The organism is Streptomyces sp. NPDC017529 (assembly GCF_044329785.1).
In the GTDB taxonomy this organism is placed as follows: domain Bacteria; phylum Actinomycetota; class Actinomycetes; order Streptomycetales; family Streptomycetaceae; genus Streptomyces.
The window spans coordinates 275,792-333,198 of sequence record NZ_JBIRJY010000008.1; the positions used below are offsets into that span (position 1 = coordinate 275,792).

The 57,407-nt window shown below is 71.6% G+C and carries 50 protein-coding genes (2 of these 50 running past the window's edge); 36 read left to right on the plus strand and 14 right to left on the minus strand.

Going from position 1 to position 57,407, the window contains the following annotated elements; translation table 11 throughout:
- Positions 1-589, plus strand: partial view of a class I SAM-dependent methyltransferase gene (locus ACH4K4_RS22615; RefSeq protein WP_398169514.1) — the 3' end only. The gene continues 638 nt to the left of window position 1, outside the view; 589 of the gene's 1,227 nt are visible here — the last part of the coding sequence; the start codon falls outside the window, past its left edge; it ends in the stop codon at positions 587-589.
- 27 nt (positions 590-616) lie between these two features.
- Here ACH4K4_RS22615 and ACH4K4_RS22620 read toward each other — a convergent pair whose 3' ends face one another.
- Positions 617-1,747 carry a nucleotide disphospho-sugar-binding domain-containing protein gene (locus tag ACH4K4_RS22620; RefSeq protein ID WP_398169515.1) on the minus strand — a complete coding sequence of 377 codons (1,131 nt, stop codon included), beginning with the start codon at positions 1,745-1,747 and terminating at the stop codon, positions 617-619.
- A gap of 31 nt (positions 1,748-1,778) precedes the next feature.
- Positions 1,779-2,915, minus strand: a complete 1,137-nt coding sequence (locus ACH4K4_RS22625; protein WP_398169517.1) for a DegT/DnrJ/EryC1/StrS family aminotransferase — start codon at positions 2,913-2,915, stop codon at positions 1,779-1,781.
- Between the two features lie 269 nt (positions 2,916-3,184).
- On the opposite strand from ACH4K4_RS22625, the gene ACH4K4_RS22630 reads away from it, so the two are divergent.
- Positions 3,185-4,111: a TauD/TfdA dioxygenase family protein gene (locus tag ACH4K4_RS22630; RefSeq protein WP_398169519.1), complete on the plus strand. Its 927-nt coding sequence runs from the start codon at positions 3,185-3,187 to the stop codon at positions 4,109-4,111.
- A complete protein-coding gene (locus ACH4K4_RS22635; RefSeq protein WP_398169521.1) occupies positions 4,108-5,127 on the plus strand; it encodes an L-tyrosine/L-tryptophan isonitrile synthase family protein in 1,020 nt (339 codons plus the stop codon). Before ACH4K4_RS22630 ends, ACH4K4_RS22635 begins: the two co-directional genes overlap by 4 nt.
- On the opposite strand, the gene ACH4K4_RS22640 is transcribed toward ACH4K4_RS22635, so the two are convergent.
- Both ACH4K4_RS22640 and gabT read right to left on the minus strand, forming a co-directional pair.
- Positions 5,091-5,765, minus strand: coding sequence for a phosphatase PAP2 family protein (locus ACH4K4_RS22640; RefSeq protein ID WP_398169522.1), 675 nt, complete (start codon positions 5,763-5,765; stop codon positions 5,091-5,093). The two genes, ACH4K4_RS22635 and ACH4K4_RS22640, sit on opposite strands and share 37 nt — an antisense overlap.
- Positions 5,766-6,120: 355 nt before the next feature.
- Positions 6,121-7,470, minus strand: coding sequence for a 4-aminobutyrate--2-oxoglutarate transaminase (gabT, locus tag ACH4K4_RS22645; protein ID WP_398169524.1), 1,350 nt, complete (start codon positions 7,468-7,470; stop codon positions 6,121-6,123).
- Positions 7,471-7,716: 246 nt separating this feature from the next.
- On the opposite strand from gabT, the gene ACH4K4_RS22650 reads away from it, so the two are divergent.
- Complete coding sequence (locus tag ACH4K4_RS22650) at positions 7,717-9,885, plus strand: ATP-binding protein (RefSeq protein WP_398169526.1); 2,169 nt, start codon at positions 7,717-7,719, stop codon at positions 9,883-9,885.
- Between the two features lie 12 nt (positions 9,886-9,897).
- Here the strand turns inward: ACH4K4_RS22650 and ACH4K4_RS22655 are convergent, their stop codons facing one another.
- Positions 9,898-10,302, minus strand: coding sequence for a RidA family protein (locus ACH4K4_RS22655; protein ID WP_398169527.1), 405 nt, complete (start codon positions 10,300-10,302; stop codon positions 9,898-9,900).
- A gap of 250 nt (positions 10,303-10,552) precedes the next feature.
- On the opposite strand from ACH4K4_RS22655, the gene ACH4K4_RS22660 reads away from it, so the two are divergent.
- The 5 genes from ACH4K4_RS22660 (at position 10,553) to ACH4K4_RS22680 (ending at position 18,283) form a co-directional block, all read left to right on the plus strand.
- Positions 10,553-12,208, plus strand: coding sequence for a PucR family transcriptional regulator (locus ACH4K4_RS22660; protein WP_398169529.1), 1,656 nt, complete (start codon positions 10,553-10,555; stop codon positions 12,206-12,208).
- 164 nt (positions 12,209-12,372) lie between these two features.
- Entirely contained in the window at positions 12,373-13,818 is a 1,446-nt protein-coding gene (locus tag ACH4K4_RS22665) for an aldehyde dehydrogenase family protein (protein ID WP_398169531.1), read from the plus strand.
- A 284-nt stretch (positions 13,819-14,102) separates the two neighbouring features.
- Positions 14,103-15,440, plus strand: a complete 1,338-nt coding sequence (locus ACH4K4_RS22670) for a sensor histidine kinase (RefSeq protein ID WP_398169624.1) — start codon at positions 14,103-14,105, stop codon at positions 15,438-15,440.
- Positions 15,415-16,098 (plus strand): response regulator, encoded by a 684-nt coding sequence (locus tag ACH4K4_RS22675; RefSeq protein ID WP_398169533.1) that lies wholly within the window; start codon positions 15,415-15,417, stop codon positions 16,096-16,098. The genes ACH4K4_RS22670 and ACH4K4_RS22675 overlap by 26 nt, the downstream gene beginning before the upstream one ends.
- A 265-nt stretch (positions 16,099-16,363) precedes the next feature.
- Positions 16,364-18,283 carry an acyl-CoA dehydrogenase family protein gene (locus tag ACH4K4_RS22680; RefSeq protein ID WP_398169535.1) on the plus strand — a complete coding sequence of 640 codons (1,920 nt, stop codon included), beginning with the start codon at positions 16,364-16,366 and terminating at the stop codon, positions 18,281-18,283.
- Between the two features lie 30 nt (positions 18,284-18,313).
- On the opposite strand, the gene ACH4K4_RS22685 is transcribed toward ACH4K4_RS22680, so the two are convergent.
- Positions 18,314-19,006: a YwqG family protein gene (locus tag ACH4K4_RS22685; RefSeq protein WP_398169536.1), complete on the minus strand. Its 693-nt coding sequence runs from the start codon at positions 19,004-19,006 to the stop codon at positions 18,314-18,316.
- 59 nt (positions 19,007-19,065) lie between these two features.
- Between ACH4K4_RS22685 and dxr the strand changes: the two genes are divergently transcribed.
- The 6 genes from dxr to ACH4K4_RS22715 all read left to right on the plus strand — a co-directional run bounded on the left by dxr (position 19,066) and on the right by ACH4K4_RS22715 (position 26,402).
- Entirely contained in the window at positions 19,066-20,337 is a 1,272-nt protein-coding gene (dxr, locus tag ACH4K4_RS22690; RefSeq protein WP_398169538.1) for a 1-deoxy-D-xylulose-5-phosphate reductoisomerase, read from the plus strand.
- On the plus strand, positions 20,334-21,635 hold the full coding sequence (locus tag ACH4K4_RS22695) for a M50 family metallopeptidase (RefSeq protein WP_398169539.1): 1,302 nt from the start codon (positions 20,334-20,336) through the stop codon (positions 21,633-21,635). The genes dxr and ACH4K4_RS22695 overlap by 4 nt, the downstream gene beginning before the upstream one ends.
- A 181-nt stretch (positions 21,636-21,816) precedes the next feature.
- Complete coding sequence (gene ispG / locus ACH4K4_RS22700; RefSeq protein ID WP_398169541.1) at positions 21,817-22,974, plus strand: flavodoxin-dependent (E)-4-hydroxy-3-methylbut-2-enyl-diphosphate synthase; 1,158 nt, start codon at positions 21,817-21,819, stop codon at positions 22,972-22,974.
- 194 nt (positions 22,975-23,168) lie between these two features.
- Positions 23,169-24,014: a GNAT family N-acetyltransferase gene (locus tag ACH4K4_RS22705; protein ID WP_398169542.1), complete on the plus strand. Its 846-nt coding sequence runs from the start codon at positions 23,169-23,171 to the stop codon at positions 24,012-24,014.
- A 56-nt stretch (positions 24,015-24,070) separates the two neighbouring features.
- Positions 24,071-24,622, plus strand: coding sequence for a GNAT family N-acetyltransferase (locus tag ACH4K4_RS22710; RefSeq protein WP_398169543.1), 552 nt, complete (start codon positions 24,071-24,073; stop codon positions 24,620-24,622).
- A gap of 79 nt (positions 24,623-24,701) precedes the next feature.
- Positions 24,702-26,402 carry a proline--tRNA ligase gene (locus tag ACH4K4_RS22715; RefSeq protein WP_398169545.1) on the plus strand — a complete coding sequence of 567 codons (1,701 nt, stop codon included), beginning with the start codon at positions 24,702-24,704 and terminating at the stop codon, positions 26,400-26,402.
- Between the two features lie 134 nt (positions 26,403-26,536).
- Here the strand turns inward: ACH4K4_RS22715 and ACH4K4_RS22720 are convergent, their stop codons facing one another.
- The 3 genes from ACH4K4_RS22720 to ACH4K4_RS22730 all read right to left on the minus strand — a co-directional run bounded on the left by ACH4K4_RS22720 (position 26,537) and on the right by ACH4K4_RS22730 (position 28,665).
- On the minus strand, positions 26,537-27,454 hold the full coding sequence (locus ACH4K4_RS22720) for an aminoglycoside phosphotransferase family protein (RefSeq protein ID WP_398169546.1): 918 nt from the start codon (positions 27,452-27,454) through the stop codon (positions 26,537-26,539).
- A gap of 61 nt (positions 27,455-27,515) precedes the next feature.
- Positions 27,516-28,037, minus strand: a complete 522-nt coding sequence (locus ACH4K4_RS22725) for a ferritin-like domain-containing protein (RefSeq protein WP_398169547.1) — start codon at positions 28,035-28,037, stop codon at positions 27,516-27,518.
- 76 nt (positions 28,038-28,113) lie between these two features.
- A complete protein-coding gene (locus ACH4K4_RS22730; RefSeq protein ID WP_398169625.1) occupies positions 28,114-28,665 on the minus strand; it encodes a hypothetical protein in 552 nt (183 codons plus the stop codon).
- A gap of 163 nt (positions 28,666-28,828) precedes the next feature.
- On the opposite strand from ACH4K4_RS22730, the gene rimP reads away from it, so the two are divergent.
- The 8 genes from rimP (at position 28,829) to ACH4K4_RS22770 (ending at position 37,336) form a co-directional block, all read left to right on the plus strand.
- On the plus strand, positions 28,829-29,362 hold the full coding sequence (gene rimP, locus ACH4K4_RS22735; protein ID WP_398169548.1) for a ribosome maturation factor RimP: 534 nt from the start codon (positions 28,829-28,831) through the stop codon (positions 29,360-29,362).
- A 2-nt stretch (positions 29,363-29,364) separates the two neighbouring features.
- A complete protein-coding gene (gene nusA, locus ACH4K4_RS22740) occupies positions 29,365-30,354 on the plus strand; it encodes a transcription termination factor NusA (protein ID WP_398169550.1) in 990 nt (329 codons plus the stop codon).
- A 165-nt stretch (positions 30,355-30,519) separates the two neighbouring features.
- Positions 30,520-30,831: a YlxR family protein gene (locus tag ACH4K4_RS22745; protein WP_398169552.1), complete on the plus strand. Its 312-nt coding sequence runs from the start codon at positions 30,520-30,522 to the stop codon at positions 30,829-30,831.
- Between the two features lie 148 nt (positions 30,832-30,979).
- Entirely contained in the window at positions 30,980-34,117 is a 3,138-nt protein-coding gene (gene infB / locus ACH4K4_RS22750; RefSeq protein ID WP_398169554.1) for a translation initiation factor IF-2, read from the plus strand.
- Between the two features lie 130 nt (positions 34,118-34,247).
- Positions 34,248-34,544 (plus strand): DUF503 domain-containing protein, encoded by a 297-nt coding sequence (locus ACH4K4_RS22755; RefSeq protein WP_398169555.1) that lies wholly within the window; start codon positions 34,248-34,250, stop codon positions 34,542-34,544.
- A gap of 55 nt (positions 34,545-34,599) precedes the next feature.
- Positions 34,600-35,046 carry a 30S ribosome-binding factor RbfA gene (gene rbfA, locus ACH4K4_RS22760; RefSeq protein WP_398169557.1) on the plus strand — a complete coding sequence of 149 codons (447 nt, stop codon included), beginning with the start codon at positions 34,600-34,602 and terminating at the stop codon, positions 35,044-35,046.
- Positions 35,046-36,029, plus strand: coding sequence for a tRNA pseudouridine(55) synthase TruB (gene truB / locus ACH4K4_RS22765; RefSeq protein WP_398169559.1), 984 nt, complete (start codon positions 35,046-35,048; stop codon positions 36,027-36,029). The genes rbfA and truB overlap by 1 nt, the downstream gene beginning before the upstream one ends.
- Positions 36,030-36,385: 356 nt before the next feature.
- On the plus strand, positions 36,386-37,336 hold the full coding sequence (locus ACH4K4_RS22770) for a bifunctional riboflavin kinase/FAD synthetase (protein ID WP_398169561.1): 951 nt from the start codon (positions 36,386-36,388) through the stop codon (positions 37,334-37,336).
- A gap of 95 nt (positions 37,337-37,431) precedes the next feature.
- Here ACH4K4_RS22770 and ACH4K4_RS22775 read toward each other — a convergent pair whose 3' ends face one another.
- From ACH4K4_RS22775 to eccE, 3 genes are all read right to left on the minus strand, one after another.
- Positions 37,432-40,182, minus strand: coding sequence for an SCO5717 family growth-regulating ATPase (locus tag ACH4K4_RS22775; protein ID WP_398169563.1), 2,751 nt, complete (start codon positions 40,180-40,182; stop codon positions 37,432-37,434).
- Between the two features lie 388 nt (positions 40,183-40,570).
- A complete protein-coding gene (locus ACH4K4_RS22780) occupies positions 40,571-41,419 on the minus strand; it encodes a hypothetical protein (RefSeq protein ID WP_398169564.1) in 849 nt (282 codons plus the stop codon).
- On the minus strand, positions 41,419-42,621 hold the full coding sequence (gene eccE, locus ACH4K4_RS22785; protein ID WP_398169566.1) for a type VII secretion protein EccE: 1,203 nt from the start codon (positions 42,619-42,621) through the stop codon (positions 41,419-41,421). Before eccE ends, ACH4K4_RS22780 begins: the two co-directional genes overlap by 1 nt.
- 386 nt (positions 42,622-43,007) lie before the next feature.
- Between eccE and eccB the strand changes: the two genes are divergently transcribed.
- From eccB to ACH4K4_RS22830, 9 genes are all read left to right on the plus strand, one after another.
- The gene (eccB, locus tag ACH4K4_RS22790; RefSeq protein ID WP_398169567.1) at positions 43,008-44,639 is read left to right on the plus strand and encodes a type VII secretion protein EccB; all 1,632 of its coding nucleotides are present in this window, start codon (positions 43,008-43,010) and stop codon (positions 44,637-44,639) included.
- A gap of 341 nt (positions 44,640-44,980) precedes the next feature.
- Positions 44,981-45,304 (plus strand): WXG100 family type VII secretion target, encoded by a 324-nt coding sequence (locus ACH4K4_RS22795; RefSeq protein ID WP_030681314.1) that lies wholly within the window; start codon positions 44,981-44,983, stop codon positions 45,302-45,304.
- A gap of 131 nt (positions 45,305-45,435) precedes the next feature.
- On the plus strand, positions 45,436-45,726 hold the full coding sequence (locus ACH4K4_RS22800; RefSeq protein ID WP_398169569.1) for a WXG100 family type VII secretion target: 291 nt from the start codon (positions 45,436-45,438) through the stop codon (positions 45,724-45,726).
- Positions 45,727-45,946: 220 nt separating this feature from the next.
- Positions 45,947-47,212 carry a type VII secretion-associated serine protease mycosin gene (gene mycP / locus ACH4K4_RS22805; protein ID WP_398169571.1) on the plus strand — a complete coding sequence of 422 codons (1,266 nt, stop codon included), beginning with the start codon at positions 45,947-45,949 and terminating at the stop codon, positions 47,210-47,212.
- Between the two features lie 2 nt (positions 47,213-47,214).
- Positions 47,215-47,532, plus strand: coding sequence for a hypothetical protein (locus ACH4K4_RS22810; RefSeq protein WP_398169572.1), 318 nt, complete (start codon positions 47,215-47,217; stop codon positions 47,530-47,532).
- A gap of 57 nt (positions 47,533-47,589) precedes the next feature.
- Positions 47,590-49,230 (plus strand): hypothetical protein, encoded by a 1,641-nt coding sequence (locus ACH4K4_RS22815; protein WP_398169573.1) that lies wholly within the window; start codon positions 47,590-47,592, stop codon positions 49,228-49,230.
- 99 nt (positions 49,231-49,329) lie between these two features.
- Positions 49,330-50,640, plus strand: a complete 1,311-nt coding sequence (locus ACH4K4_RS22820; protein WP_398169574.1) for a S8 family serine peptidase — start codon at positions 49,330-49,332, stop codon at positions 50,638-50,640.
- Positions 50,641-51,462: 822 nt separating this feature from the next.
- Positions 51,463-51,804, plus strand: coding sequence for a WXG100 family type VII secretion target (locus tag ACH4K4_RS22825; protein WP_398169575.1), 342 nt, complete (start codon positions 51,463-51,465; stop codon positions 51,802-51,804).
- A 36-nt stretch (positions 51,805-51,840) separates the two neighbouring features.
- Complete coding sequence (locus ACH4K4_RS22830) at positions 51,841-52,890, plus strand: PE-PGRS family protein (RefSeq protein WP_398169576.1); 1,050 nt, start codon at positions 51,841-51,843, stop codon at positions 52,888-52,890.
- A gap of 70 nt (positions 52,891-52,960) precedes the next feature.
- Here the strand turns inward: ACH4K4_RS22830 and ACH4K4_RS22835 are convergent, their stop codons facing one another.
- Together ACH4K4_RS22835 and ACH4K4_RS22840 are read right to left on the minus strand one after the other, a co-directional pair.
- The gene (locus tag ACH4K4_RS22835; RefSeq protein ID WP_398169578.1) at positions 52,961-53,953 is read right to left on the minus strand and encodes a PE-PGRS family protein; all 993 of its coding nucleotides are present in this window, start codon (positions 53,951-53,953) and stop codon (positions 52,961-52,963) included.
- 220 nt (positions 53,954-54,173) lie between these two features.
- Complete coding sequence (locus ACH4K4_RS22840) at positions 54,174-54,503, minus strand: WXG100 family type VII secretion target (protein ID WP_398169579.1); 330 nt, start codon at positions 54,501-54,503, stop codon at positions 54,174-54,176.
- Between the two features lie 449 nt (positions 54,504-54,952).
- Between ACH4K4_RS22840 and ACH4K4_RS22845 the strand changes: the two genes are divergently transcribed.
- The 4 genes from ACH4K4_RS22845 to ACH4K4_RS22860 all read left to right on the plus strand — a co-directional run.
- Positions 54,953-55,570: a hypothetical protein gene (locus ACH4K4_RS22845; protein WP_398169580.1), complete on the plus strand. Its 618-nt coding sequence runs from the start codon at positions 54,953-54,955 to the stop codon at positions 55,568-55,570.
- Positions 55,570-56,289, plus strand: coding sequence for a hypothetical protein (locus ACH4K4_RS22850; protein ID WP_398169582.1), 720 nt, complete (start codon positions 55,570-55,572; stop codon positions 56,287-56,289). The genes ACH4K4_RS22845 and ACH4K4_RS22850 overlap by 1 nt, the downstream gene beginning before the upstream one ends.
- Before the next feature lie 226 nt (positions 56,290-56,515).
- Positions 56,516-57,085 (plus strand): hypothetical protein, encoded by a 570-nt coding sequence (locus tag ACH4K4_RS22855; RefSeq protein WP_398169583.1) that lies wholly within the window; start codon positions 56,516-56,518, stop codon positions 57,083-57,085.
- A gap of 124 nt (positions 57,086-57,209) precedes the next feature.
- On the plus strand, positions 57,210-57,407 hold the 5' portion of the coding sequence (locus ACH4K4_RS22860) for a hypothetical protein (RefSeq protein ID WP_398169585.1). 102 nt of this gene lie beyond the right edge of the window; the window shows 198 of its 300 coding nt (coding positions 1-198); it begins with the start codon at positions 57,210-57,212; the stop codon falls past the right edge of the window.

Below are 57,407 nucleotides of genomic sequence, written 5' to 3' on the forward strand. Positions count from 1 at the left end.
CCAGTTCTACGACGAGCACCGCTACTACTTCACCGCGACCTCCGTACGGGCGCTGGCCGAACGCTTCGGGTTCCGGCTCGTCGACGTCGAACGCCTGGCGGTGCACGGCGGCCAGCTCCGCTACACCCTGGCCCGTGCCGGCCGCCGCGCCCCCGCCCCCGCGGTCGCCGGGCTCCTGGCCGAAGAGGAGGCCGGCGGGCTCACGGACCCCGCCACGCCGGCCGCCTTCGCCGGCCGGGTGGACCGCGTCCGCAACGAACTGGTGGCCCTCCTCGAAGGGCTGCGCGCCGCGGGCCGCACCGTGGCCGGCTACGCGGCCACGGCCAAGAGCTGCACGGTGACCACCTACTGCGGCCTCGGCCCGCGCCTCGTCCCGTACATCTGCGACTCCACCCCGGCCAAGCACGGCAGGCTGACCCCCGGCGCCCGCATCCCGGTCCGCCCGCCCGCCGCCTTCGCCGCGCCCTACCCGGACTACGCGCTGCTGTTCGCCTGGAACCACGCCGACGAGATCATGGCCAAAGAACAGGCGTTCCGGGCCGGGGGCGGCCGCTGGATCCTGTACGTTCCGGAGGTGCGCGTGGTGTGAGGGCGGGGTCGTGCGGGCGCGATGCCGTCACCCCGCCAGTTTCTCCAGCCGCTGCACGATGGCCGCGGGGGACGGCAGCGCCGCGGTCTCGTCGCGCACTTCGGCCGCCACGGCCAGCATGTCCTCGTCGGCGAGCAGGCAGCGCAGCAAGCCGGCGTCCACCGCGTCCGGCGTGCTGACCATGCCGACGCCCCGCCGGCGCAGGACCCGCGCCACCTCGAAGTCGTCGGCGCCGCCCGGCAGCACCAGGTGGCGGACGCCCGCACCGAGTCCGGCCAGGGTGGTGCCGTTGCCGCCGTGGTGGATCATCGCGGCGCAGGACTCCAGCAGCGCGGTCAGCGGCAGCCAGCCCTCGGCCCGTACGTTGGCGGGCAGTCGGCCCAGCGGGGCGGGGTCGGCGTCGCCGAGCGCCACGACGAAGTCGGCGTCGACCGCACCGGCGGCCCTGACCACCGGACGCAGCTCGCCGACACCGCTCAGCTGCGGGCGCAGGGTGCCGAGGGTGACCGCGACCCGGGGCCGTGCCGGGCGCTCCAGCAGCCAGGGCGGCAGCACCGCGCCGGTGGTGTAGGGGAGCGCCCGCATGGGCCAGCCGCCCAGGTCGTACGCCGCGATGCTGGGCGGCCGGGTGTCGATCGTCGCCGCGACGGGCGGCCGCCCGGCCAGGCCGTACCGGCGGTACGCGGCGGCCAGCCACGGACCGAAGCGGCTGCTGATCTGCCGGAAGTGGTGGCAGCTGATGGTGTGCTCGACCGCCGGCACCCCGAGCAGGGCCGCCACCAGCGGGCCCGCGCCCTGGAGTTCGGTGTAGACGACGAGGTCGGGCCGCCACGCCAGGGCGACCTCGGCGGTCCGCTCCACGGTGGCCTCGGACGTCTTGGCGAACAGTTCGGCCGCCAGCGTGACGGCCGCGGGCGAGTCCGTACGGAACCGGTCGAAGGACATCCGCCGCTCGGCCAGCAGCCGCCCGAAGATCTCCTCGGTGTCGGCGGCGGGCGAGGAGTCGAAGGCGTGCAGCCCGGCGCGGGCCACCTGGGCGCAGGAGTCGCCGGGGGTGGCGAACAGGACGTCGTGCCCCGCGGCGCGCAGCGCGTGCGCCAGCGCGATCGGCGGGAAGACGTGCCCCGCTCCGTGAGACGTGGTCACCAGGACGCGCATCGTTCAGCTCTCCCTCTCTCGTACCGGGCGGTCATCGCGCCGACTTGACGGCCTTGCGCAGCGCGCCGGCCACTGTGCGCACGTCGGCGTCGGTGAGCCCCGGGTGCAGCGGCAGGCACAGCGTCTCCGCGGCGGCCTGTTCCGCGCCGGGCAGCTCCGGGCCGCCGGTCCCGTAGGCGGGGACCTTGTGCAGCGGCGCGTAGCGGAAGGTCGTGTAGATGCCGTCGCGGAAGAGCGCGGAGGCCACCTGGTCGCGCAGGCGGGCGGCCATCTGCACCCAGTAGAAGAAGTACGAGGAGCGGTGCCCGGCGGGCAGCGCGGGCGGCACCCGCACCGCGTCGAAACCGGCCAGCTCCCGGTCGTACAGTGCCACGATCTCCTTGCGGCGGGCGATGAACGCGGGCAGCCGGCGCAGCTGGACGGTGCCGATCGCCGCGGTGAGGTCGTTGCCGATCTCCCGGCGGCCCGGCTCCGGCACGTCCAGCTCCCACCAGCGGTGCGAGACCTTCGCGTGGCCCAGCCCGGTCGGCTGGACCAGGCCGTGGTACGCCAGCCGGCGCGCCCGTGCGGCCAGTTCCGCGTCCCGTACGTGCAGCATCCCGCCGTCGCCGGTGGTCAGCACCTTGGCCGCGTCGAAGCTCCACATCGCCAGGTCGCCGAAGGTGCCGACGGCCCGCCCGCCGGCGCGGGAGGCCACCGAGCAGGCGCAGTCCTCGACCAGGGCCAGGCCCGCGGTGCGGCACCGGTCGGCGATGCGCGCGATGTCGCCCGGGTAGCCGCCGTAGTGCAGCACCACGACCGCTTTGGTGCGGGGTGTGACGGCGGCCTCGACGTCCTCGGCGGACGGGTTGAGGGTGCGGGCGTCCACGTCGCAGAAGACCGGGCGGCCGCCGGCCCGTACGACGGCGTTGGCGGCGGCCACGAAGCTGGGCGAGGGCAGCACCACCTCGTCGCCGGGCCGGAGGTCCAGCAGTTCGGCGGCGAGGAACAGGCCCGCCGTGCCCGAGTTGACGAACAGCACGTTCTCGGGGCGCGCGCCGATGTGGGCGGCGAAGGCGGCCTCGAAGGCCGTGCTGCGCGGTCCGTGGCCGAGCCAGCGGTCGGCGAACACTGCGGCGACGGCGGCCAGTTCGCCGTCACCGGCCTGCGGCTGGAAGAGGTCGATCATGCCGGTCCTCACATCCTCGAAGGGGCGCGTGCCGTGGTGGCGAGTCTCGTGCGGGCCGGCGGGGCGGCAGAAGCGGCCGGTGCGGGCCCGATCGGGCCACGGCCGGTTCGGGCCACCGGCCGTGTCTGTCCCGCGCGGGGCGGGGCGGCGAGGGTCGTAAGGGCCGGCGATCCGTACCGGGAGACGGAAAGATCTTGAACTCTCAAGTGCTGTCGCTGTCACCGCGGCCGGGCCGACCGGCCCGGCACGCCGCTTCCCGGAGAGGAACCATGACGTCCCACGCCGTCCACGCGCCCGGCACGACCACCGGCGACGCCCTTGACGACAACCGCTGGACCCTGGCCCGACCCGGCCCGTTCGGTGTCCTGCTGACCGCGACCGCACCCGGCACCCCGGTCACCGCCGTCCCCGTGCCCTACCTGCGCGACCTGGCCCGCCGCCACCACCTCGTCGCCCTCAGGGGTTTCACCGCCCCGGCCGACGCCGCGGCACTCGACGCCTACGCGCGCACCTGGGGCGAGGTCATGGAGTGGCCGTTCGGCACGGTCTTCGACGTCCGCGCCCACCAGGACCCCGAGGACCACGTCTTCGACACCGGCTTCATGCCGCTGCACTGGGACGGCATGTACGTCGACCACGTGCCCGAGTTCCAGATATTCCACTGCGTCGCGGCCCCCGGGCCCGCCGAAGGCGGCGGCACGCTCTTCTGCGACACCACCCGCGTGCTGGCCGACGCCGACCCCGAGACCCTGGAACGCTGGCAAGGCCTGACCCTGCGCTACCGCAACGCCAAGGTCTCCCACTACGGCGGGCTCGTCGTCTCGCCCTTGATCGAGCCGCACCCCGACGCCGGATTCCCGGTCATGCGCTTCCTCGAACCGGTGCCGGACGGCGAGCACATCATCAACGAGCCCACCGTGAGCATCGACGGACTGGAAGGCGAGGCGGCCGCCGCCGAACTCGCCGCCATCCGCGAGGCCGCCTACGACCCCCGCCACCGCCACACCCACGCCTGGCAGCAGGACGACGTCGTCATCGCCGACAACTACACCCTGCTGCACACCAGGGAGCCGTACCGCCGCGGCCTGCCGCGCCACCTGCGCCGCGTCCACGTCCTGGGCGACCCCCCGCTGCCCAGCCACATCCACGACCACCACGGCACCACCGGAGCCGGCACCCAGCGGGGGACCACATGACCGTGACCTACGAGCAGGGCGAGCGGCACGGCGGGCAGGAGCAGGAGGAAGGCGAAGGGGAAGCCGCGTACGCGGCCCGCACGCGGGAGTACTGCGCCCGCATCCTGGAACTCCTGCTGCCGTACCGCCGGCCGGCCGGCGAGCACGGCCACGACAGCCACCCGCCCGAGGAGTGCTTCGCCGAACAGCTCGCGCAGATCCGGTACTTCGTCGCCCGCCGCGAGCCGGTGCTGCTGACCCTGCCCGCGTTCCCCTGCAAGTCGCCCAACCCGGCCAAGGTCGTCGGCCACTTGCCCGACCTCGGCGAACTGCTGTCGCTGCGCTTCCTGGACGACCTGTGCGCCGCCGTCGGCGCGGTCTACCCGCCCGGCGCCCGGCTGCTGATCTGTTCCGACGGCCATGTCTTCGGCGACCTGATACGGGTACCGGACGCGCACATCGACGCGTACGGCAAGGCGCTGCGCGACATGATCGAGGCCAACGGCCTGCGGCACATCGACACCTTCGGCCTGGACCGGGTCTACGAGGGGCACACCTACGACGAGAAGCGCGCGCTCCTGGAGAAGGACTTCGCCCAGAGCGTCGAGGAACTGCGCGCCGAGGTGCGGGCGGGCGGCCCCGCGCTCAGCCACTACCGGGGCACCATCCGCTTCCTCGTCGAGGACACCGCGGACTGGACCGGCTCCAAGGCCCAGTTGCAACGAAAGTGCCGCGGCCGCGCGTACGGCGTCCTGCGGCGCAGCCGGGCGTGGAGCGAGCTGATCGCCCACCACTACCGGCAGACCGTGCGGCTCTCCATCCACCCGCAGGCGTGCGGATCGGCGAAGTTCGGGATCGCGCTGCTGGAGGCGGCGGACAACTGGCTCACGCCGTGGCACGCCGTCGTCGTACAGACCGGCGCTGACCGCTTCCGGCTGATGAAGCGCCACGAGGCGGAGCGGGTCGGCATTCCGGCGGGCCCGAGCTGGCGCCCGAGCCACTACATCGCGTCGGAGCTGTTCGGCGTGGCGAGCTGACCGTCCGGCCCGTGCGGGCGGTCTGCACGGCGCCCGCACACCGCCGTGCAGACCGTGAGCAGCACCCCGGCCAGGCACCAACTGGCCAGCACGTCCAGCGGCCAGTGATAGCCGCGACGCACCAGGCCGATGCCGACCGCCAGGTTGAGCAGTCCGACGACGGCTGCGGCAGCGGTCGGCATCGGCCTGCGCGGGTGCTTCCGTGACGCGGCCAGCAGCAGCACCACCGCTCCGTACGCGACCGCTGCCGTCGCCCCGTGGCCGGAGGGGAAGAAGCCGTCGTGCGCGCCGCCGGCCATCTCGGGCGGACCCGGCCGCGCCAGCCAGGTCTTCAGCGGCACCACCAGCGCGGGCACCACCGCCATGGTCAGTACCGCGGCCAGCGGCGGCAGCCACCAGCGCGGCACACCGGCCCGGCGCCCGGCCCAGGCCGCGTACAGCGCGGCGAGCGCCAGCACCGGCAGCGCGACGACCGTGTTGCCGAGGTCGGCGAAGAACTCCGCGAGAGGGGTGGGGACCGCGCTGCCGGCGACCGCGCTGACGGCGACCGCGCGGCCCAGCCGCTCGTCCAGAGCGCGCAGCGGGCCGGCGGCGGACACCTGCCAGGCGAGGACCGCGAAGAGCGCGGCACACAGCACGCCCACCACCAGAAGAGGGCGCCGCGGGAAGAAGGTCGGCCGCCTCGGAACAGGGGGGGTGGTTCCGAGGCGGCCGCGCTGACCGGAGAGCCGCGCGCCCCGGGGGGTCTGGGGCGGGCGGCCGTCCGATCGGTGAGGATTTCCGGGGCGCGGGGCCCCGGATTCGTGCACGAGGGCACGGCCTGGCCGGAGCTGGGGAAGCGCCGTCCCGGCGTCGCTCACAGTCCCCTGTGAGCGGGGTGTTTCTCTCATCTGCAGAAACCGTACGGCAGTGAGGCGGGGCCGGACAGCCAGATCACCCGGCCGTCATGGGCCCCGCACACATTCTTCACTTCCCGCCTTCGGTTACTTCAGGTCACACCGTCGCGAGCGCACTCTCGATGATGTTCAGGCCCTCGTTCAGCAGGTCCTCGCCGATCACCAGCGGCGGCAGGAAGCGCAGCACGTTGCCGTACGTGCCGGTGGTCAGCACCAGCAGGCCCTCCTGGTGGCACGCCGCCGCCAGCGCCGCGGTCGCCTTCGGGTTCGGCTCCTTGGAACCGGACTCCACGATCTCGATGGCGATCATCGCGCCGCGGCCGCGGACCTCGCCGATGATGTCGTGCTTGTCCGCCATCGCCTGCAGGCGCGGCTTCATGATCTCGCCGATCCGCCGGGCCTTCGCGTTCAGGTCCAGCTCGCGCATGGTCTCGATGGCGCCGAGCGCCGCCGCGCAGGCCACCGGGTTGCCGCCGTAGGTGCCGCCGAGGCCGCCCGCGTGCGCCGCGTCCATCATCTCGGCGCGGCCGGTGACCGCGGCCAGCGGCAGGCCGCCGGCGATGCCCTTGGCGGTCGTGATCAGGTCGGGGACGATGCCCTCGTCCTCACAGGCGAACCACTGGCCGGTACGGCAGAAGCCGGACTGGATCTCGTCCGCGACGAAGACGATGCCGTTCTCCTTCGCGAAGTCCGCGATGGCGGGCAGGAAGCCCTTGGCCGGCTCGATGAAGCCGCCCTCGCCGAGCACCGGCTCGATGATGATCGCGGCCACGTTCTCCGCGCCGATCTGCTTGGTGATCTGCGAGATGGCCTGGTCGGCGGCCTCCTTGGCGCAGTTCTCCGGGCCGGTCAGCCAGCGGTAGGGGTAGGCCAGCGGCACCCGGTAGACCTCGGGCGCGAACGGGCCGAAGCCGTGCTTGTACGGCATGTTCTTCGCGGTCAGCGCCATCGTCAGGTTCGTCCGGCCGTGGTAGCCGTGGTCGAAGACGACGACCGCCTGGCGCTTGGTGTACGCGCGGGCGATCTTGACGGCGTTCTCGACGGCCTCCGCGCCCGAGTTGAACAGCGCCGACTTCTTGGCGTGGTCGCCCGGGGTCAGCTCGGCGAGCTGCTCACAGACCTCCACGTACGGCTCGTACGGCGTGACCATCACACAGGTGTGGGTGAAGTCCGCGAGCTGCGCGGTGGCGCGGCGCACCACGGCCTCCGCGCTGTTGCCGACCGAGGTCACCGCGATGCCGGAGCCGAAGTCGATGAAGGAGTTGCCGTCGACGTCCTCCAGGATGCCGCCGCCCGCGCGCTTGGCGAAGACGGGCAGCACCGCCCCGACGCCGCCGGCCACGGTGGCCTGCTTGCGGGCCCACAGCTCCTGGGACTTGGGGCCGGGGATCGCGGTGACGACGCGACGCTCCTGGGGGAGGGCCGGGCCTCCGGACAGTTCGGTCATGGCAGTCTCCTGGGGGTGGAACGGGACGTACTGAAGGGGTTGTGCTCGCAGGCTAGGGGGCGGAGCGGACCGTCGGCATGTTCCGTTCGGGAGAAGTGCGCGTGTTGCGTTGTCCGCACCGGACATAGCGGCGCGCCGCGGCCAGTAGATTGAGCGGCGGCGTACACAGGGAACAGCAGGGCGCACAGGCGGGGCCGGTACCCGTACCGCGCGCCCGCACGTCTCAAGGGGGACGAGGGGCACCGGATGGACACCGAGGGCACGCAGCACCACGCACCGCACACCCGCACCGACCACCACGTACCCCGCCCCGCGGCACCGCCGGCCCCGTCGGCCCCGCCGCTGCCGCCGGCCGCGCCGGCCCACCTGCCGCCGAGGCCGGCCGCACCGCCCGCCGCGCCCGGGGAAGGGCCGGGCGGCCCGTTCCTGCACTGGCTGCGTGCCCCCCGCCGGGCCGGCGCCCCCGGCGTCTGGACCTACGGGCACGTCCCCAGGCCCGCCGAGAACCCCGACCGGGTCCCCACCCGGCAGGTCGTCACCGGCGCGCTGATCTCGTTCCTGTGCGGCTGGCTGCTGTGGTCGCTGCTGTGGAACGGCTACCTCGGCCCCTACTGGCTCTACCCGCTGCTGCTGCTCACGCCCGACTCCTGGCGCGCGGCCGGCGGCGACAAGATGATCTACGTCTGGCTCACGTACATCTACTACGGCCTCTTCCTCGCCGCCCTCGTCGTCGTCTTCGGGCGCCTCGGCCGCTGGCCCGAACTGGCACGGCGCTGCCTCGCGCCGGTACTGCGCCGGGTACGGGACAAGCGGCCGGACACCGTCCCCGAGCCGCAGGCGGACCCCGCCCAGTGGCCCGCCCTGCGCGCGGCAGGCGCCCCCGACGCCGCCGACAAGCTCTCCGCCGAGGCCCACGCGGGCCGCATGAACGACGTCGACGTGGCCCGCATCGAACGCGCCTGGCAGTCGGTGCGCTCCGGCAACAACTCCGTCGCCTCGTTCACCGACACCGTCCTGCGGCACGGCGCCGCGGCCTGCTCCCACCCCTCCGGCCTGCGCGACCTGCCCCGGCGCTCCGCCCACCACGACCTGCTCGCCCACCAGGTGCGCATCGGCACCGCCACCGACCACCCGCGCAACCCGCACCGGCACCGCGGCACGGGCTCCGCCCTCGACCCGGCGCTGCTGGGCACCTCGCTGCTGGCCGTCGGCCCGCCCGGCAGCGGCAAGACCACCCGCCTGGCGCGGCCGGTGACGGAGGCCATGTGCCTCCAGGCGCTGGCCGGGCGCGGCGCGGTGGTCGCGGTCGGCGCCGCCGGGTCCGACCTCGGCCCGGACGACGCGTTCGACGTGGTCGTACGCATCGGCAGCCCGGACCCGGACTGCGACCTCGACCTGTACGGCGGCACCACCGACCCCGACGAGGCGGCCGGCATCCTCGCCGAGGCGCTCGTCGGCGACCTGGCCGCCACCCTGCCCGGCGGCGACAGCCGGCGCGCCGCGACCGCGCTCGGCCAGCTGCTCGGCCCGTTCCGCGCCGTCCACGACCGCTTCCCGTCCGTAGCGGAACTGCGGGAACTCCTCGACGGCTCGCCGACCGCGCTGTCCGCCCTGCGCTCCGCCCTGAAGTCCGCGGGGAAGGACGCGCTGCTGCGCGAACTCGACGCCAGAGAGCGGCAGTCCGGGCGCCCCGGCGACGCGGGCGAACTCCTCGCCGACCGCGTGGCCCTCCTCGACCGCCCCGCCTTCGCGGCCTGGTTCGACCCCACGGGCGGCACCCGCCAGGTCTCGCTGCGCTCCCTCGACCACCCGCTGCGGGTCCGCGTCGACCTGCCCGAACGCGGCCACGCCGAGGCGTCCCGCATCCTGGCCCGCCTGGTGCTGGCCCAGTTCACGGCGTGCGCGGCGGCCCGCGCCGACCGCTCGCTCTTCGCCTGCCTGGTCCTCGACGACGCGTCCCACACCGTCACCGCCGAGTCGCTGCGCGGCCTGCAACGGCTGCGCGCCGCCAACGCGGGCGTCCTGCTGACGCTGCGCTCCCTCGACGACGTCCCCGAGAACCTGCGCAGCGCGCTGCTGGGCGCGGTCGGCTGCCGGATGGCGTTCGCGGGCGTGACGACCTGGGACGGCGCGCGGTTCGCCGAGGTGTGGGGCAAGGAGTGGGTGGAGACACGGGACGTGACGGACCGTCAGGTCATTGCCGAGGGTGCCGCGATGAAGGCGTTCCACCTCTTCCGCCACCTGGTCACCGGCAAGGCGGCCACCGCCAAGGCCGTCACCGTCCGCACCGTCGAACGCGAACGCTGGTCCGCCTCCGACCTGGCGAACTCCGTCCCACCGGGCCACGCGGTGCTCTCGGTGACCTCGGTACGGGGCGAGCACGCGCCGCCGGTGCTGGTGGACCTGCGGGGATGAGGGGCCGCCCTTTCACCCCTCCCGCGCCACCGCCGTGGCCGTGATCTCCACCAGCTGGCCCGGGTAGCCGAGGACGGTGACACCCACGAGTGTGGACGTGTGCGGCCCCGTGGACAGGGCCGAGGCGCGGACCTCGTCCCAGGCGGGGGCCAGGTCCTGCGAGGAGGCGCCGACCACGTACACCGTGCTGGCGATCACCCGGTCCAGGCCGCTGCCCGCCGCCTCCAGCTGGGCGGCGAGATTGGCGAGGACCTGGCGGGTCTGGGCGGCCGCGTCGCCCGGGCCGACGAGACCGCCCTCCGCGTCCAGCGGGACCGCGCCGGCGCTGAAGACCAGGCGCTCACCCGCCTCGACGACGGCGGCGTGGGAGTACTGCGGGGGCGGGAACAGGCCGGGCACGGTGGTGAAGCGGGCCATCGGTACTCCTCCGGGGTGGGCGTCGGTGCCGTGGTGGTCGGCGCCGATCAGACCCCGCGCCGGACGGGCGTGTCCACCGGTTTTCCGCGGCCGCCGTCAGCGTGCCGTGCCGCACCGGCCCGTACGGACGTATCCCGCGACGAACCCGCCCCCGCACCCCGCCGCTGAGGCAGAATCGGCAGCGGCCGTTCATACAGGGCGGCGAAGAGGAAGCCCGCCGTCCGTCCGCCGACGCCCCACCGAAGGTCCCATGCCGCACACGCTCGCCACCCTGGTCAACCACTCCGCGCTCAAGCTGACGGTGCTCGCGGGCGAGGACCGGCTGGACACGCCCGTGCGCTGGGCGCACGCGAGCGAGCTGATCGACCCGGTGCCGTACATGGAGGGCGGCGAGCTGCTGCTCGTCACCGCCCTGAAGCTGGACGCCGAGGACCCGGAGGCGACCCGCCGGTACGTGCGGCGGGTCGCGGGCGCCGGCGTCGTCGGGATCGGCTTCGCGATCGGCGTCAACTACGAGGACGTGCCGCGGGCCCTGGTCACGGCCGCGGCGGAGGAGGGCCTGCCGCTGCTGGGCGTGCCCAGGCGCACCCCGTTCATCGCCATCAGCAAGGCCGTCTCCGCCGCCGTCGCCGCCGACCAGTACCGCGCCGTGACCGCCGGCTTCGAGGCGCAGCGCGAGCTGACCAGGGCGGCGCTCGGCGCCGAGGGCCCGGCCGAGCTGCTGGCCCGGCTCGCGGCACACCTGCGGGGCTGGGCCGCGCTGTACGACGCGGCCGGCAACGTGGTCGCCGCGGCCCCCGACTGGGCCGCCCGCCGGGCCGCCCGGCTCGGCGAGGACGTGGGGCGGCTGCGCGAGCGGCCGGCCCCCGCCAGCTCGGTCGTCAGCGACGCCGAGGGCGACGACCGGGTCGAACTGCAGTCCCTGGGGACCGGCCGCCGCGCCCGCGGCGTGCTCGCGGTCGGCACCGGCGCGCCGCTGGGCACCGCCGAACGCTTCGCGGTGCACTCCGCCGTCGCCCTGCTCACCCTCACCACCGAGCGCTCCCGCGCCCTCCAGGACGCCGAACAGCGGCTGGGCGCCGCGGTGCTGCGCATGCTGCTGGCCGGCGAGCCCGACCACGCGCGGGCGGTCGCGGGGCGGCTGTACGGCGGGCTCCTGGACGCCCCCTTCCGGGTGGTCGTCGCCGAGCCGGTGGCCGCGGACGGCGCGGAGGCCGAGGACGCGCCGCCCGTCCTGGACGCGCTCGCCGACGCGATGGAGTCGGCGGCGGCCCGTACCGGCGAAGCGGTGCTGACCGTGCCGGAGGGCGGCCGGCTGGTCGTGCTGGCGGCCGACGGCGGGGCCGCCGCCGAGGCGTGCGCCGAGTACGCCGCGGCTGCCGAGGCCCGGTTCGGCGCGCAGCCGCTGCCGCGCGGGCGCGCGGCACGCGCCGAGGCCGGCCGGTCCGGCGAGGGGCTGGCGGTCGGCCTGTCCGCGCCGTCCGGGCCGATGGCCGCCGCGAACGCCTACCGCCAGGCCGAGCAGGCCCTGTCCGTGGCCCGCCGGCGCGGCCGGATGCTGGTCGAGCACGAGGACGTGGCGGCGGGTTCGGTGCTGCCGCTGCTCGCCGACGACGCCGTACGGGCCTTCGCCGACGGCCTGCTGCGGGCCCTGCGCGACCACGACGCCACCGGCCGCGGCGACCTCGTGGCCTCCCTGCGCGCCTGGCTCTCCCGGCACGGCCAGTGGGACGCGGCGGCGGCCGACCTGGGCGTGCACCGGCACACACTGCGCTACCGGATGCGGCGCGTGGAGGAGATCCTCGGCCGCTCGCTGGACGACCCGGACGTGCGCATGGAGCTGTGGCTCGCCCTGAAGACGACGGCGGTGGCGGAGCCGCCCGGGGGCGCTCCCGAAGAGCGGTAGCCGGAACCGCCGGTCCCGGTGGCCCGTACGCCATTGCGGAAGGGCTACGCCGGGTGACTACTACGCGCCGGACAAACGCCTCGGCCGCACCCCGCCCCTACGGTGGACCCAGGCCCGTCGGGGCCGTCCGTACCACCCCCACTTCGGAAGGGCCGGGACCCACTGTGACTTCTCCCACCGCCTTTTGGCTCGCCGGTCGCCAGGCCACCGGCGAGGACGCCTTCGACGTCACCTCCCCCTGGGACGGCCGTGTCGTCGGCTCGGTGAGCGTGCCCACCGAGGCGCAGGTCGAGGAGGCCGTCGCGGCCTCCGTCGCCGTGCAGGCCGAGTTCGCCGCCACTCCCGCGCACGTACGCGCCGCCGCCCTGGACCACGTCCAGCGGCGCCTGGTGGAGCGCACGGAGGAGATCGCGCGGCTCATCTCCGCCGAGAACGGCAAGCCCATGAAGTGGGCCCGCGGCGAACTGGGCCGCGCCGTGTCCGTCTTCCGGTTCGCGGCCGAGGAGGCCCGCCGCTTCAACGGCGGCGAGGCGCAGCGCCTGGACACCGACGCGGGCGGCGCCGGCCGGCTCGCGCTGACCCGCCGCTTCCCGCGCGGCACGGTCCTGGGCATCGCGCCCTTCAACTTCCCGCTCAACCTCTGCGCCCACAAGATCGCCCCGGCGATCGCGGCGGGCGTGCCGATCATCCTCAAGCCGGCCCCGGCCACCCCGCTGTCCGGCCTGGTCCTCGGCGAACTGCTCGCCGAGACCGAGCTGCCGGCCGGTTCCTGGTCGATCCTGCCGGTGACCAACGACCGGATGCCGGCCCTGGTGCAGGACGAGCGGCTGCCCGTGATCTCCTTCACCGGCTCCGAGAAGGTCGGCTACGCGATCATGGAGTCGGTGCCGCGCAAGCACTGCACCCTCGAACTGGGCGGCAACGGCGCGGCCGTGGTCCTGGCGGACTTCGCCTCCGAGGCCGACCTGGACTGGGCGGCGCAGCGCATCGCCACCTTCTCCAACTACCAGGGCGGCCAGTCCTGCATCTCCGTGCAGCGGGTGATCGCCGACGCCGCCGTCTACGACCGGCTCGTGCCGAAGATCGTCGCCGCCGTCAACGCGCAGGTCACCGGCGACCCCTCGGACGACGCGACCGAGGTCGGCCCGCTGGTGAGCGAGGACGCCGCCAAGCGCGTCGAGGCGTGGGTCGACGAGGCCGTCGAAGCGGGCGCGAAGCTGCTCGCGGGCGGCAAGCGGGACGGCGCCTCCTACGCGCCGACCGTGCTGGAGGACGTGCCGGCCGGCGCGACCCTGGCCTGCGAGGAGGTCTTCGGGCCGGTCCTGACCCTGAAGAAGGTGGACGGCGAGGAGGCGGCGTTCGCGGCCGTCAACGACTCCAAGTACGGCCTCCAGGCGGGCGTCTTCACGCACGACGTGCAGACCGCCTTCCGGGCGCACCGCGCGCTGGAGGTCGGCGGCGTGATCGTCGGCGACGTACCGTCCTACCGCGCGGACCAGATGCCGTACGGCGGCGCCAAGCAGTCCGGCGTGGGCCGCGAGGGCGTGCGCTTCGCGATGGAGGACTACACGTACGAGCGGGTGCTCGTCCTGACCGGCCTGGACCTCTAGGACCGGCCCGCGCACCACGTGTAGAACCGGCCGCTCACCACGTGCGACGCGCTCCGGGACAGTGTCCTGGAGCGCGTCGCCTCCCCCGTGATTCCCCCGTGCCGTGGTGCTTCACTACGACCGTATGCGCCGCCGCCCGCCGGGGCGTCCCTTCACGGGTGGAAAAAGGGGCGTGACTTCCGTGGTAGCCCCCGGCCCGGACGTACGACTTCCGTGGTATCCGAACGGCCTCCTCCGGTGCGATGACCTGCCCCGCGGCCTGCCGTTACGCTGCGGCCGTGTGGATGGGCGGGGTGGCCGTGGCGGTACGGCGGCGGGTGAGGAGCGCCCCGCCGCTCACCCTTGACGCGGCCATAGCGGTCGGCTTCACGACCGTCTCCCTGCTGCTCGGCCACGAGAACGCGCCCGCCGGGTGGCACCGCCTGGACGCCCTGGGCTCCGTCCTGACCTGCCTGATCAACCTGCTGGTCGTGGTCCGCAGGCGGGCTCCCGTCGCGGTGTGCCTGGCCGTCCACCTGCTCTGGTTCGGCTACATCGCGCTGGACTACTGGCCCGTCGTCAACAGCCTCGCCGGACTGATGGCCCTGTATACGGTGGCCGCGCACCGCCCGCCCCGCTTCGCCCTCGGCTGCTCGGTCCTGCTGGCCGCGCTGTGGAACGTCGCCGGGACGACGGGCCACGAGAGCTCCTGGGCGACCACGCTCGGGCAGAGCGTCCTGTACCCCGTGATCCTGTGCTGGTTCGGCAACCTCGCGCGCACCTCGGCCGAACGCAACGTCCGGCTCGCCGAAATGACCGGCCGACTCCGCCGCGAACAGGAGGAGAACGCCCGGCGCGCGGTCGCGGAGGAACGGGTGCGCATCGCCCGCGAACTGCACGACGTGGTCGCCCACCACATGTCCGTGATCTCCGTGCAGGCCGGGCTGGCCGGGTACGTCTTCGCCTCCGACCCGGACACCGCCCGCCGCGCCCTGACCACCATCGCCGGGACGAGCGGCGAGGCGCTGGAGGAGATGCGGCGGCTGCTGGCCGTGCTGCGCGTGGATCCCCGCGAGATGGCGGGCGGGCCGGCCGCCGTGGACCGGGAGACGGGCGAGGGGGCGGAGGCCGGTGCCTACGAGCCGGCGCCGGGACTGGACCGGCTCGGCGACGTCGTCGCACGGGTACGGGCCGCGGGACTGCCGGTCGAGCTGCGTACGACGGGGGAGCGGCGGCCGTTCCCGCCGGGGCTGGAACAGTGCGCCTACCGCGTCGTCCAGGAAGCGCTGACCAACGCCCTCAAGCACGCGCGGGCCGCCCGCGTCGAGGTGCGCCTCGACTACGGAACCGACCGCCTCACGGTCGACATCCGGGACGACGGCGGAACTCCCGCCGCCCGCGCCGCCCGCTCCGCACCGGCCGGGGACGCCGGACCGCCGGCGGCTCCCGGTCATCTCTCCACCGGACACGGGTTGATAGGGATGCGCGAGCGGGCCAGGATTTACGGCGGCAGTCTGCGGGCCGGGCCTCTCCCGGACGGCGGCTTCCAGGTGCGGCTCACCCTGCCCGTCCGACCCGTGGCGGGGCCGGCACCGCCACGGAAAGGGACGACAGAGCATGATCAGGGTGCTGGTGGCCGATGACCAGGTCCTCATCCGGGCCGGTGTCGCCGCGCTGTTGCGCGCCGCGCCCGGCGTCGAGGTGGTGGGCGAGGCCTCGGACGGCGAGGAGGCGGTCAGGCTGGCCGCCGAGCACCTCCCCGACGTGATCCTCATGGACATCCGGATGCCGGGGGTCAGCGGCATCACGGCCACCGAGCGCATTCTCGGCGCCGCGGCCGAAACCGGCGGGCCGGTCCCGCGCGTCGTGGTGCTGACCACCTTCGACCTGGACGAATACGTGTACGCGGCGCTGCGCGCCGGGGCCAGCGGCTTCCTCCTGAAGGACACACCGCCGCAGCGGCTCCTGTCGGCGATCGCCACCGTCGCGGGCGGCGACATGCTCTTCGCGCCGAGCGTCACCCGCAGGCTGGTCGAGGCGTACGCCCAGCGCCCGGCGGTACGGGCCCCGGAACCGGACGGCCCGGAGTCCCTCCAGGCGCTCACCGCCCGCGAGCTGGAGGTGCTGCGGCACACCGCAAAGGGCCTCTCCAACCCCGAGATCGCGGAGCGGCTGGTCATCAGCGAGGCCACGGTCAAGACGCATCTGAACCGGACGATGACGAAGCTGGGGCTGTGCAGCAGGGCGCAGGCCGTCGTACTGGCGTACGAAACCGGGCTGGTCACGCCGGGCGCTCGCTGAGTGGGCGGCGGGGCCGGAGGGAAGTCATCCGCCCCGTTCCGTGCCGCGAAGTCTGGTGCAAGTCGAACGGAACGGGTAGAGACTCACAAGTAGCACTGGCCGGTAGCCGGACGGCGGCGGGAACGCCGTACGCCCACCGGCCCGGCGCCGACCGGTACGGAACCCCGGATTCCGTGACCGCGGGGCGCCCGGCCCCACCGACCGGCCGGCCCCACCGGCCGACGACCCACTCCGTGACCCGACTCCGCGGCGAGGTGAGCCCCTCATGACCGCTCCATCCACCCGCAATGTGTCCGAGCGCGAGGCCCGGCAGGTCGCCGAGGCCGCCCGGGAGCAGGACTGGCGCAAGCCCAGCTTCGCCAAGGAACTGTTCCTGGGCCGCTTCCGGCTCGACCTCATCCATCCGCACCCCACCCCCGCCACCGAGGACGCCCAGCGCGGTGAGGAGTTCCTCGCCAAGCTCCGCGACTTCTGCGAGACGAAGATCGACGGTGCCCGTATCGAGCGCAAGGCGCAGATCCCGGACGAGACCATCGACGGTCTCAAGGAGATCGGCGCGCTCGGCATGAAGATCGACACGAAGTACGGCGGCCTCGGCCTCACCCAGGTCTACTACAACAAGGCGCTCGCCCTCGTCGGCTCCGCCAACCCGGCCATCGGCGCGCTGCTCTCCGCCCACCAGTCCATCGGCGTACCGCAGCCGCTGAAACAGTTCGGCACCCAGGAACAGAAGGACGTCTTCCTGCCGCGCTGCGCCCGCACGGACATCACCGCGTTCCTGCTCACCGAGCCGGACGTGGGCTCCGACCCGGCCCGGCTGGCGACCACGGCCGTACCCGATGGCGACGCTTACGTCCTCGACGGCGTGAAGCTGTGGACCACCAACGGCGTCGTCGCCGACCTCCTGGTCGTCATGGCGCGCGTCCCCAAGAGCGAGGGCCACAAGGGCGGCATCACCGCATTCGTCGTCGAGGCCGCCGCCGAGGGCGTCACCGTCGAGAACCGCAACGCCTTCATGGGCCTGCGCGGCATCGAGAACGGCGTCACCCGCTTCCACCGCGTACGGGTGCCCGCCGCCAACCGCATAGGGCCCGAGGGCGCCGGCCTGAAGATCGCGCTGACCACGCTGAACACCGGACGCCTCTCGCTGCCCGCCATGTGCGTCGGCGCCGGCAAGTGGTGCCTGAAGATCGCCCGCGAGTGGTCGGCGGCCCGCGAGCAGTGGGGCAAGCCGATCGCCAGGCACGAGGCGGTGGGCGCCAAGATCTCCTTCATCGCGGCCACCACCTTCGCCCTGGAGGCCGTCGTCGACCTCGCCTCCCAGATGGCCGACGAGGACCGCAACGACATCCGCATCGAGGCCGCGCTGGCCAAGCTGTACGGCTCCGAGATGGGCTGTCTGATGGCCGACGAACTCGTGCAGATCCGCGGCGGCCGCGGCTTCGAGACCGCCGCCTCGCTCGCCGCCCGCGGCGAGCGCGCCGTACCCGCCGAACAGATCCTGCGCGACCTGCGGATCAACCGCATCTTCGAGGGCTCCACCGAGATCATGCACCTGCTCATCGCCCGCGAGGCGGTGGACGCGCACCTGTCCGTGGCCGGCGACCTCATCGACCCCGACAAGTCGCTGTCCGACAAGGGCAAGGCCGCCGCCAAGGCGGGCACGTTCTACGCCCGGTGGCTGCCCAAGCTGGTCGCGGGCCCCGGCCAGCTGCCGCGTACGTACGCGGAGTTCGGCGACCTCGCCGGGCACCTGCGGTACGTGGAGCGCGCCGCCCGCAAACTCGCCAGGTCCACGTTCTACGCCATGTCCCGCTGGCAGGGCCGGATGGAGACCAAGCAGGGCTTCCTCGGCCGGATCGTCGACATCGGAGCCGAACTCTTCGCCATGAGCGCGGCCGTCGTACGCGCCGAGCACCTGCGCGCCACCGACGACCACGGCCGCGAGGCACACCAGCTCGCCGACGCCTTCTGCCGGCAGGCCCGCATCCGCGTCGACGAGCTGTTCGGCCGCCTGTGGACCAACACCGACGACCTGGACCGCAAGGTCGTCTCCGGCGTGCTGACCGGCACCTACGCCTGGCTGGAGGAGGGCGTCGTGGACCCGAGCGGCGACGGCCCGTGGATCGCCGACGCGACCCCGGGCCCGACGGCGAAGGAGAACGTCCACCGGCCGATCCGCTGACCCGGGCGGGGCGCGCTTCACCGGGCCGTTCTAGAGGAACTGCCAGGTGAAGCGCGCTCCCGCGAAGTTGCGCGCGGCCAGGTCCGCCCGGGTGATCAGCCAGTACAGGGTGCCCTGGTGGACCCAGTCCATCCGGGCCCGGCGGTCGCTGTCGATCTGGGCGAGCAGCACCCAGTCGTCCGGGTCCTCGCCGTCGTCGAGGAAGTCGTGGTCCAACCCGTCCTCTATGGGGACGGGGTAGCCGCCCACGCGGTGCCACACCTCGGGTACGAGGCCGGTCAAGGCGTCGTCGAAGGCGTCCAGCCACTCCGGAAGTCCGTCGCGGGGCGAGGCACCCACCAGGTCCCCCAGCCAGAAGTCCGCGCGGCCGGGCCACGTCATCTCCGGCTCGGCCGACAGCGGGACACGGTGGTACGGCTCTTCGAGGCCCCCGGGAACCCGGCGCTCGGCGACGGGCGTGCCCTCGGGCACGTACACGACGCGGGCGCCCTGCTGCCCCTCCGGGCCGAGGCCGGGCACGCCGTCGCCCTGCCCGGGGCCGTAGGACACGAAGAACAGCAGCGTGCCGTCCCCGGGCAGCGGTATGTCGAGGTCCGCGCCGGCCAGTGCGGACAGCGACAGCGAAGCGACGAACGTGAGCGGTCCGTTCCCCTCCCACACCGGCCACGGCACGTCGTCCGCGCGGGCGGGGACATCGTTCGTTCCATGTCCGTACGGTCCCACGACCCACTGACAATCCCCTGCGGCTCACGGCCACGCCCGGACCGGCAACAATGGTGTCCATGACGGACTCCCTCGCTGACCCGCATCTGCGCTTCACCCCCGCACCGCTCGCCGGCGGCGGGGACGGGCCGCGCGACATCGTGCTCCTCGGCTCGACCGGCTCCATCGGCACCCAGGCCGTCGACCTGGTGCTGCGCCACCCCGACCGCTTCCGCGTGACCGCGCTGTCCGCGGCCGGCGGCCGGGTGGCGCTGCTGGCCGAGCAGGCCCACCAGCTGCGGGTCCGTACGGTCGCGGTCGCCCGCGAGGACGTGGTGCCGGCCCTGCGCGAGGCGCTGTCCGCCCGCTACGGGGCGGGTGAGCCGCTGCCCGAGATCCTGGCCGGGCCCGACGCGGCCACCGAGGTCGCCGCCTCGCCCTGCCACACCGTCCTGAACGGCATCACCGGCTCCATCGGCCTCGCGCCCACCCTCGCCGCCCTGAACGCGGGCCGCGCGCTGGCGCTCGCCAACAAGGAATCGCTGATCGTCGGCGGCCCGCTGGTGAAGGCCGCGGCACGCCCCGGCCAGATCGTGCCCGTCGACTCCGAGCACTCCGCCCTCTTCCAGGGCCTGCTCGGCGGCGCCCGCCGGGAGGTGCGCAAGCTGGTCGTCACCGCCTCCGGCGGGCCGTTCCGCGGCCGTACGAAGGAGCAGCTGGCGGCCGTCACACCGGAGCAGGCGCTCGCGCACCCCACCTGGGCGATGGGTCCGGTCATCACCATCAACTCCGCGACCCTGGTCAACAAGGGCCTGGAGGTCATCGAGGCGCACCTGCTGTACGACGTGCCGTTCGAGCGCATCGAGGTCGTCGTCCATCCGCAGTCCTATATCCACTCGATGGTGGAGTTCACCGACGGTTCCACCCTGGCCCAGGCCAGCCCGCCCGACATGCGGATGCCGATCGCGCTGGGCATCGGCTGGCCCGACCGGGTGCCGGACGCGGCCCCGGGCGTCGACTGGACCAAGGCCCACCAGTGGGAGTTCCTGCCCCTGGACACCGAGGCGTTCCCGTCCGTGCCGCTGGCCTGCCACGTCGGCGGCCTGGGCGGCACCGCGCCCGCCGTCTTCAACGCGGCCAACGAGGAATGCGTCGACGCGTTCTTGAAGGGCGGGCTGCCGTTCACAGGGATTGTCGATACGGTCGCCGAGGTGGTCGCGGAGCACGGCGAGCCCGCCGGGGGAACCTCCCTGACGGTCGCGGACGTCTTGCAGGCGGAAACCTGGGCGCGCGCCCGCGCCCGTGAGCTGGCCGCCCGAGCGGCCCGTACGACATCGGAGGCTCGCGCATGACGACCTGGATGACCATTCTGGGCATAGTCGTCTTCGTCGTCGGCCTGCTCTTCTCGATCGCCTGGCACGAGCTGGGACACCTGTCCACGGCCAAGATGTTCGGCATCCGGGTGCCGCAGTACATGGTGGGCTTCGGGCCGACGATCTTCTCCCGCCGCAAGGGCGACACCGAGTACGGCATCAAGGCCATACCGCTCGGCGGCTACATCCGCATGATCGGGATGTTCCCGCCGGGGGAGGACGGCGCCCTGCAGGCCCGCTCCACCTCGCCCTGGCGCGGCATGATCGAGGACGCCCGTTCGGCGGCCTTCGAGGAGCTGCAGCCGGGCGACGAGAAGCGCCTGTTCTACACGCGCAAGCCCTGGAAGCGCGTCATCGTGATGTTCGCCGGGCCGTTCATGAACCTGGTCCTCGCGGTCGTGATCTTCATGAGCGTGCTGATGGGCTTCGGCATCAACACCCAGACCACCCAGGTCGGCTCGGTCTCGGACTGCGTCATCGCGGCCTCCGCCAAGACCGACAAGTGCACGGCGGGCGCCAAGGACTCCCCGGCCAAGGCCGCGGGACTGCGCCCCGGCGACAAGATCGTCGCGTTCAACGGCAAGCCCGTACCCGACTGGGCCAGTCTCCAGCAGAGCATCCGGGACACCACGGGACCCGCGACGATCACCGTCGAGCGGGACGGCAAGCGGCTCCAGCTGAGCGCCGACCTCATCGAGAACAAGGTCGCCAAGACCGACGGCCACGGCTCCTACGTGCCGGGCGAGTACGTCACCGCGGGCTTCCTCGGCTTCACCCCGGCCACCGGCATCGTCCCGCAGTCCTTCGGCCAGTCCGTCGACCGCATGGGCAGCATGGTCGAACAGGGCGTCCAGTCGCTGGTCAACCTGCCCGCCAAGGTCCCGGACCTGTGGGACGCGGCCTTCAACGGCGGCGAGCGCAAACAGGACTCCCCGATGGGCGTGGTCGGCGCGGCCCGGGTCGGCGGCGAGGTCTTCTCGCTGAACATCCCGCCGGAGCAGCGGGTGGCGACCATGCTCTTCCTGGTCGCGGGCTTCAACCTGTCCCTCTTCCTGTTCAACATGCTCCCGCTGCTGCCGCTGGACGGCGGCCACATCGCCGGCGCCCTGTGGGAGTCCGTGCGCCGCGCCTTCGCCCGCGTCTTCCGGCGCCCCGACCCCGGCCCCTTCGACGTGGCCAAGCTCATGCCGGTCGCGTACGTGGTCGCCGGGATCTTCATCTGCTTCACGCTGCTGGTGCTGGTGGCGGACGTGGTGAATCCGGTGAAGCTGACGTAGGCCGCGCCGGCCAGGGGCCGGGCAGCCGGCCCCGGGCCGGCGCGCACACGGGTGCTCCTCCGCCTCCCTACGGGGGGCGGGAGGGGTTCGATGTGCCCGCGGCAACCCTTGTGCCGTAATCTCGATGGCTGGAGCCCGCCGATCTCGGGACCTAGATCCACACCTTGGGGTTGCTCGCCAGATGACTGCCATTTCGCTGGGAATGCCGGACGTACCGACCAAGCTGGCCGACCGCCGGGTCAGCCGCCAGATCCAGGTCGGACCGGTCGCCGTGGGCGGAGACGCACCGGTCTCGGTGCAGTCGATGACGACGACGCGCACCTCCGACATCGGTGCGACCCTCCAGCAGATCGCCGAGCTGACGGCCTCCGGCTGCCAGATCGTGCGCGTCGCCTGCCCGACCCAGGACGACGCCGACGCGCTGCCGGTGATCGCGAAGAAGTCGCAGATCCCGGTCATCGCGGACATCCACTTCCAGCCGAAGTACGTGTTCGCCGCGATCGACGCCGGATGCGCGGCGGTCCGCGTGAACCCGGGCAACATCAAGCAGTTCGACGACAAGGTCAAGGAGATCGCGAAGGCGGCCAACGACGCCGGCACGCCGATCCGGATCGGCGTCAACGCCGGCTCGCTCGACCGCCGTCTGCTGCAGAAGTACGGCAAGGCCACCCCTGAGGCGCTCGTCGAGTCCGCCCTGTGGGAAGCGTCCCTCTTCGAGGAGCACGGCTTCCGCGACATCAAGATCTCGGTCAAGCACAACGACCCGGTCGTGATGGTCAACGCCTACCGGCAGCTCGCCGCCCAGAGCGACTACCCGCTGCACCTGGGCGTGACCGAGGCCGGTCCGGCCTTCCAGGGCACGATCAAGTCCGCGGTCGCCTTCGGCGCCCTGCTCTCCGAGGGCATCGGCGACACCATCCGCGTCTCGCTGTCGGCCCCGCCGGCCGAGGAGGTCAAGGTCGGCCTGCAGATCCTGGAGTCGCTGAACCTGCGGCCCCGCCGCCTGGAGATCGTCTCCTGCCCGTCCTGCGGCCGCGCCCAGGTGGACGTGTACAAGCTGGCCGACGAGGTCACCGCGGGCCTGGAGGGCATGGAGGTGCCGCTGCGCGTCGCGGTCATGGGCTGCGTCGTGAACGGCCCCGGCGAGGCCCGCGAGGCCGACCTCGGTGTCGCTTCCGGCAACGGCAAGGGCCAGATCTTCGTCAAGGGCGAGGTGATCAAGACCGTGCCCGAGTCGAAGATCGTCGAGACCCTCATCGAAGAGGCCATGAAGATCGCCGAGCAGATGGAGAAGGACGGCGTGGCGTCCGGCGAGCCCACCATCGCCGTCGCCGGCTGACCCCCGTCACCCCGGCGCCCCGCGCGCCCCACGAGCCCCGCCACCGGAGCACACCGGTGGCGGGGCTCGTGCGCAACCTGCGCCGGAAGCGGGGTACTCGCGGGGAATCCGCTGCTCCGCTGCCGGGGAGGTAAAGTTCCAGGACCTGCTATCGCCTGGCCTCCCAGGCCCGTAAAGGTGAGGCTTTCCGACACGTGCTGACGACGACCACCACCAAGGTTCTCGAACCCGGGGAGCTCGACGACGCGCTGGCGGTGCTGGACCGGGACCCGGTCGCCAACGCCTTCGTCGCCGCCCGCGTCCAGATCGCCGGGCTCGACCCGTGGCGGCTCGGCGGCGAGATGTGGGGCTGGTACGCGGACGGCCGGCTGGAGTCGCTGTGCTACGCGGGCGCCAACCTCGTCCCCGTCTGCGCCACCCCCGAAGCGGTACGCGGCTTCGCCGAGCGGGCCCGCCGCCAGGGGCGGCGCTGCTCCTCCATCGTGGGCCCGGCCGGGCCCACCGCCGAGCTGTGGTCCCTCCTGGAGCCCGCCTGGGGCCCGGCCCGCGAGGTCCGCGCCCGCCAGCCGCTGATGGTCACGTCCTCCTTCGCCGCCGAGGTCGAGCCCGACCCGTACGTACGGCGTATAGGCAAGCACGAGATGGACCTGATCATGCCCGCGTGCGTGGCGATGTTCACCGAGGAGGTCGGCATCTCGCCGCTGGCCGGCGACGGCGGGCTGCTCTACCAGGCGCGCGTCGCCGAGCTGGTCGGCTCCGGGCGGTCCTTCGCCCGGATCGACGACGGCAAGGTCGTCTTCAAGGCCGAGATCGGCGCCGCCACGCAGCGGGCCTGCCAGATCCAGGGCGTCTGGGTCGCCCCCGAATACCGCGGCAAGGGCCTGTCGGAAACCGGCATGGCGGCCGTGCTGCGCTACGCCCTCACCGAGGTCGCGCCGGTCGCCTCCCTGTACGTGAACGACTTCAACACGGCCGCGCGTGCCGCGTACCGGCGGGTGGGCTTCCAGGAGACCGGCGCGTTCATGAGCGTGCTGTTCTGAGACCGGCGACGCGGCCGCCTACTCGGGCAGCGCCGCCGCCTTGTACGCTCCCGACCATGGATGACGTCGCGGTCGGCCCCTTGGATCTCGCTGCCCGCGTGGACGACGCGCTCGCCGTACAGGCGCTCGCCTTCGGCCTCACCGACGACGAGATCGGCGTCCGCCGCCACATCGTCCTGCGGCACCTGACCAGCCCGGGAGCCCGCGCCCTCGGTGCCACGACCCCGGCGGGGCGCCTGGTCGGCTTCGTCTACGGCATGCCCAACAGCCGCGCGCACTGGTGGTCCACCGTCGTCGAGCCGTATCTGCGCTCGCGGGAGCTGGACCACTGGCTCGACGACTCGTTCGTGATCACCGAGCTGCATGTGCTGCCGGCCTTCCAGAAGCGGAGCATCGGCCGCCGGCTGATCACCCGCATCACGGACACCGCGGCCGAACCGCGCAGCATCCTCTCCGCCATCGACACCGAAAGCCCGGCCCGCGGCCTGTACCGCTCCCTGGGCTACGAGGACCTGGCCCGCCGCGTCGTCTTCCCGAGCGCCCCCCTGCCGTACGCGGTCATGGGCGCGCCTCTGCCGCTCAAACGCCGAGGGAACGCGACCGGGTGAGGGGCGGATCCCATTTCCTTGGGGCGTGTCCCTCCGGATAACCTCGCGGCAGTCACCTTTCTTACGCAGGAGAATCACCATGGCCCAGGTCCAGCGCATGTCCCGATTGATGATCAAGACGCTGCGCGACGACCCGGCCGACGCCGAGACCGCCAGCCACAAGCTGCTCGTGCGCGCCGGCTACGTCCGCCGCACCTCCGCCGGCATCTGGACCTGGCTGCCGCTGGGCAAGAAGGTGCTGGAGAACGTGTCGCGCATCATCCGCGAGGAGATGGACGCGATCGGCGCGCAGGAGGTGCTGCTGCCGGCCCTGCTGCCCAAGGAGCCCTACGAGGCCACCGGCCGCTGGGAGGAGTACGGGGACCAGCTGTTCCGGCTCAAGGACCGCAAGGGCGCGGACTACCTCCTCGGACCCACGCACGAAGAGATCTTCACCCTCATGGTCAAGGACCAGTGCACGTCCTACAAGGACCTGCCGGTGATGCTCTACCAGATCCAGACCAAGTACCGCGACGAGGCCCGCCCGCGCTCCGGCGTGCTGCGCGGCCGCGAGTTCCAGATGAAGGACTCGTACAGCTTCGACACCACCGACGAGGGCCTGGCCGAGTCGTACCGCCTGCACCGCGAGGCGTACCAGCGGATCTTCCAGCGCCTGGGCCTGGACTACCGCATCGTCTCCGCCGTCTCCGGCGCCATGGGCGGCTCGGCCTCGGAAGAGTTCCTGGCTCCTGCCGCGGCCGGCGAGGACACCTTCGTGGACTGCCCGGCCTGCGACTACGCGGCCAACACCGAGGCCGTCACGGTCACCGTCCCGGCGGTGGACGGCTCCGCGCACGGCCCCGTCGAGGAGCTGGACACCCCGGACACCCCGACCATCGAGACGCTGGCCGGGCACCTGGGCGTACCGGCCTCCGCCACGCTGAAGAACCTGCTGGTCAAGGTCGACGGCGAGATCGTCGCGGTGGGCGTGCCCGGCGACCGCGAGGTGGACCTCGGCAAGCTGGGCGAGCACCTGGCCCCGGCCACGGTCGAGCTGGTCACCGCCGAGGACTTCACCGGCCGCGACGACCTCGTGCGCGGCTACGTCGGCCCGCAGGGCCTGGCCGGCAAGTCCTTCAAGTACCTCGCCGACCCGCGGGTCGCCCCCGGCACCGCCTGGATCACCGGCGCCAACAAGGACGGCAAGCACGCGCGCAACGTCGTCGCGGGCCGTGACTTCGAGGTCGACGAGTACCTGGACGTCGTCGTGGTCGAGCCGGGCGACCCCTGCCCCAAGTGCGGCGCGGGCCTGCGCATCGACCGGGCGATCGAAATCGGCCACATCTTCCAGCTGGGCCGCAAGTACGCGGACGCCTTCGAGCTGGACGTGCTCGGCCAGAACGGCAAGCCCGTGCGCGTCACGATGGGCTCGTACGGCATCGGCGTCTCCCGCGCCGTCGCGGCCCTCGCCGAGCAGACCTTCGACGAGTCCGGCCTGTGCTGGCCCACCGAGGTCGCCCCGGCCGACGTGCACGTGGTCGCCGCGGGCAAGGCCAAGCAGACCGAACTGGCCTTGGAGGTCGGCGACCAGCTGGGCGCCGCGGGCCTGCGCGTCCTGGTGGACGACCGGGCGGGCGTCTCGCCGGGCGTGAAGTTCACCGACGCCGAGCTGCTGGGCGTCCCGAAGATCCTGGTCGCGGGCCGCCGCGCCGCCGAGGGCGTCGTCGAGCTGAAGGACCGCCGTACGGGCGAGCGCGAGGAGCTGACGGTCGAGGAGGCCGTGGCCCGGCTGAGCGCGTAACGCGGACAGCACCGCCGGTGGCCGGGCGGGTACCGGGATTCCGGGACCGCCCGGCCACCGGCCGTGTACGGGCCACGGGCGCGCCGGTCTCACCGCCGCGCCGGTCTTACCGCTGGGGGCTCACGGCCAGGCGCTCACAGCCACGTGGCGAACTCCAGCAGCACTTCCCCGCGCTGCGCGTCGCCGCCCGGCGTCGTCAGTTCGCGCACGCCTGCGTCCACCGCGCGGTACAGCGTCCAACTGCGCAGCCGGTCGCGGTCCGCGTCCAGGGAGTCGGCCAGCTTGGCGACCCGGCGGCGGGCCGCCGAGGCCGCCCCCGAGCCGGCCGCCAGGTCCTCGGAGCGGTCCAGCACCAGCCCGGCCAGGTCGTACGCCCGTTCGCCGACCACCGGGGAGGGGCCGACCGCGAGCCAGGGCGCCCGCTCGCCGGCCAGCACCTTGCCCTGCCGGAACGCGCCGTGCAGCAGCACTTCCTCCGGCGCGTCGGCCGGCAGCGCGCGGCGCAGTTCGAGGGCCTCGTCCAGCAGCGGCCCTTCGGCGCGCGTCGTCGCCCCCAGGGCGCGCAGCGACGCGACAGCCTCCTCCGTGCGGCCCGCCAGCGTCTCGAAGGGGTGCCCTTCGGCCGGCCGCACCCACAGCCGCCGTACGGTGCCCGCCGCCTCCAGCACGGCCTTCGCCTCCGGCAGCGAGCGCAGCGACACCGTGCCCCGCAACCGCTCCAGGAGGAGCGCACCGCTGTCCGCGTCGGCGCGCAGCAGCCGCGTCGCGCCCCAGCCGTCCCACTGCGCCAGCGCCGCACCCTCACGCGCCGGCGCCCGGCCGGGAGCCGGGAACTTCAGCGCCGCCGGTGTGCCGTCGGCCTGCCGTACGTACGCGAGCAGGCTGCCGCGCCCGCCCGGGACGAGCACCCGCTCCAGCGTCAGCTCCCACGCGTCCAGCCGCTCACCGACCAGCCGGGGCAGCGCGTCCAGCCAGGCACCGGCCGGGCCGCCCGGGTCGCCGCCGAGCGCGCTCACCAGCCGTTGCGGCGGTTCGATGGGTGCCGTAGCCATGCCTGTGCTGTCCCTTTCGGTGGACGGTTCGGTGGACCCTGGAGCGGGCTGCCGCGGGCTCTCAGCGCCCGTCGTCGGCGGCGCCGGACGCCGTACCGGACGGGGCACCGGCGGCCCCGGCCCGTTCCGCGAGCCCAGGGAAGGCTACGCCGCTGCCGCGCCAGCGCACCGCCCGCACCGCTGCCTCCCGCAGGGCCGCCGCCGCGTCCTTGCGCCGCGCGCCGCCGCCGGCCCGTACGAGATCGGCGTAGACGCCCGCCACCCGGTTCTCCAGCTCCGCGGCCAGCCGGCCCGCGGCGGCGGCGTCCGGCACCGGGAACGGCAGCTCGTACGCGGCCGCGGCGGCCCGCGGCGTGCCGCCCAGGTCGCGTATGCCGCGCCCCAGCTCGTCCCGGCGCGCGCGGTGCGCGTCGTACGCCTCCCGTGCCTCCTTGCGCCGGTCGGTGCCGATCCGGCCACCGACCACGCCGTAGCCGTAGACGGCGGCGTGCTCGGCCGCCAGCGCGGACTGGAGCGCCCGCAGCTCGGCGGCGTGCGCGTCGCCGTCCGCGGCGCTCGCCCGCGCCGCCCTGGATGTCAGCATCGCTGTGCCCCTTCCGTCTCCGGGCCCGCGCCCGGCCTGTCGCACGTGCCGGTCGCGGCCGCCGCCGCGGCCCGTCTCACGCGCCGTCCTCCGCGAGCAGGTACGCGTGGGCCGCGCCCGCCGCCGCGACCGACGCCAGCAGCCTGGCCAGCTCCGGCGGGGCCGCCACGAGAGCGGCCGCGCGGGCGTCGGCGGTGCGCCGCTCCGCCGCCGCGAGATCCGTACGCGCCTGCTTCTCGTCCGGCGGGACGGCGGGGGAGGTGCGCGCGGACGGCGCGGCCGGAGCGCCCGCACGGGGCTGCGCGGACGGGGACACGGAAGCGGACGGGGCGGGCGCGGACGGCGCGGGGCCGAACGCCGCCGCGTGCCGGGCCACTTCGGCGCGCAGCGGCCGCAGCCGCTCGCCGAGCCCGGGGTGCGCGGCGAGCGTCGCGTCGTACCGGGCGAGCAGCGCGGCACTGTCCCGCGCGGCCTGCGCGCGCAGCCGCGCTTCCGCCGCCGCGTCCGCGTCCTTCCTGCCCCCGCCGGGCCCGGAATCCTCCGAGCAGCCGGTGAGCAGCAGCGCGGCCCCGCCGAGCACGGAGCCGGCCAGCAAGGTCCTCCTGCGCGTGAGCGCGACGTTGTGCACGTGTGACTTCCCGTGGTCTTCGGTGGGGGCGGCCGTAGTGATCACCGCAGGCGAGCGTATCCGTGACCCGCCACCGAATCGTCAGTACCCCGCCGGAACAGCTAGGCTTTGACCCGACACGCGACCTTCCCACAACAGCACACGCGGCCGAGGAGTCACCCGGATGAGCACCACCCAGAGCGAGAGGCTGCGCGGACTGCTTGAACCGCTCGTCGCCGCGCGAGACCTGGATCTGGAAGAGATCGAGGTGACACCGGCCGGAAAGCGGCGTGTGCTGAGGATCGTGGTCGACTCCGACGACGGCGTACAGCTGGACGAGTGTGCCGAGCTGAGCCGCGAGGCGTCGCAGGCGCTCGACGACTCCGACGTTATGGGCGGCGCGCCGTACACGCTGGAGGTCACCTCCCCCGGAGCCGACCGCCCGCTGACCGAGCCGCGGCACTACCGCCGCGCCGTCGGCCGCCTCGTCAAGGCCCAACTCCACGAGGGCGGCGAGCTGGTGGCACGTATCACCGCCGTGGACGACGAGGGACTGGACCTGGAAGTGCCGGGCGTCAAGGGCCGCAAGTCCACCGCCCGCCGGGTCGCCTTCGCCGAGATCGCCAAGGCGCGCGTGGAGATCGAGTTCAACCGCAAGCAGGACAAGGGGCGCGACGACCGCGCCGAGCAGAACGACGAGAGCCAGGAGGAGGCGTAGCCGTGGACATCGACATGAGTGCCCTGCGGGGTTTGGTACGAGAGAAGGAGATCTCGTTCGACCTGCTGGTCGCGGCCATCGAGTCGGCCCTCCTCATCGCGTACCACCGCACCGAGGGAAGCCGCCGCCACGCGCGAGTGGAGCTGGACCGCAACACCGGGCACGTGACGGTGTGGGCGAAGGAGGACCCGGCCGACCTCGAAGAGGGCGCCGAGCCCCGCGAGTTCGACGACACCCCGTCGGGTTTCGGCCGGATCGCGGCGACCACCGCCAAGCAGGTCATCCTGCAGCGGCTGCGGGACGCCGAGGAGGAGATCACCTTCGGCGAGTACGCCGGGCGTGAGGGCGACGTCGTCATGGGCGTCGTCCAGCAGGGCCGGGACCCGAAGAACGTGCTGGTCGACATCGGCAAGCTGGAGGCCATCCTGCCGTCGCAGGAGCAGGTCCCCGGCGAGGAGTACGCGCACGGCACCCGCCTGCGCTCGTACGTGGTCCGGGTGGTCAAGGGCGTGCGCGGCCCGTCCGTGACGCTCTCGCGCACCCACCCCAACCTGGTGAAGAAGCTCTTCGCCATGGAGGTCCCGGAGATCGCGGACGGCTCGGTGGAGATCTCCGCCATCGCCCGTGAGGCCGGTCACCGCACCAAGATCGCCGTACGGTCCACCCGCTCGGGGCTGAACGCCAAGGGCGCCTGCATCGGCCCGATGGGCGGCCGGGTGCGCGCGGTCATGGCCGAGCTGCACGGCGAGAAGATCGACATCGTGGACTGGTCGGACGACCCGGCCGAGCTGGTGGCGCACGCGCTCTCGCCGGCCCGGGTCAGCAAGGTCGAGGTGGTCGACCTGGCGGCGCGCTCCGCGCGGGTCACCGTGCCCGACTACCAGCTCTCGCTGGCCATCGGCAAGGAAGGGCAGAACGCCCGGCTCGCCGCCCGGCTCACCGGCTGGCGCATCGACATCCGCCCCGACACCGAGGGCGCGGAACAGGAGTGATCCGCGCCGCCGGGCACGGGCAGGAGCCCGCGTCCGGCGGCGGCCGGGAGCACGCAGGGGTGCGGCCGCAGCCGAAAAATCGGTGGCGGCCCACCGGAATTTTGAGCGACCGTTCGGGCATTACCCCGTAGGGGTGAGGTCGGCGCGGGGAGGTAGACTTAAGCAGTGTCTGGCCGGACGCATGCCCGCGCATGCCCTGAGCGCACCTGTGTGGGGTGCCGGGAGCGAGCGGCCAAGGGCGATTTGCTGCGCATCGTGGCGATCGAGGGCGAGTGTGTCCCCGATCCGCGCGGTACGCTGCCCGGCCGGGGTGCTTACGTGCACCCGACACGGGTCTGTCTCGACCTGGCGGTCCGCCGCCGGGCCTTCCCCCGGGCCTTCCGGGGCCGGGGACCGTTCGACGTGACGGCCTTGCGCCGGTTCGTCGAAGGGGCGCATGTTGATCAAGCTACACCGGTTGATCAGGCAACACCGTAAGAAAGCACAGCGCACGGAAAACCGTGCGGTCAGGTACCTCGCGAGTCGGAAGTAGGTCGAGATTGCGATGAGCACTCGATGAGTACGCGATGAGTACGCCCATGAAGTAGCGACGGTCCGGTGGACACCCGGACCTAGAAGGAGCGAAGTGGCTAAGGTCCGGGTATACGAACTCGCCAAGGAGTTCGGCGTTGAGAGCAAGGTCGTCATGGCCAAGCTCCAAGAACTTGGTGAATTCGTCCGTTCGGCGTCCTCGACCATCGAGGCGCCGGTTGTTCGAAAGCTGACCGACGCTTTCCAGGCTGGCAACGGCAACGGCCGTGCCGCCGGCAAGCCCGCGGCGCCGCGCAAGAGCGCGCCCGCAAAGCCGTCCGCGCCGTCCCCGGCGCAGACCGCACGTCCGGGTGCCCCCAAGCCGGGCGCCCCCAAGCCGGGCCCCGCGGCTCCGGCGCCGGCCGCCCCCGAGGCGCCGGCCGCCCCCGAGGCGCCGGCCGCCCCCGAGGCACCGGCCGCCCCCGAGGCGGCCCAGGCCCCGGCGGCTCCCGCCGAGGCCCCGAAGTCGGCCCCGGCCCCGGGTCCGCGTCCCACGCCGGGCCCCAAGGCCCCCAAGCCCGCTCCGGCCGCGCCCGCGCAGCCCGAGTTCCAGGCACCCCCGTCGGCTCCCGCCGCGCCGCGCCCCGGCGCCACCCCCGGCCCGCGTCCGGCCCGCCCGCAGCAGGGCGGCCAGGGCGGTGGTCAGGGTGGTCAGGGCCGTGGCAACGCGCCCCGTCCCGGCGGCGACCGCCAGGGCGGCGCCCCGCGTCCCGGCGGCAACCGTCCGTCCGGACCGCGTCCGGGCAACAACCCCTTCACGTCCGGTGGCTCCACCGGCATGGCCCGTCCGCAGGCCCCCCGTCCCGGCGGCGCGCCGCGCCCCGGCGGCCAGGGTGCCCCCGGCGGCCCGCGCCCGCAGGGCGGTCAGGGCGGCCAGGGCGGTCCCCGTCCGCAGGCTCCCGGCGGCGCCCGTCCGACCCCGGGCGGCATGCCCCGCCCGCAGGGCGCAGGCCAGGGCGGCCCGCGTCCCGGCGGCGGTAACCGCCCCAACCCCGGCATGATGCCGAAGAGCCCGGCCGCCGGCCCGCGTCCGGGTCCCGGTGGCGGCGGCGGTCGCGGTCCCGGTGGCGCAGGTCGTCCCGGTGGCGGCGGTCGTCCCGGTGGCGGCGGCTTCGCCGGTCGTCCGGGTGGCGGCGGTGGCGGTCGTCCGGGTGGCGGCGGCGGTTTCGCCGGTCGTCCCGGTGGCGGCGGTCCCGGTGGTGGCGGCGGCTTCGGCGGTCGTCCCGGCTTCGGCGGCCGTCCGGGTGGTCCCGGTGGCCGTGGTGGCACGCAGGGCGCCTTCGGCCGTCCCGGCGGTCCCGCGCGCCGCGGCCGCAAGTCCAAGCGTCAGAGGCGCCAGGAGTACGAGGCCATGCAGGCCCCGTCGGTGGGCGGCGTCATGCTGCCCCGCGGCAACGGTGCGACGGTCCGCCTGTCGCGCGGTGCCTCGCTGACGGACTTCGCCGAGAAGATCAACGCCAACCCGGCGTCGCTCGTCCAGGTCATGCTGAACCTGGGTGAGATGGTCACCGCGACGCAGTCCGTCTCCGACGAGACGCTCACGCTCCTCGGCGAGGAGATGAACTACGTCGTCGAGATCGTCTCCCCGGAGGAGGAGGACCGCGAGCTCCTGGAGTCGTTCGACATCGACTTCGGCGAGAACGAGGGCGGCGAGGAGATGCTCGTCGCGCGTCCGCCGGTGGTGACCGTCATGGGTCACGTCGACCACGGTAAGACGCGACTGCTCGACGCGATCCGCAAGACGAACGTCATCGCGGGCGAGGCCGGCGGCATCACCCAGCACATCGGTGCCTACCAGGTCGCGACCGAGGTCAACGACGAAGAGCGGCGCATCACCTTCATCGACACCCCGGGTCACGAGGCGTTCACCGCCATGCGTGCCCGCGGTGCCAAGTCGACCGACATCGCGATCCTCGTGGTGGCGGCCAACGACGGTGTCATGCCGCAGACGATCGAGGCCCTGAACCACGCCAAGGCGGCCGACGTGCCGATCGTGGTCGCGGTCAACAAGATCGACGTCGAGGGCGCGGACCCGACCAAGGTGCGCGGCCAGCTCACCGAGTACGGCCTGGTGGCCGAGGAGTACGGCGGCGACACGATGTTCGTCGACATCTCCGCGCGCCAGGGCCTGAACATCGAGGAGCTGCTGGAGGCCGTGGTCCTGACCGCGGACGCCTCGCTCGACCTGCGGGCCAACGCCGAGCAGGACGCGCAGGGCATCGCGATCGAGGCCCACCTCGACCGCGGCCGCGGCGCCGTGGCGACCGTCCTGGTCCAGCGCGGCACGCTGCGCGTCGGTGACACGATGGTGGCCGGCGACGCGTACGGCCGCGTCCGGGCGATGCTCGACGACAAGGGCCAGAACGTGCAGGAAGCGGGTCCCTCGACCCCCGTCCTGGTGCTGGGTCTGACCAACGTCCCGGGTGCCGGCGACAACTTCCTGGTCGTCGACGAGGACCGCACGGCCCGCCAGATCGCCGAGAAGCGCGCCGCCCGTGAGCGCAACGCCGCGTTCGCCAAGCGCACCCGCCGGGTGTCGCTGGAGGACCTGGACAAGGTGCTCAAGGCCGGCGAGGTCCAGCAGCTCAACCTCATCATCAAGGGCGACGCGTCCGGTTCGGTCGAGGCCCTGGAGTCCTCGCTGCTCCAGCTCGACGTCGGCGAAGAGGTCGACATCCGGGTCCTGCACCGCGGCGTCGGTGCGGTCACGGAGTCCGACATCAACCTGGCGTCCGGCTCCGACGCGATCGTGATCGGCTTCAACGTCCGCGCCGAAGGCCGCGCGACGCAGATGGCCGAGCGCGAGGGCGTGGACGTGCGCTACTACTCGGTCATCTACCAGGCGATCGAGGAGATCGAGGCGGCCCTCAAGGGCATGCTCAAGCCGGAGTACGAAGAGGTCGAGCTCGGTACGGCGGAGATCCGCGAGGTCTTCAAGTCGTCCAAGCTGGGCAACATCGCGGGTGTTCTCATCCGCTCCGGCGAGGTCAAGCGCAACACCAAGGCCCGCCTGGTGCGCGACGGCAAGGTCGTCGCGGAGAACCTCAACATCGAGGGTCTGCGCCGCTTCAAGGACGACGTCACCGAGATCCGCGAAGGCTTCGAGGGCGGTATCAACCTCGGCAACTTCAACGACATCAAGGTCGACGACGTCATCGCGACGTACGAGATGCGGGAGAAGCCGCGCGGCTGATCACGCTCTCACCCCCGGGGCCGGTCGGCGGAAGAAAATTCCGTCGATCGGCCCCGGCCGTTGCCTGTACGGTTCGAATGGTTCGTACATCTGGCATCTAGTGCCCCACGGGTGGCCTTACCCGCACCGCATGTACGTAGGGACACTGTCCTTCGACATCCTCCTCGGCGACGTACGGTCGCTGAAGGAGAAGCGCTCCGTCGTCCGCCCGATCGTCGCCGAACTGCACCGCAAGTACGCGGTCAGCGTGGCGGAGGTCGGCGAGCAGGATCTCCACCGCAGAGCCACCATCGGACTCGCGGTGGTGTCCGGGGACACGGGGCACCTCACAGACGTACTGGACCGCTGCGAGCGCCTGGTCGCCGCACGGCCCGAAGTGGAGCTGCTGTCGGTACGACGGCGGATCCACGGTGACCATGACGACTGAGCGGGTCGTCGGCGCCACAAGCACCACGCTGAAAGACACAGAAGGAGACGGACCAGTGGCCGACAATGCGCGGGCGAAGAAGCTGGCGGACCTCATCCGGGAGGTGGTCGCCCAGAAGCTGCAGCGCGGCATCAAGGACCCGCGGCTCGGCAGCCACGTGACCATCACGGACACCCGGGTCACCGGCGACCTGCGGGAGGCTACGGTCTTCTACACGGTCTACGGTGACGACGAGGACCGGGCCAGCGCGGCGGCCGGGCTGGAGAGCGCCAAGGGCATCCTGCGCTCCGAGGTCGGCCGGGCGGCGGGCGTGAAGTTCACGCCGACCCTCACGTTCGTCGCGGACGCGCTGCCGGAGAACGCCAAGACGATCGAGGACCTGCTGGACAAGGCACGGGCCTCGGACGCCAAGGTGCGCGAGGCGTCCTCGGGCGCGAAGTACGCGGGCGAGGCCGACCCGTACCGCAAGCCGGACGACGAGGACGAGGACACCACGGCGTAATGAAGCGCGAGAACACCGGCGCGAGGCGTGTGGAGCGCACCCGCGCCAAGCAGGGGGCGCCGGACGGCCTGGTCATCGTCGACAAGCCGGCCGGCTTCACCTCGCACGACGTGGTGGCCAAGATGCGGGGCATGGCCCGCACCCGCCGCGTCGGGCACGCCGGCACGCTCGACCCGATGGCGACGGGCGTGCTCGTCCTGGGCATCGAGCGCGCCACCAAGCTGCTCGGGCACCTCGCGCTGACCGAGAAGGAGTACGTCGGCACCATCCGTCTGGGCCAGACGTCGGTCACCGACGACGCCGAGGGCGAGATCACCGCGTCCAAGGCCGCGCACGGCCTGGACCGGGCCGCGATCGACGCGGGCGTGGCGGCGCTGACCGGCGCGATCATGCAGGTGCCGTCCAAGGTCAGTGCCATCAAGATCGACGGCAAGCGGTCGTACTCCCGGGTGCGCAACGGCGAGGACGTGGAGATTCCGGCCCGTCCGGTCACCGTCTCCTCGTTCGTCGTGTACTCGGCCGAGGAGACCGCGGCGGCGGACGGCACGCCCGTCACCGACCTGCTGGTCTCGGTGGAGTGCTCCTCCGGTACGTACATCCGGGCGCTCGCCCGCGACCTGGGGGAGACGCTCGGCGTCGGCGGGCACCTGACCGCGCTGCGCCGTACCCGGGTCGGCCCGTACAAGCTGGACCGGGCCCGCACGCTGGAGCAGCTGCAGACGGCCGTGGACGACGAGGCGGGCGGCGGCCTGCCGGTCATGCCGATCGGCGAGGCGGCGGCCGCGGCCTTCCCGCGCTGGGACGTCACCCTGGACCAGGCACGGCTGCTCACCAACGGTGTGCGGATCCCGATGCCGCGGTTCGACGAGGGGGGCGGAGGCCCGGTGCGGCCCGCCGCGGCGTTCGCGCCCGACGGGACGTTCCTGGCGCTGCTGGAGAACCAGGGCGGCCGGGCGAAGAGCCTGGCGGTCTTCGCCCAGTAGCGGAAGACGACCGGTTCGACGGGCGGTGCCACGTACGGGGCGCCGCCCGTCGCCGTACGCCGTGGCACCGGCGTCGACCGCGTTCACTCCAACGGTGGGCGCCCGGAGTGCGGCGAGGGCGTGGAGGGGGCGCTCGCCAGGTGCGTACGGACCCCGCCACGCCGCGGCATGCGGACCGCGGCGGCCGAACGGCCCCTTCCGGGTGCCGCACCTAACAGAAGCGAGGCGACCCTTCCCGCGAAGCGGTACGCACGGCATGGCAGTCTTAGACCTGCGTAAGGCCGAGGGAGACCGGATCCGACCGGATCGCCACCGGCACAGTGGACAGACGAGAGTTCGGGCGAGGAGCGGGCACAGTGCAGCGCTGGCGTGGCTTGGAGGACATCCCCGAGGGCTGGGGACGCAGCGTCGTCACCATCGGCTCCTACGACGGCGTGCACCGCGGGCACCAGCTGATCATCGGGAAGACGGTGGCGCGCGCCCGGGAGCTGGGCGTGCCGGCCGTAGTGGTCACCTTCGACCCGCACCCCAGCGAGGTCGTACGGCCCGGCACCCACCCGCCGCTGCTGGCGCCGCACGAGCGGCGCGCCGAGCTGATGGCGCGCCTGGGCGTCGACGCCGTCCTGATCCTGCCGTTCACCAAGGAGTTCTCGAAGCTGGCCCCGGCCGACTTCGTGGTCAAGGTGCTGGTCGACAAGCTGCACGCGCGGCTGGTCGTCGAGGGGCCGAACTTCCGCTTCGGGCACAAGGCGGCGGGCACCGTCGACACGCTCGCCGAGCTGGGCGGCACCTACGACTACGAGGTCGAGGTCGTCGACCTGTTCGAGCGCGGCGCGGCGGGCGGCGGCGAGCCGTTCTCCTCCACCCTGACCCGGCGGCTGGTCGCCGAGGGCGACGTCGCGGGCGCCATGGAGGTACTGGGACGGCCGCACCGGGTGGAGGGAGTCGTCGTACGCGGCGCCCAGCGCGGCCGCGAACTGGGCTTCCCGACGGCGAACGTGGAGACCCTGCCGCACACCGCCATCCCGGCCGACGGCGTGTACGCGGGCTGGCTGCACGCGGACGGCGAGAAGATGCCGGCGGCGATCTCGGTCGGCACCAACCCGCAGTTCGACGGCACGGCCAGGACCGTCGAGGCGCACGCCATCGACCGCGTCGGCCTGGAACTGTACGGCCTGCACGTCGCGGTGGACTTCTACGCCTACCTCCGCGGCATGGAGAAGTTCGACACGCTGGACGGGCTGCTGGAGCGGATGGCGGTCGACGTGAAGGAAACCCGCGAACTGATCGCCTCCGCCGAGGGCTGACGCGGCGTCATACAGGGCCCGCGCCGAGCGGGCCCGCACCAACGGGGCAGGGCCCGGCACTGGGGAAAGTGCCGGGCCCTGTCGTGTGCCGGGAGTTACTGCGGCGGAGGCTGCTGTGTCCAGCCCGGCTGGAGACCGGGCTGCCCGGGAGCCTGCGGCGCGTCCGGGGGCTGCTGCCAGCCCTGCTGCTGCGGCTGCTGTGTCCAGCCGCCCTGCTGCGGCGGGTACCCGGCGGGCTGCTGGCCCGGCATCTCCTGGCCCTGCTGCGGGTACGCCTGCTGGCCGTACTGCTGCTGGGCGTACTGCTGGGCGTTCGGGTCGCCCGGCTGCTGCATCTGCTGCTGGGCAGCGGGATCGTGCCAAGCGCCCTGCGCCTGCTGCGCCCGGGAGAAGTCCTCGGCGACCAGCACGGACAGGTTGAAGTACGCCTCGCGGGTCTTGGGACGCATCATGTCCAGGTCGACCTCGGCACCGGCGGCCAGGTGCTCGTCGAAGGGGACCACGACCACACCGCGGCACCGGGTCTCGAAGTGCGACACGATGTCGTCGATCTTGATCATCTTGCCGGTCTCGCGGACCCCGGAGATCACCGTGATACCGCGCTGTACGAGGTCGGCGTAGCCGTGTGCGGACAGCCAGTCCAGCGTGGTGCTGGCGCTGGAGGCACCGTCCACCGACGGCGTGGAGATGATGATCAGCTGGTCGGCGAGGTCCAGCACCCCGCGCATCGCGCTGTACAGCAGGCCGGTTCCCGAGTCGGTGAGGATGATCGGGTACTGCTTGCCGAGGACGTCGATCGCCCGCCGGTAGTCGTCGTCGTTGAACGTCGTCGAGACGGCCGGGTCCACGTCGTTGGCGAGGATCTCCAGACCCGACGGCGCCTGCGAGGTGAAACGGCGGATGTCCATGTAGCTGTGCAGCTGCGGGATCGCCTGCACCAGGTCACGGATGGTCGCGCCGGTCTCGCGGCGCACCCGGCGGCCGAGCGTGCCGGCGTCCGGGTTCGCGTCGATCGCCAGGATCTTGTCCTGCCGCTCGGAGGCGAGCGTGGCGCCCAGCGCGGTCGTCGTCGTGGTCTTGCCGACGCCGCCCTTGAGGCTGATGACCGCGATCCGGTAACAGGACATCACCGGCGTACGGATCAACTCCAGCTTGCGCTGACGCTCCTGCTCCTCCTTCTTCGCTCCCAGCTTGAAGCGCGAGGGCTGCGCGTTGGCACCCGGCTTCTTCTTCTTGGGCTGATTGCGCAGCAGCCGGTCGGAGGTCAGCTCGACGGCGGCGCTGTAGCCCAGGGGCGCGCCGGGAGCGGCCCGCTGCTGTTGCTGCTGCTGGCCCGGCTGCGAGTACTGCGCGTAGTTGGCCGCCGCGTTCGGGTCGGCTGCCTGGACCGGAGTGGGGGCCTGCGGCTGCTGCGGCGCCTGCGGCTGTACCTGCTGGGGCTGTTGGGTCGGCTGCTGCTGCTGCGGCTGAGCCTGGGGCTGGGCCTGCGGCTGCTGCTGGGGGTAGCCGGGGTATTGCTGCTGGGCGGGTGCGGCCTGCGGGTAGCCGTATCCGCTCTGCTGCGGGTAGCCGTAAGCGGCCTGCGCCGCCGCGGCGTTGGGGTCGGCGGGAGCCTGCGGCTGCTGCTGCGGCATCGGCGCGCTCTGCTGGGGCTGCTGCTGCGGCGGGTAGCCGTAGGCGGGCTGGGGATAGCCGTACCCGGCCTGCGGCTGGGCCTGCTGAGGAGCCTGCGACTGCTGCTGCGGTTGCTGGTATGCACCCTGCTGCTGGTACGGCTGCGGCTGGGCCTGTGGGTACGCCTGCGGGTACGCCTGCTGCTGGGGCTGCTGCTGGGCCTGAGCCTGCGGCTGTTGCTGGGCTTGCTGCTGGGCGTACTGCGCCTGCTGCTGCGCGTACTGCTGCGCCTGGACCGCCTGCGGGTCCGCGGGCTGGTACTCCGGCGGCAGCGGCGGCAAGTTCGCAGGCGCACCTGCCTGCTGGCCGGTGGCGGCGCCCCAAGGCGCTCCCTGCTGCGGGACGCCCTGCTGCGGCACCTGCTGGGGCGCGGCCTGCTGGGGCATCTGCTGCTGCGGCACGTGCTGCGGGGGAACGCCCTGCTGCTGGACTTCCTGCGGAGCCTCGGCCTGAGGCGTTTCCGGCTGCTGGGGCTCCGGCTGTTGGAACTCCGGCTGCTGTGCTTCCGGTGCCGCCTGCTGCTGTACGGGCGGCTGCGGCTCTTCGACGACCGGCATCGCGGGCGGAGTCTCCGCCTCAGCCTCCGTCTCGGCTTCCGCCGGGGCGGGCGCGGGAGTTGGCTCGGGCTCCGGGTCGTCGTCCCACAGGGACGCCGTCGGGTCGACGCTCCCGGTCCGTACGTTCCCGGACTGCGAAGCGCCGGGCTCCGCGGAATCCGCGGGCTCGGCGGGCGCTTCCGGCGCCGCTTCGGCGACGGGCGCGGGCGGCGCCACGGGAGCCGGCGGCTCGGGCGCCACGGGGGCCGGCGCGACCGGGGCCGGCGCGGTGGGCGCGGGTGCCGGACCGGCGTCGGCACCGTCGTTGGGCCGCAGCGTCGGGAACGCGGGCGGTGCGGCGGGCGGCGCCGAGGCAGCCTGCGGTGCGGCCTGCTGGACGCCCTGGGCCGGACCGGCCTGCGGCGGACCGCTCAGCGGCGCGCCATCGGGCGGCGGGGCGGAGGACGTGGCGGGAGGAGGCGTCGCAGCGGCGGTCGTACCGCCGCCACTGGTGTCGTTGCTCGCGTACCAGGCCGGAGCCGCGAAATCGATCTTGAACTCACCTGTCAGATCGAACTCGGACTGGTCGTCGTCAGGATCGTTCCCGTCCGGGCGGAAAGCCTCCTGCTCGTTCACTGTGCCTCCTGGTGTACTGAAACGCACCTGAACGGCAAGACCGGATACAGGCGGATCAATCGGATGTAGCGGACGTCGGAACACACCACCCCGGGTTGCGCCAACACTAACTGTCTCCATCCCCGTAACGGCAGCCGTCGGTGTGCTCCTGCGGCTCTCCGATACAGCCTAATCAACAGTCGCCCCCGAACGGCAGTCGATGCCGTCCCGTCTTGGGGGCCCGGCGGCACACGGACGGGCGCACCCTTGGGATGCGCCCGTACGCCCGCCGCCGGCCCACCGTGGACCCCGTGCGAAACCCCGCGTACGGCGAACTCCGGCGCACGCCCCGCGGACACCCTGAAGAGGTACCCGCGACCGCCCGCGCCGGCCGTCCGCCTGCCGACCGTCAGTCCATGCGCCGCGGGCCGCCGAGAAGGTTGGTCTCCGCCTCGGTGGGCTGCGTCATCACGAACTGGTGGTTGTCGCGCGTGCACCACAGCATCGCGTTGTCGCTGAGCGTCGGCAGCACCCCGCCGATCTGCTCCGGGAGCCGCATGATGCGCGTCACCACCTCGGCCTCCTCCGGCGACAGCCGCTGCAGGCACACCAGGTCGGCACGGGCCAGCATCTGCGGCGACCGCGGCCCCAGGAAGGGGAGCACGGTCAGCACCGACTGCCAGGGCCCCGGCGCGAGCTGATTGCGCGGCGGCCGCGCGCCCATGTCCCGTACGACCAGGACCGGGCTGGAGACCGAAGGCCCCTGCGGCGCGATCTGCCGCACGTCGTGGACCGACACGCACTGCTGCCCGCCGCCCGCGGCCTGCGCCATCTGCGCCCAGGCCGGCGGACGGGCGGTCTCGACCGCGACCCGGGCGCCGGTGGCGACCGTACGCAGCGCCAGCACCTGCGCCATCCACATGCTGCCCACCAGCACCACTTCGAGGGGGCTGGGCCGCAGCAGGCTCAGCACCGCGGGCTGGTTCTCCGGGTCGATGCCGATGACGACGCCGTCCTCGGCGACCGGCAGCGTCAGCGACGCGAGCGAATCGGCGGTCAGTATGTGCGGACTGCGCCGCGGACCGCGCAAACCGAAGCCCGGCTGCGGACGCGGTCCGGTGGGCGCCGCCTGCCGCTCGTCGGGGCGCGGCTCGTGCGAGAGCCGCCGCCCGCCGCCCGAGGGCGCGCCGCCGATGGGCGGGTTGCGCCAGCCGTCGCTGCTGGGGGTGGCGCGGGGCTGGTAGGTGGGCGTCGCCATCAGCGGGTACCTCCGAGGGGGAGCGTGGCCAGGAGACCGGGGAGCTGCTCACGGTCCAGCCGTACGAGCCCGACCTTCACGGAACCGGAGCGGCGCTCCAACTCGCCCTGCGCGGCGGTCAGTTCGTTCTCGCTGCGGGTCGACAGGCGGACGTAGCCCGAGATGGCGGGCGCCCGGCCGCTGCCGTGCGAGGCGGTCAGCGCGAAGGTGCTCGCCATCGCCGGGGTGCTGGTCAGCAGCTGGGCGATGCCTGCCAGAGGCGTGCCGCCCGGACCCAGTTGGGGCCAGCGGCCGATCCAGTACGTGGTGTGCCACCGGTCGTCGCAGCGCATCGCGCGGACCGTCTCCTGGGTGCGGCGCGCGGCGCGGCCGTCGCGCCCCATGGCCCCGCTGGCCGCCCGCGGGCTGACGCAGACGGCGGTGCCGACCGCGGCCACCACCTCGCGCTCGTCCAGCACCCGGGCCCGTACGCCGTGCGCGGTGAGCCGGCTGACGAGCTGGTCGGCGGCGCGCAGCAGGGACCGCTGCGCGCCCTCAAGCCCGCCGCCGCGCGCCTCGATGGCCTCCGCGCACAGCTCGGGGTCCAGCTTGAGCGCGATCCAGGTGAGCTGGAGCGCGGGCGTCTTGGTCTGTGCCTGGAGCGGCGCGTAGGAGCGGGCGGCGACGGCCTGCTCGGGCAGGTGCGGGGCCGGCGCGGGCTGCGTGTACTGGACGAACTGCACCGATTCGAGGTGGATGTCCTCCACGTCCAGCGCGGTGTGCAGCACGTCCATCGGCAGCGGGCGGCTGCCGCTCCTCGGGCGCAGCGGCTCGTCCCGGCCCTCCACCTGGACAAGGGCGGTCAAGAACGTGCCGTCACCGACATATCCGATCGCGCGCTGCTCGGCGTCGGTGTACTCGTACGTGCGCAGCGCCGGGTCGCACTCCACGAGCGGGGCGAACGCCGGGTCGACACCGGCCGCGGCCGAAGCGCCCGTCTTGCCGCGGCGCTTCATGGCGCGCACGGTGATGATCCACTCGGGCAGCGGGATCCGCCGGCGCCGGCCCAGCGCGAAGACGATCAGTACGGCGGCCACCACCGCGGCCACGGTCAGGGCGACGGGGTGAATCGTCCAGCCGACCAGGACCAGCGCCGCCGCGATTTCGATGATCGCGAGCTGTTGTACGCGTACGCCACCGATGCTCCCGGCCTGTGCGCGCAACCGGGGAACCACCGGACCGGCCGGGCGCGCCGCCTCTTCCCGGTCCCGATTTCCTCCATTGCCCGGAGCTATACCGTTTTGGCCCGCATTTCCTGCGTATTGCGCTGGAGCGGAAGGCTGTTGCTGCTGTTGCCGCCCATTGCGGCGTCGAGCCCTGGTGGCGCTGGACATCCCCCGGCCTGCTCCTCTACTGGTGGTGTGGCTCTGAGCATTGTGCCTCTGAGCGGTATGTCTTCCCGCCTCGGTACCGTCGTCGAGACTGGTGCGTCGGAAGGTGGCACCCGTACCGTACGGGTCGATCGACACACGGCATAGTAGAGGGCGCTGCGGCCCGAGTGCCGGGGGCGGTCCACGGTGGATCCGACAGGCGGGGAGAGAAAGCAACAATGGCATCACGTCGGGACGAGCTGAATGCGTATTCGTTCGCTCGAAAGCGGACGACTGCGGCATTTCTGAAGCCGCTGCCGAACGGCTCGATCGAGAGCGCACCGCGACCGCTCAAAGCGGTGCTCCCGAGCATCCTGCTCGGCGTGGTGGTCACCGTCGGGTTCGGCGCCTGCGGCATCTTGAAGCCCGTCGCACCCAAGGGGTGGGATACGCCGGCGCAGAACGTCATCGTCGGCGACAAATCCACCACCAGGTATGTCGTCCTGAACAACAAGGACGAAAACGGAAACAACCAGAAACTCCTCCACCCCATCCTCAACCTGGCGTCCGCCAAACTCCTCCTCGACCCGAAGAAGTTTCAGGTCGTAAAGGTGAAGGAGGAGGAACTGGACGGAAAGATCCCGCACGGCCCGGCCATCGGAATCCCGTACGCCCCCGACCGCCTGCCCACCGACAAGGAAGCCGGCACCCCCAAGACGTGGGCGGTGTGCTCCCGGCCCGGCAGCGGCCAGAACAGCAAGGCCCAGCAGGCCGTCTTCGTCCTCGGCGGCAAGGACAAGGCCAAGGTGGAGGACAAGGGCAAACTGGACCTGCACCAGGCCCTGTACGTGGAAGACCCGGACGGCAACAAGTACTTGGTGGACCAGAACGGCGTGGCCTTCGCCTTCGACGCCCTGCACGGCCAGGCGGGCGTGCCGCAGCCGGTGAAGGAACAGGCGGACACCAAGCTGCGCCAGGTGATTTTCGGGGACGCGCAGCCGCAGAAGGTCTCATCCGAATGGATGAACACCCTCATCAAGAGCCCCATGCCCATCGCGATGCCGCGAATCCCCGGCGCCGGCAAGCCCTCGGCCGCCAAGGGCGTGCCCGCCAAGGACGCCGTCACCGGCACCATCCTCCAGACCAACGCCGGCGACAAATACGTCGTCCTGCCGGACAGCCTGCAGAAGGTGTCGAACTTCACCGCCAAGCTCCTGCTGGAGGGCCCGAACGCCACGGACGTCAACAAGGACGGCTCCAAGCTGGCGCCGCACACGGTCTCCACGTCCGCCATCGACCCCAAGCGCGACGAGAACGGCCAGGTCGTCCAGTTCCTGTCCGACATCCCCGGCGTCGACCTGTGGCCCTCCGAGGCGGTCACCATGGCCAACGCGGCCGCCACCAAGAAGAACTCGGGCCTCGGCGACCAGGGCTCCGGCGCCGACGTCTCCTGCAGCGTCTACCACGGCACCAGCACCGAGTACGCCAACGGCGCCGGCAAGCGGCTGGGCTACGAGGGAGGCGTACCGAAGATGTCGACCTGGGTCGGCAAGGACTACCCGGCCAACATCGCCGCGGGCTCGTCCGCGTACGTCACCCCCGGCAGCGGCCTGCTCTACCAGCAGGTGTCCGGCAACGCGAAGACGGGTTCGCTCTTCCTGGTGACCGACACCGGCCTGCGCTACTCGATCCCCAAGAACAACGACAGCGCCCAGAAGGCCGGCAACGCCGAGAAGGAACAGGACCAGGCGCAGATCCACCTCGGTTATGAGAGCGTCCACCCGCTGACCGTCAGCAAGGCGTGGTCACAGCTGCTCTCCGAGGGCCCCGAGCTGAACACGAACAGCGCCAAGAAGCCGCAGAGCTCCTGACCGGCGCTCGCTCCGCTCTCCCGTTTCACCGCACCTGACGCCGGCCTTCACGGACCGGCGTCAGGCCGTTCCCGGCCCGGTCACCTTCTCCTCGCCACATCCTCCGTATCTCCACCCCTCCTGACCGAAAGAAATACTTCTGTCCGTTTCCATCGAAACGGCATTACGGAACGGCCAGTTGGCATTGTTGTGATCCCGTCACAACCTCCCACCCGCTGTTGGGAGCAGGGGTATGGAGTGGTTAAAGTGGCGGAAGGCGTCAGCAGGAGATGCCAACCGGGGGCCCTCTTCACACGAGTCCCTCCGGCACGACGTACGAGTCTCATGGGGGACGTTGACTTATGGCTGGTCAGCAGTTCACAACCACTGAGGAGGAGATGGTCGCATTCAGCGGCCGTATCGCCTCCGTCAACCAGTCGATCCAGGGTGAGATCACGCGCCTGAACGGGGTCGTCGAGGGCATCACGTCGGGGTGGAAGGGCGCTGCGGCCTCCTCGTACCACCAGCTGCAGTCTCAGGTCAACGACGACGCGAAGCGCCTGAACCAGCTGCTGAACGAGATCAAGGAAGCGATCGACTCGACCACGAAGAACTACGTGGCCTCGGAAGAGGAGCAGGCTCAGTCGATGTCCCACGTCTCCGCGCAGGCCTCGCCCTTCGGATGACGGGACCGCGCCGCCGCCCGCGGCGCGCCCACTTCGCCGCAGCGCGCACCGGCCCACCGCCTCGGCGGCCCTGGGCCGGCCGTCCTGCCGCGGCGTGTGAATCGACCAGATCAACTCCCTGAGGAGACCATATGTCCGGCCAGATCCTCGTCAATTTCGCGACGATCTCCCAGGCCTCTGCCGACGTGCGCGGAACGGCCAACAACATCCGTACCCAGCTCGACGACCTTGAGTCGGGCGTCAAGAAGATCGCCGCCAGCTGGGAAGGTGCCGCGCAGGAGGGCTACCAGGCCCGCCAGCGCGAGTGGGACCAGCGCGCCGCTTCCCTGCACTCGACCTTGGAAGCCATCGCCAAGGCCCTGGACCAGGCCGCTCAGAACTACCAGAGCACCGAGTCCAAGAACGCGCAGATCTGGAGCTGACCCGTCACTGTCCACAGACAGCTACGGCACAACGGCTGAGCAGCCACGAAGGCTCGCACAGTAGTGAATGAGGGCGGGCGCGCTGCACCAGTGCGCCCGCCCTTACGCGGTCCAGCCACCCTCCCCCTTCCCTCCACACCTCCCCCCACTCCTCCACACCCCCTGCCGCCCCTCCTCCGCACCTCCACCAAATCCGCCACACATGGAGAGCAGACAACCCGTGGGACCTCGCGCCAATGGCCACCGAGCCGGTCACCGCCGTCGAGCGGCGGTAGCGCTGGCCGGTGCGGTCTGCGCCGTCGGCCTGACCGCGACCACCGCCACCCCGGCTCTCGCGGACACGAACGTGCCGCTGAACAGCGGACAGTGCAACTTCGGCGCCGACAACATCAAAGAAACCCCGTGGTCGCTCCAGCGTCTGCTCACCAAGCAGATGTGGGCGTACGGAAAGGGTGAAGGGGTACAGGTCGCCGTCATCGACACGGGCGTCGACGCCGGCAACAAGCAGGTGAAGCCGTCACTGGCCTCCGCCGGGCAGAGCTTCACGGGCGGCAAGGCCACCGACGACCAGGTCGGCCACGGAACCAAGGTCGCCGGCATCATCGCCGCCCAGCCGGCCTCCGACTCCGGTTTCTACGGCATCGCTCCCAACGCCAAGATCCTCCCGCTCCAGCAGACGGACAAGGAGAAGGCCGGCACCGCGGAGAACCTCGCCAAGGCCATCGACGCCGCCGTCAAGGCGAACGTCGACATCATCAACATCTCCCAGGGCACCGGCGAGGACCCGAGGTTCCTGCCCACCCTGAGGGCAGCGGTCGACAGGGCCGAGCAGGCAGGCGTCCTGATCGTCGCCTCGGCGGGCAACGGCGGTGCCACCGGCGCGGAGAAGGAGATGTACCCCGCCGCGTTCCCGAACAGCAACGTCATGGCCGTCGCGGCCTCCGACCGCAACAACGAACGCGCCCCCTTCTCCCAGGCCGGCTCCTTCGTCGACGTCGCAGCGCCCGGCGTGGACATGGTCTCCACCGTCCCCAAGGGCGGCAACTGCGTCGACCAGGGCACCAGCTTCGCCGCCCCCTACGCCGCCGGCGCCGCCGCACTCCTCATCGGCAAGCACAAGGCCCAGCACGACAAATGGGCGCCGAAGGAAGTCATCTGGCAACTGGAGAAGACGGCGGAACGCGTCCGTAAAGACCGCGACCACAACATCGGCTGGGGCGTCGTGGACCCGGTAGCGGCCCTGAACGACGACAGCAAGCCCACCGCCGAACCCAGGCCGGACATCAACTCCAATCCGGCCAGCACCGGCGCCAACATCCAACCGGCCGTCCTCAGCATCGGCGAAAGCCCCGAGGAACGGCAGACCCGCATCGCCATCTACATCATCGGCGGCGGCGCCCTAGCCGTCGCCGCGGTCGTAGGCGCTTCCATCGCCCTCCGCGACTGGCGCCGCAAGACCGGAATCAGAACACACGGGGAGGCCTGATCATGGGCAGGAATCAAGAGTACGGCGTCGACCTGGACGCACTGGATCAGGTGGTGAAGGAACTGAACCACGTGATCAAGGAGATGGGCTCTGCCAAGAGCCACTCGAAGAACAGCACCTACCTGCCTGAGGGCGCGCTGGGCGAGGGCTTCAAAGAGGCACCGCAGCTCTACGCGGCTCACGGCACCATGAAGGCGTCCATCGAGGGTCTGGTCGACCTGATCGAGAACCTGGTCAACCAGTTCGGCGAGAAGTCACACAAGACGCGGGGTGCTTACCAGGACGCCGAGGCTGAGAACAAGGTCAAAATGGTCGGCTGACGGTTCTCGTGACAGTGACACTCAAAGAACGTTTGCAAAGGGAATGGGGGACGGCTAATGGCCTCGGACGATTCTGGTTTCAAGCCGGCAGAGATCAAGGTGCCGAAGGGCTACGAGACGGACGGCAAGCAGGCGTCGTCCGGTGACAACAGGGAGGCGCCGCACGAAATCGGGCAAAGCCGACCTCAGTTCACCGAGCAGCGGCTCAACCAGCTGAAGAAGATGGTGCAGAACGCCAGCCCGGAGACAGTCGGCGAGGTCGCCGACGGCTGGAAGAAGGTCCGGGTCTCGCTGGTCGGCGAGGACTGGAACAGCGGCATCAAGAAGCAGTTCGACGACGCCGTCACCAAGGTCCTCCAGTCCTGGCACGGCGCGAGCGCGGAAGCATTCGCCAAGGCAGCGCAGAAGATCAGCAACAACTTCGCAGCGTGCGCTCCGTACCCCCACAACACGGGGCACATCATGGAGCAGATCAGCGAGCGCCTCAGCACGGTCAAGAAGCTGGTAGAAGCGGTCGAGGAGCCTTCCTGGCTGGAGCGGAAGGCCGACCGGCTCAGTGACTTGGCGCGCTCCGACACCGGAAAGGCGGGCGCCATCGGGGCGGTGGTCCCGGGTGGCAGCCTCGTGGTCGGTGGCGCCGCAAAGTTGTTGGGAGCGGGCGACGGCCGTGACGACTCCGGCCTGAACAAGGCTCTCGGTAACCCGAAGACAAGCATTTACGACGCCATGAACGCGAACCGCACCAACCTGTCGCTCGACAGGGAGCGGGAGCTGGAAGCTGCTCATTACATGGAGCAGTTGGCGACGGTTTACCGGGTGGGTAGCGCGTCGCTGAAAAGCCTGAAGCCCCACCAGGACCGCGAGGACAACATCACCCCGCACGATCCGGGGGCCGGAGGAGGGCCACTTCCGGGTATCGGAGGCTTCGGTCCGACGCCTTCCGCACCGAAGCCTGGAGCTGGCGGAGCTAAGGTTCCGGGACTCAAGGGGGGCGGCTACCAAACGCCTACTCCGTTGGAACCGCCGCGCCCGAAGGGTATCGGCGGCGGTATCGGAACCTCGCCGACACCGAAGCCGGTGCCGAACGTCAACACGGGACTTGACGGCCTCGGCGGCGGCAAGGGCGGTTTGGGCACGCCAGGCGGCGGCCTGGGCGGCGGAGTCGGAACCGGCGGCCTCAGTGGTGGCGGTGGCGGAGGCCTCGGTGCTGGGGGACTTGGTTCCTCCGGCGGCGCCCCCGGAATGGTCGGTGGCATCGGTGGCGCCGGTGGAGGCACGGCCAAGGGCGGAAGCGCAGCCAAGGGTGGCGTCGGCGCCGGTGGAGCCGGGCGTGGAGCCGGTGGTCGAGCCGGTGGCATGCCGGGCATGGGCGGTGCGGCCGGTGCCGCGGGTCGCGGCGCCGGGGCCAAGGGAGCAGCCGGTCGCGGTGGTCTCGCCCGTCAGAAGGGCGGGACCGTGGGCGGTCCCGGTGGAAAGGCCGGAGCCGGAGCTCAGGGAGGCTCGGGTCTGCACCGTAGCCGGGGCGGTACGCAGCAGGGCGCCAAGGAAGGACGGCGCCCGATGGCTGGAGCGCCCGGCGCACATGGCAGCAAGGGCAAGGACAAGGACCAGAACAACGGGCAGCGTCCTGACTACCTCGTGGAGGACGAGGAGACCTGGACGACGCAACGTAACGTGGCTCCCAGGGTCATTGAGTAGGGTCTTCCCAGCCGGGACCAGGTAGCCGGCAGAACATGATGGGGCCCGCAGTCTTCGGGCTGCGGGCCCCATCACGTCAGTGAGAGGTGTTGTTAGGGCATGAGCTTCGCTCGAGCGCTCCGGGCGGTGGGCGGCGTGGCAGTGACGGGAGCCTTGCTCTTCGGCACCGCGCCGGTGGCTTCGGCGGATGAGGTGCGAGCTGCCCAGTGGCCGCTGTCCTCATTCGAAGCCGAGAAAGTATGGCAGCAATCCACGGGCAAGGGTGTCACCGTCGCCGTAATTGACTCCGCCGTCAACGGGGAGCACCCCGACTTGCAGGGAAACGTTCTGCAAGGGAAGAGCTTCATTGATGGCGGGCGTGCGGATCGCGAGTCAATCGATGACCATGGCACATCGATGGCTTCGATCATCGCGGCACATGGGCACGGCTCAGGGAATGCAGATGGAGTCAAGGGGTTGGCGCCCGAAGCTAAGATTCTTCCCGTCGCTTACCCTGAGATGGGACCTGCTGTCGATAATGCCGACCTAGGCACCGCGATTCGTTACGCTGTCGATTCTGGAGCGTCAATCGTCAATTTGTCGATCAGTGCTGACAGCCTGTCTGAAGTAGACAAGCAGGCAATTGCTTACGCCTACAAGAAGAACGTCCTCATCGTGGCGGCTACGGGCAATGAAGGTAAGCAGATGGCGGCGTTGGCCGCCTCTCCGGGGGTTGTTGCAGTAGGCGCTGTGGGCGCCAATGGAAAAGTGTGGGAAGACTCGAATTACGGCCCTGCGACAATGCTGACGGCTCCTGGGGTGCATATCAGGTCTGCTGCAGCTACGAAGCCCTATCGCCAGGCAACCGGCACCTCGGACTCCACGGCATATGTTTCTGGCGCTGCAGCCCTTCTGCGTTCGAAGTTCCCCAACCTTACTGCCGGGCAAATCGCCAATCGGTTGGTGAAGACTGCTGGTATGCCCCCCGGACTAGAGGGCACGCAACTTCCCGACCCCCACTACGGTTACGGCTTCATCCGCCCCTTGGGCGCTCTGACGCGCGACATTCCCGCCGGCCCCAAGAACGGCCCCTTGAAGGCCCCGGAGGCGCAGCCGTCCGCAGGGGCGAACGCTGCCGGTGGCGGTAATCAGCAAGCCGGGGGCAAGAAGGACGCTGGGGTGAGCACCGGTGTTCTGGTCGGTGTCGGTGTGGGGGTGTTGGCTGTTATTGCCATCATCGTCATTGCAGTGGTTGTCAGCCAGAAGAAGAACCGCCGTAACGGGCCGCCGCCCGGTGGGCCCGGTGGGCCTGGTGGTTGGGGAGGCCCGGGTGGGCCCGGTGGGGCGCCGTATCCGCCCCATGCTTATCAGCAGCAACCGGGTGCTCCGGGCGTGTATCCGTACCCGCCGCAGCAGCCTCCAGCGCAGTAGTTGCCGCCGGCGCTTGCGCTCGGTGTGACGTCCAGTGACATGAGGCCCGCAGTTGTTTTGACTGCGGGCTTCGTCATGTTCGGACGAGCGGTTATGTGATTTTTCGCGATAGGTACTTGCCTTTGTGTATCCGGCTGGGGTTCCTGGGCCGGTGAGGAGAAGGTTAGCGGGAGTAGCGGTATCGGGGTGTCTCCCATTGTTTTTATGGGGCTCGGGCTGATGGTCGCGGTTGTGGTGGTGATTGCGGTCGTTGTCGTCTTGGTTCGGCGCAAGAAGAGCAATGCCGGACCGCCGCCGCTTGGAGGCCCCGGTGGTTACGGCGGGCAGGGCGGCGGTGCCGGGGCCGGTTGCGTGTAGGTGCAGAAGGGGCCCGCAGCTTGGTGCGGGCCCCTTTTTGTGTGGGGTAGGTAGCGAAGGTGGTGCAGTCGTCAGCGGCGTGCGCGGTATTCGCTCGGATGAGTGGTGACAGTTTGGGGTGGTTGGGTGGTGTGTTTATGTTCAATGGTTTGGCTGTACGTGACGCGCTATGAACGTATTAGGTGTGGAACGGCAGCCTCGCCGGGGCCGGGTGGGAGCTGGAGGGGCTGCGTCTGGGTCGCCTGGTTTCCGTGCGGTAAAGGTTTCTTCAGGGCTCTGGGTGGGGTGGGGGAAAGGATCCGTCTGATCGGGTGCCCAGGGCGTTCGCCGGAAGTTTTTCGCGGGCTCGGATCTTTGCTGCGCGCGGTGGCAGCGTGGAAGGCTCGCGGCGCGGCATGTCGGGGGCGAGCTCTAGTTCGTACCTCCTGTTGGGACTTGACTTGGGCGCTCGGGAGATGAGGCGAAGTGGCGGGGAAGTCGTTCGACGTTGATTCGGATGTCGTCAGGCGCCGGGGGGAAGAGTTCGTCGATATCGGTGTGCAGTTCGGGGCTGCTTCGAAACGACTGCAGGACAGATTGGAGAGATTGGGCGAGCCATGGCGGGGAGCCGGGTTCGCGGAGACGTTCGCGATGATTTACGAGCCGGTCCGGGACGGCATGTTCAAGTCCATGGATGCGCTCGGGAAGCGGTTGGAGGGGATGGGGGAGAACTTGCAGGAAATGGCGAGAAGGTATGAGGCGACGGAGCGGGACAGCGTGCAGCTCGTCGGGCAGGTGTCGCGTGCGCATCCCTCTCCCTGGGGGTGACCTGTGGCGCTGACGCTTCCCGGTGAGGTGGTGTGGGTGCTTGACCTGCTCGGGTACAGCTGGCCCGAGGCGGATGAGGGCAAGCTCGCGGAGTGCGGACAGGCCTGGTTGGAGTTCGCTGTCCAGGTTGGTTTGACGGACGGGCGGGGCGGGGCGGCCGCGGGAGAGGTTGTTTTCGTGAACAGCGGAGACGCGGTCGGGCGCTTTGCCGAGGCGTGGGGGGATTTCTCGGGTGGGCCCGGGTCGTACCTGGCCGATGCGCAGATCGCGGCCAATGTGGTGGGTATCGCTTTCGAGGTTGCGGCGGCCGCGGTTCTCATGGCCAAAGTCGAAGTCATCGTGCAGCTCGTGGTCCTGGCCGTCGAACTCATCGCGGCGCAGGCCGCCGCTCCGTTCACGTTCGGGCTTTCCGAGGTCGGCGCGTTGGGGGTGACGCAGGCTACCCGGCTCATTGTGCGGCGGCTCTTGGACGAGCTGAAGCAGAAGGTCGTCGATGCAATCACCAAGGCTATGGCGGAAGCTGCCGAGAAGGGCGTCAAGAAGATCGCCTCGGACCTGGTGAGGGAACAGGTCAAGAATTTCGCTGTGGATTACGCGAGGAAGACGGTCAGGGAGGTCGTCATCGACCCGGCCAAGGAAAAAGCCACGGAGATCGTGACCGGGGCCGGGCAGAACATCGTGCAGCAGGGGATCGAAGCCCGGTTCGGTGCCCGTGAGGGTGTCGACGTGAGGGAGGCGGCGCGCGGCGCCAAGGAGGAGTTCGGGAAGCAGTTCGGTGCGGTTGAGAACGGGGAGTTCAAGCCGGGCGAGTACGTCGCCGGCAAGCAGGACGGCCATGGTGGAAGAGAGGGCGGACTGGCCGGTCTTGCCGACCCCGCGACGCATCGCGACCGTCTCGTTGACGGTGTGAGGGAGTCGGGGAGCAACGTGGTGGAGGCGAAGGTGAGGGCGGGTGTTCAGCGTGCCAGGGGAGGGCGAGCGGGAGGGGAAGGAGGGAGGGAAGAAGCTGGGGGTGTGGGAACTGCGCCGGAGGGGGGTGTCAGCTCTGGTAGCAGCGGTGATGACGTTCGTGCTGTTTTCGGCTGAGGCAAGTTGAGTGGGCGGCGGGCAGGCCGGGCGTACGTGGGTGAGCGCCGGGCCCGCGGTCAGGTCACGCTCATCCGAAGACGGACCGCACCGAGTCCGTGGCGCTGTCGGTGACGCCTTGGTGGCGAGTGGCGGCGCCACCGGTGCGGTTGTCGACCTGTCGTTGGCCCGCTTCGAGGCCGCGGTTGGTCAGGTCTTCCTTGGCGTGGTCGACGTACGTCTGCGGGTCGGCGAGGCTCTGGGCGCCTTCCTTGAGGCCGTCGACGTATTCGCCGGCCTTTTCCTTGCCGATGTCGGCGGTTTCGCCCCAGTCGATACCGTCGCGCGCGCCGAAGTGGTTCTCGATGCCCTGTTGGGCGAGGTTCTGCCCCATTTCTGTGGCGGCTTCGGTGGCCTTGGCTTTGCCCTCTTCGACGACCTTGTCCTTGACGGTCTCCTTGACCGTGTCTTTGACCGTCTTCTTGGCGTAGTCCATCGCCAGTTGGCGGGCTTCCTTGGACACTGCTTTCTTTGCCATCTTTTTGACGGCGTCCATCGTCGCGTGTTCCATGGCCTTGGTGGCGGCCTGGACGACCTCTTGCCTGATCTTGTTCAGGATCTCGCGGACGGCGACCCGGGTGATTTGCGTGGCGCCCGCCGCGCCGGCTTCGGAGAGGCCGAAGGTGAAGGGGGCGGCGGCCTGTGCGGCGATGAGTTCGACGGCGAGGACGACGAGCTGGGCGATGATCGCGATCTTACCGGTGAGGACGGCGATGGCTGCCGCGTCGAAAGCCAACGCGATGACCTCGGCGGCGAGTTGGGCGTCGCGCAGGTAGTGGTCGGAATCGGAGCTGCCGGAGAAAGCGCCCCATTCCTTGGTGAATCCCTCGACGGCTTCACCCGTATTGGCCGCGACCACTTCTTGTGCCGCCGAGGTGCCCTGCGAAGCTGCCTGTTCGACCTGGGTGGCGAAGTTCCGCCAGGTTTCGGCGCACTTGAAGAGGGCGTCCTCGTCGGCCTCCGGCCAGTCGTACCCGAGAAGCCCGAGGACCCAGGCGACCTCGCTCGGCAGCGTCAGTGACACAGTGATCGTCCCCCGTGCGGTTGCAGCCGGATGCGGCTGGAGTGATCTTGGTTGGGATGTCGGATGTCGGTGCTGGTCAGGGAGATGGGGTGGAGTGGAGCGGGGGGTGGGGCGGAGGCGGGGGAGGTGAAGTCGGCGCCTGGGGCTGGATGGCCGTGGTGGGCGGCTGTGGTGCGCGTGCGCCGCGCGCCGGAGCGTCGTACGGACGCGGCGCGGGATGTCAGACGGCGGGGCGGGGAACCGAGCTGACGACGTGGACGCCCTCTTCGTCGGATGCCGCGTACGTGCGCGCCATGCCCTGGAGTTTGTCGCCGATGTCTTCGAGGCGTTCGCCCAGGGAATCCATGGATTCGAACATGCCGTCACGGATCGGTGTGTAGATCGTGTCGAAGGCCGCGCCGAAGTCGGCGTCCTCCCACGGCTTTCCGAGGCCCTCAAGGTCGTCCTTGAGTTTCTTGGCGGCCTTGCCGAACTCCGTGCCGATGTTCACGAACGCATGACCCTGTGTGCGCAGCACGTCAGGATCTACGTCGAATGCGTTGTCCGCCATCACGACCCCCGTCATCCGCGCTTGGGCGCGATGCACTCTCGACACGTTCAGCGTGACTACTTTATGTGGTCTTAACGCAGCCATGTCAAGGCGGCCCATCGGGCACCACCGCCGAGATGGCGATGGGGTTTTGCAAGGGGACAGCGGCGTCGATAGCGGTGGCAATGGGGCGTCGGTGCGGGGGCGGTGTGGTGCCCAGAGGGTGCGGAATGCGATCGAATGCGGATCGAATTCGGGGGGATTGACCGTGCTGGGTCGTTGGTGGCACCCGGAATGGCGGGCGGGAGGGGAGTGGTGCGGGCAGGGAAAGAGGTGGTTAAGTTTCGGTAGCCGCCCCGTCAGCCGGCTGCGCGTCCCATACGGCAAGCGGACTCGGTCGTACGGCCGACGGGCAGCCCGGAAATCCGTCCCCCACAGCAATCCGTCCCCCACAGCAACACGGTCCCTCCATGCCAACGCAGCCCTTCATACGCCCGCGCCCGCCCGGCCGGTCGCCGTCCTCGGGGCGGCCGTCGTCCTCGGTGGGCAGGGTCGTCGGTGCCGGTCTCGTCCTCGCCGGGCTGTTCTTCGGCGGGGTGACCGCCAAGGACATGGGCTACGAGAACGGCCACAAGGGCGAGGCGGGCACGCTCACCGTCAGGGAATGCCGTACGGAGTTCGACCGCGTCGGCTCGTCCCGCCACCGGTACACCCGGCCCGTCGACGTCTGCACCGGCGCCTTCCGTGCCGACGCGGGCGGCGTCACCGTCGAGGACGCGACGGTCGAGACCACGGCCAAGTTCGAGGCCGGGAAGCAGCTGGCGGTCCAGAAGACGGACTACCGGTTCGTCATGATCGACGAACAGTGGGTCTGGCGAAGCCTGGCGATCGTGTGCGTGTCGGTGTGTGCGCTGGTCGCGGGCCTGTTCTGTCTGCTCACCGGGTTCGGCAGCCGCCGTGGCCCGAAGTTCCGGGACGCCTGGCGCCGGATGCCCGGCGGCGCGGCGGCCCGCGTCGTACTGGCCGGGGTCGGCGGCCTGGTCGTGCTCGCTGCCGGTGCCGCCCTGCTCGTCGACGGGATCGTCTGATGCCGCACCCCAAGGCGTCCCGTACGCCGCTCACGGCACTCGGGTCGTTGCGCCGGGGGCTGGCGGCGGTGACCAGCCGCCGCAACGCCGCGCACTACGTGCTCGGGCGCGCCGTCGGCCTCGTCCTCCTGGTGCTCGGGGCGACGGTCTGCGTCCTTTCGGCCAGGCAAACGGCCCTGGCGGCGGGTTACGCGGGTACCCACGGGACGTACACCGTCGGGCAATGTCACGAGCGTTACCAGGCAGGCGGTAGCGGCCGTCACGTCGGCAGGACCGTCACCTGTACGGGCACCTTTCGTGCCGATGGGGGCGTCGGTGGCGGTGCCGGCGGCGCCGATGCGACTGGAGACGGGTCCGAAGACGGTTTCGGGGACGGGTCCGAAGACGGCTCCGGAGGCGGGTTCGGAACGTTTCACCCCGGCACCATGTACCGGCCGGGTTCCCGCGTCCCCGTGCAAACCGGTGACGGAGTGACGTTCACGGTCGCCGGGTGGCCACAGGCGTGGGGCGCCGCCGCGGGGGTGTTCCTCGCGCTGCCGATGCTCGCGGCGGGCACGTTCTGCCTGCTGACCGGCTTCGGTGCCCGCTGGGGGCGGTCGTTCGGTGACAGCTGGGACGGGCTGCCGGGCGGGACGGTGCTGCGCCCGCTGCTGCTGTCCGTTGCCGGGGTGGGCATCCTTGGTGCAGCCGTCTTCTTCTTTTTGCAGCATTACGGGTGACACCGCGGACCGCCTGGCCGACCGGGCGGGTGCCCTCGGGCCGTAGGCTCGGCACGGCGCGGAAGCCCGTACACCCCGCGCGGGCGGCATGTTGCGCATGCCGCGCGCGCATCGCATGTCCTGCACCTACGCACGCCCCTGGAAAGGATCGCTGACCATGGCAGCACAGTCGGAGCACACCAGGTCAGGCGCTGCCCCTGCGTCTAGTGTGAACAATGCGCCGGGTGTGTCGGACGGGGTGAACCGCGTGCTGGGACGGCTGATCGGTGCGGGTGTCCTCCTGGCGGGGCTCATGCTGATCGCGATCGGTGTCTATGTGGGCCCGTATTCGGTGTGGGTGGACGGCAGCCCCGGCAAGATCACGGTCGAGGCGTGTGCGACGGACTACCACTACGCGAACAAGCAGCACTCCGGGAACCGCACGCGCGACATCCAGTGCTACGGCACGTTCCGTTCGGACGACGGCAAGACCAAGGACCTGAACGCCAGCGTCGACTCCTGGCACAAGTTCAAGGAGGGCGACCTGATCGAGGTCCGCCAGGTCGGCCGCTCCAGCTATGTGCAGCACAGCTGGAACCGGCTGGCCAACGGAGTGCTGTGCCTCTGCGGCGGGCTGGTCGTCCTCGTCATGGGTGTGCTCTGCGCGGTGACCGGCTACCGCTTCCGGGGCGCGCCCTCCTTCGACGACGCGTGGCGGTCGGTCGGCCCGGGTGTGCTGCGGACGGTCCTGATGGGGCTGATGGCCGCGGGGCTGATCGGCGCGGTGCTCTCCGGGGCGGTGCTGTTCTTCACGTAGCGGGGAACGCGGTCGTACGCATAACGGGGAACCCGGTCGTACGGACAGTGGGGAACGCGGTCGTACGGGTAGCGGGACCCGCGGTCGTACGGAGCCGAACAGCAGTCCCGTACCATTCCCGCTCATGGACGCACCCGCCGATGAACAGCCCCTGCCCGGAACCCGCGTGGGCCTGACGCCCCGTCAGGCGCGGCGGGTGCGCATCGTGCTGGCCTCCGTGCTGATGGCCGCGATGGCGGCGGTGCTCGTGGTCCGCCTCGCCAGCCGGACGTCGGTCCTGGTGGTGGGCGTGTACGGCGCCGCGCTGATCCTGTGCGGGGTC

Excerpts from the sequence above, each read along its gene's own strand:
- ACH4K4_RS22625 (WP_398169517.1), bottom strand. The coding sequence starts at position 2,915 with ATGATCGACCTCTTCCAGCCGCAGGCCGGTGACGGCGAACTGGCCGCC.
- ACH4K4_RS22715 (WP_398169545.1), top strand. The coding sequence starts at position 24,702 with ATGGCCCAGGTCCAGCGCATGTCCCGATTGATGATCAAGACGCTGCGC.
- ACH4K4_RS22675 (WP_398169533.1), top strand. The coding sequence starts at position 15,415 with ATGATCAGGGTGCTGGTGGCCGATGACCAGGTCCTCATCCGGGCCGGT.
- ACH4K4_RS22755 (WP_398169555.1), top strand. The coding sequence starts at position 34,248 with ATGTACGTAGGGACACTGTCCTTCGACATCCTCCTCGGCGACGTACGG.
- ACH4K4_RS22720 (WP_398169546.1), bottom strand. The coding sequence starts at position 27,454 with ATGGCTACGGCACCCATCGAACCGCCGCAACGGCTGGTGAGCGCGCTC.
- eccB (WP_398169567.1), top strand. The coding sequence starts at position 43,008 with ATGGCATCACGTCGGGACGAGCTGAATGCGTATTCGTTCGCTCGAAAG.
- ACH4K4_RS22680 (WP_398169535.1), top strand. The coding sequence starts at position 16,364 with ATGACCGCTCCATCCACCCGCAATGTGTCCGAGCGCGAGGCCCGGCAG.
- ACH4K4_RS22780 (WP_398169564.1), bottom strand. The coding sequence starts at position 41,419 with ATGGCGACGCCCACCTACCAGCCCCGCGCCACCCCCAGCAGCGACGGC.
- dxr (WP_398169538.1), top strand. The coding sequence starts at position 19,066 with ATGACGGACTCCCTCGCTGACCCGCATCTGCGCTTCACCCCCGCACCG.
- ACH4K4_RS22725 (WP_398169547.1), bottom strand. The coding sequence starts at position 28,037 with ATGCTGACATCCAGGGCGGCGCGGGCGAGCGCCGCGGACGGCGACGCG.
- ACH4K4_RS22840 (WP_398169579.1), bottom strand. The coding sequence starts at position 54,503 with ATGGCGGACAACGCATTCGACGTAGATCCTGACGTGCTGCGCACACAG.
- ACH4K4_RS22845 (WP_398169580.1), top strand. The coding sequence starts at position 54,953 with ATGCCAACGCAGCCCTTCATACGCCCGCGCCCGCCCGGCCGGTCGCCG.
- ACH4K4_RS22710 (WP_398169543.1), top strand. The coding sequence starts at position 24,071 with ATGGATGACGTCGCGGTCGGCCCCTTGGATCTCGCTGCCCGCGTGGAC.
- ACH4K4_RS22660 (WP_398169529.1), top strand. The coding sequence starts at position 10,553 with ATGCCGCACACGCTCGCCACCCTGGTCAACCACTCCGCGCTCAAGCTG.
- truB (WP_398169559.1), top strand. The coding sequence starts at position 35,046 with ATGAAGCGCGAGAACACCGGCGCGAGGCGTGTGGAGCGCACCCGCGCC.
- ACH4K4_RS22650 (WP_398169526.1), top strand. The coding sequence starts at position 7,717 with ATGGACACCGAGGGCACGCAGCACCACGCACCGCACACCCGCACCGAC.
- rimP (WP_398169548.1), top strand. The coding sequence starts at position 28,829 with ATGAGCACCACCCAGAGCGAGAGGCTGCGCGGACTGCTTGAACCGCTC.
- ACH4K4_RS22820 (WP_398169574.1), top strand. The coding sequence starts at position 49,330 with ATGAGCTTCGCTCGAGCGCTCCGGGCGGTGGGCGGCGTGGCAGTGACG.
- ispG (WP_398169541.1), top strand. The coding sequence starts at position 21,817 with ATGACTGCCATTTCGCTGGGAATGCCGGACGTACCGACCAAGCTGGCC.
- ACH4K4_RS22815 (WP_398169573.1), top strand. The coding sequence starts at position 47,590 with ATGGCCTCGGACGATTCTGGTTTCAAGCCGGCAGAGATCAAGGTGCCG.
- ACH4K4_RS22655 (WP_398169527.1), bottom strand. The coding sequence starts at position 10,302 with ATGGCCCGCTTCACCACCGTGCCCGGCCTGTTCCCGCCCCCGCAGTAC.
- ACH4K4_RS22800 (WP_398169569.1), top strand. The coding sequence starts at position 45,436 with ATGTCCGGCCAGATCCTCGTCAATTTCGCGACGATCTCCCAGGCCTCT.
- gabT (WP_398169524.1), bottom strand. The coding sequence starts at position 7,470 with ATGACCGAACTGTCCGGAGGCCCGGCCCTCCCCCAGGAGCGTCGCGTC.
- ACH4K4_RS22850 (WP_398169582.1), top strand. The coding sequence starts at position 55,570 with ATGCCGCACCCCAAGGCGTCCCGTACGCCGCTCACGGCACTCGGGTCG.
- ACH4K4_RS22635 (WP_398169521.1), top strand. The coding sequence starts at position 4,108 with ATGACCGTGACCTACGAGCAGGGCGAGCGGCACGGCGGGCAGGAGCAG.
- ACH4K4_RS22695 (WP_398169539.1), top strand. The coding sequence starts at position 20,334 with ATGACGACCTGGATGACCATTCTGGGCATAGTCGTCTTCGTCGTCGGC.
- ACH4K4_RS22670 (WP_398169624.1), top strand. The coding sequence starts at position 14,103 with ATGGGCGGGGTGGCCGTGGCGGTACGGCGGCGGGTGAGGAGCGCCCCG.
- ACH4K4_RS22620 (WP_398169515.1), bottom strand. The coding sequence starts at position 1,747 with ATGCGCGTCCTGGTGACCACGTCTCACGGAGCGGGGCACGTCTTCCCG.
- ACH4K4_RS22810 (WP_398169572.1), top strand. The coding sequence starts at position 47,215 with ATGGGCAGGAATCAAGAGTACGGCGTCGACCTGGACGCACTGGATCAG.
- ACH4K4_RS22795 (WP_030681314.1), top strand. The coding sequence starts at position 44,981 with ATGGCTGGTCAGCAGTTCACAACCACTGAGGAGGAGATGGTCGCATTC.
- ACH4K4_RS22630 (WP_398169519.1), top strand. The coding sequence starts at position 3,185 with ATGACGTCCCACGCCGTCCACGCGCCCGGCACGACCACCGGCGACGCC.